The 52,781-nt window shown below is 45.7% G+C and carries 51 protein-coding genes and 2 pseudogenes; 28 read left to right on the top strand and 25 right to left on the bottom strand.

The window, feature by feature from the left end:
- A pseudogene (locus JGK07_RS11975) lies at nucleotides 1-327 on the bottom strand (photosystem II D2 protein (photosystem q(a) protein)); the annotation flags it as partial.
- Nucleotides 328-738: 411 nt separating this feature from the next.
- On the opposite strand from JGK07_RS11975, the gene JGK07_RS11970 reads away from it, so the two are divergent.
- Together JGK07_RS11970 and JGK07_RS11965 are read left to right on the top strand one after the other, a co-directional pair.
- Nucleotides 739-1,011 (top strand): hypothetical protein, encoded by a 273-nt coding sequence (locus JGK07_RS11970; protein WP_293157255.1) that lies wholly within the window; start codon nucleotides 739-741, stop codon nucleotides 1,009-1,011.
- A complete protein-coding gene (locus JGK07_RS11965; RefSeq protein ID WP_293157252.1) occupies nucleotides 1,008-1,706 on the top strand; it encodes an ABC transporter ATP-binding protein in 699 nt (232 codons plus the stop codon). The genes JGK07_RS11970 and JGK07_RS11965 overlap by 4 nt, the downstream gene beginning before the upstream one ends.
- 175 nt (nucleotides 1,707-1,881) lie before the next feature.
- Here the strand turns inward: JGK07_RS11965 and JGK07_RS11960 are convergent, their stop codons facing one another.
- Nucleotides 1,882-2,667 (bottom strand): DUF4058 family protein, encoded by a 786-nt coding sequence (locus JGK07_RS11960; RefSeq protein ID WP_293186091.1) that lies wholly within the window; start codon nucleotides 2,665-2,667, stop codon nucleotides 1,882-1,884.
- Between the two features lie 72 nt (nucleotides 2,668-2,739).
- Between JGK07_RS11960 and JGK07_RS11955 the strand changes: the two genes are divergently transcribed.
- From JGK07_RS11955 to JGK07_RS11945, 3 genes are all read left to right on the top strand, one after another.
- Nucleotides 2,740-2,937 (top strand): helix-turn-helix transcriptional regulator, encoded by a 198-nt coding sequence (locus tag JGK07_RS11955; RefSeq protein ID WP_293192738.1) that lies wholly within the window; start codon nucleotides 2,740-2,742, stop codon nucleotides 2,935-2,937.
- Nucleotides 2,938-3,503: 566 nt separating this feature from the next.
- Nucleotides 3,504-5,111: a glycosyltransferase family 39 protein gene (locus JGK07_RS11950; RefSeq protein ID WP_293225797.1), complete on the top strand. Its 1,608-nt coding sequence runs from the start codon at nucleotides 3,504-3,506 to the stop codon at nucleotides 5,109-5,111.
- 6 nt (nucleotides 5,112-5,117) lie between these two features.
- Nucleotides 5,118-5,267, top strand: coding sequence for a hypothetical protein (locus JGK07_RS11945; protein ID WP_293198011.1), 150 nt, complete (start codon nucleotides 5,118-5,120; stop codon nucleotides 5,265-5,267).
- A gap of 104 nt (nucleotides 5,268-5,371) precedes the next feature.
- Here JGK07_RS11945 and JGK07_RS11940 read toward each other — a convergent pair whose 3' ends face one another.
- Nucleotides 5,372-5,614 carry a hypothetical protein gene (locus tag JGK07_RS11940; protein WP_293186082.1) on the bottom strand — a complete coding sequence of 81 codons (243 nt, stop codon included), beginning with the start codon at nucleotides 5,612-5,614 and terminating at the stop codon, nucleotides 5,372-5,374.
- Between the two features lie 129 nt (nucleotides 5,615-5,743).
- Between JGK07_RS11940 and JGK07_RS11935 the strand changes: the two genes are divergently transcribed.
- The 3 genes and pseudogenes from JGK07_RS11935 to JGK07_RS11925 form a co-directional block, all read left to right on the top strand.
- A complete protein-coding gene (locus JGK07_RS11935) occupies nucleotides 5,744-5,956 on the top strand; it encodes a helix-turn-helix transcriptional regulator (protein ID WP_293225795.1) in 213 nt (70 codons plus the stop codon).
- 20 nt (nucleotides 5,957-5,976) lie between these two features.
- Nucleotides 5,977-6,189, top strand: coding sequence for a helix-turn-helix transcriptional regulator (locus JGK07_RS11930; protein ID WP_293186079.1), 213 nt, complete (start codon nucleotides 5,977-5,979; stop codon nucleotides 6,187-6,189).
- 20 nt (nucleotides 6,190-6,209) lie between these two features.
- Nucleotides 6,210-6,299: pseudogene (locus JGK07_RS11925) on the top strand (XRE family transcriptional regulator); the annotation flags it as partial.
- Nucleotides 6,300-6,338: 39 nt separating this feature from the next.
- On the opposite strand, the gene JGK07_RS11920 reads toward JGK07_RS11925, so the two are convergent.
- From JGK07_RS11920 to JGK07_RS11895, 6 genes are all read right to left on the bottom strand, one after another.
- Complete coding sequence (locus JGK07_RS11920; protein WP_293186077.1) at nucleotides 6,339-6,731, bottom strand: type II toxin-antitoxin system death-on-curing family toxin; 393 nt, start codon at nucleotides 6,729-6,731, stop codon at nucleotides 6,339-6,341.
- Nucleotides 6,728-6,952: an AbrB/MazE/SpoVT family DNA-binding domain-containing protein gene (locus tag JGK07_RS11915; RefSeq protein ID WP_293186075.1), complete on the bottom strand. Its 225-nt coding sequence runs from the start codon at nucleotides 6,950-6,952 to the stop codon at nucleotides 6,728-6,730. Before JGK07_RS11915 ends, JGK07_RS11920 begins: the two co-directional genes overlap by 4 nt.
- A 150-nt stretch (nucleotides 6,953-7,102) precedes the next feature.
- Nucleotides 7,103-7,624: a hypothetical protein gene (locus JGK07_RS11910; RefSeq protein ID WP_293186073.1), complete on the bottom strand. Its 522-nt coding sequence runs from the start codon at nucleotides 7,622-7,624 to the stop codon at nucleotides 7,103-7,105.
- A gap of 335 nt (nucleotides 7,625-7,959) precedes the next feature.
- Nucleotides 7,960-8,196 carry a hypothetical protein gene (locus JGK07_RS11905; RefSeq protein ID WP_293186071.1) on the bottom strand — a complete coding sequence of 79 codons (237 nt, stop codon included), beginning with the start codon at nucleotides 8,194-8,196 and terminating at the stop codon, nucleotides 7,960-7,962.
- A complete protein-coding gene (locus tag JGK07_RS11900; RefSeq protein WP_293186069.1) occupies nucleotides 8,193-8,480 on the bottom strand; it encodes a type II toxin-antitoxin system HigB family toxin in 288 nt (95 codons plus the stop codon). Before JGK07_RS11900 ends, JGK07_RS11905 begins: the two co-directional genes overlap by 4 nt.
- Before the next feature lie 156 nt (nucleotides 8,481-8,636).
- Nucleotides 8,637-10,145, bottom strand: a complete 1,509-nt coding sequence (locus tag JGK07_RS11895; protein WP_293186068.1) for a UbiD family decarboxylase — start codon at nucleotides 10,143-10,145, stop codon at nucleotides 8,637-8,639.
- A gap of 552 nt (nucleotides 10,146-10,697) precedes the next feature.
- Between JGK07_RS11895 and pstS the strand changes: the two genes are divergently transcribed.
- The 4 genes from pstS to pstB all read left to right on the top strand — a co-directional run bounded on the left by pstS (nucleotide 10,698) and on the right by pstB (nucleotide 14,969).
- Nucleotides 10,698-11,726, top strand: coding sequence for a phosphate ABC transporter substrate-binding protein PstS (gene pstS, locus JGK07_RS11890; RefSeq protein ID WP_293186066.1), 1,029 nt, complete (start codon nucleotides 10,698-10,700; stop codon nucleotides 11,724-11,726).
- Between the two features lie 139 nt (nucleotides 11,727-11,865).
- Nucleotides 11,866-12,867: a phosphate ABC transporter permease subunit PstC gene (gene pstC, locus JGK07_RS11885; RefSeq protein WP_293186064.1), complete on the top strand. Its 1,002-nt coding sequence runs from the start codon at nucleotides 11,866-11,868 to the stop codon at nucleotides 12,865-12,867.
- Between the two features lie 2 nt (nucleotides 12,868-12,869).
- On the top strand, nucleotides 12,870-13,850 hold the full coding sequence (pstA, locus tag JGK07_RS11880; RefSeq protein WP_293186063.1) for a phosphate ABC transporter permease PstA: 981 nt from the start codon (nucleotides 12,870-12,872) through the stop codon (nucleotides 13,848-13,850).
- Nucleotides 13,851-14,117: 267 nt separating this feature from the next.
- Nucleotides 14,118-14,969, top strand: coding sequence for a phosphate ABC transporter ATP-binding protein PstB (gene pstB / locus JGK07_RS11875; RefSeq protein WP_293186062.1), 852 nt, complete (start codon nucleotides 14,118-14,120; stop codon nucleotides 14,967-14,969).
- Between the two features lie 444 nt (nucleotides 14,970-15,413).
- On the opposite strand, the gene JGK07_RS11870 is transcribed toward pstB, so the two are convergent.
- A complete protein-coding gene (locus JGK07_RS11870) occupies nucleotides 15,414-16,160 on the bottom strand; it encodes a glycosyltransferase family 25 protein (protein ID WP_293186060.1) in 747 nt (248 codons plus the stop codon).
- A gap of 353 nt (nucleotides 16,161-16,513) precedes the next feature.
- On the opposite strand from JGK07_RS11870, the gene JGK07_RS11865 reads away from it, so the two are divergent.
- Together JGK07_RS11865 and JGK07_RS11860 are read left to right on the top strand one after the other, a co-directional pair.
- Nucleotides 16,514-17,785 (top strand): APC family permease, encoded by a 1,272-nt coding sequence (locus JGK07_RS11865; protein ID WP_293225793.1) that lies wholly within the window; start codon nucleotides 16,514-16,516, stop codon nucleotides 17,783-17,785.
- Between the two features lie 42 nt (nucleotides 17,786-17,827).
- A complete protein-coding gene (locus JGK07_RS11860) occupies nucleotides 17,828-19,237 on the top strand; it encodes an NYN domain-containing protein (protein WP_293184847.1) in 1,410 nt (469 codons plus the stop codon).
- 14 nt (nucleotides 19,238-19,251) lie between these two features.
- Here the strand turns inward: JGK07_RS11860 and JGK07_RS11855 are convergent, their stop codons facing one another.
- A complete protein-coding gene (locus tag JGK07_RS11855) occupies nucleotides 19,252-19,464 on the bottom strand; it encodes a hypothetical protein (protein WP_293225789.1) in 213 nt (70 codons plus the stop codon).
- 31 nt (nucleotides 19,465-19,495) lie between these two features.
- Between JGK07_RS11855 and JGK07_RS11850 the strand changes: the two genes are divergently transcribed.
- Nucleotides 19,496-20,203 (top strand): SDR family oxidoreductase, encoded by a 708-nt coding sequence (locus tag JGK07_RS11850; RefSeq protein WP_293184845.1) that lies wholly within the window; start codon nucleotides 19,496-19,498, stop codon nucleotides 20,201-20,203.
- 645 nt (nucleotides 20,204-20,848) lie between these two features.
- Nucleotides 20,849-21,910 carry a 4-hydroxyphenylpyruvate dioxygenase gene (gene hppD / locus JGK07_RS11845; protein WP_293192726.1) on the top strand — a complete coding sequence of 354 codons (1,062 nt, stop codon included), beginning with the start codon at nucleotides 20,849-20,851 and terminating at the stop codon, nucleotides 21,908-21,910.
- Between the two features lie 20 nt (nucleotides 21,911-21,930).
- Here hppD and JGK07_RS11840 read toward each other — a convergent pair whose 3' ends face one another.
- Nucleotides 21,931-22,464 (bottom strand): GNAT family N-acetyltransferase, encoded by a 534-nt coding sequence (locus JGK07_RS11840; RefSeq protein WP_293192724.1) that lies wholly within the window; start codon nucleotides 22,462-22,464, stop codon nucleotides 21,931-21,933.
- On the bottom strand, nucleotides 22,445-24,574 hold the full coding sequence (locus tag JGK07_RS11835) for a diguanylate cyclase (protein WP_293198015.1): 2,130 nt from the start codon (nucleotides 24,572-24,574) through the stop codon (nucleotides 22,445-22,447). Before JGK07_RS11835 ends, JGK07_RS11840 begins: the two co-directional genes overlap by 20 nt.
- A gap of 617 nt (nucleotides 24,575-25,191) precedes the next feature.
- On the opposite strand from JGK07_RS11835, the gene JGK07_RS11830 reads away from it, so the two are divergent.
- Nucleotides 25,192-25,869, top strand: a complete 678-nt coding sequence (locus tag JGK07_RS11830; RefSeq protein WP_293184838.1) for an HAD family hydrolase — start codon at nucleotides 25,192-25,194, stop codon at nucleotides 25,867-25,869.
- 262 nt (nucleotides 25,870-26,131) lie between these two features.
- On the opposite strand, the gene JGK07_RS11825 is transcribed toward JGK07_RS11830, so the two are convergent.
- Nucleotides 26,132-26,743, bottom strand: coding sequence for a CPP1-like family protein (locus JGK07_RS11825; RefSeq protein ID WP_293184837.1), 612 nt, complete (start codon nucleotides 26,741-26,743; stop codon nucleotides 26,132-26,134).
- Nucleotides 26,744-26,924: 181 nt separating this feature from the next.
- Nucleotides 26,925-27,806 carry a peptidoglycan editing factor PgeF gene (gene pgeF, locus JGK07_RS11820; RefSeq protein ID WP_293184835.1) on the bottom strand — a complete coding sequence of 294 codons (882 nt, stop codon included), beginning with the start codon at nucleotides 27,804-27,806 and terminating at the stop codon, nucleotides 26,925-26,927.
- 57 nt (nucleotides 27,807-27,863) lie between these two features.
- On the opposite strand from pgeF, the gene JGK07_RS11815 reads away from it, so the two are divergent.
- The 4 genes from JGK07_RS11815 (at nucleotide 27,864) to JGK07_RS11800 (ending at nucleotide 33,903) form a co-directional block, all read left to right on the top strand.
- Entirely contained in the window at nucleotides 27,864-28,001 is a 138-nt protein-coding gene (locus tag JGK07_RS11815; protein ID WP_293207595.1) for a hypothetical protein, read from the top strand.
- A 515-nt stretch (nucleotides 28,002-28,516) separates the two neighbouring features.
- Nucleotides 28,517-30,289 carry a M23 family metallopeptidase gene (locus tag JGK07_RS11810; protein WP_293192721.1) on the top strand — a complete coding sequence of 591 codons (1,773 nt, stop codon included), beginning with the start codon at nucleotides 28,517-28,519 and terminating at the stop codon, nucleotides 30,287-30,289.
- Between the two features lie 293 nt (nucleotides 30,290-30,582).
- Nucleotides 30,583-32,970, top strand: coding sequence for a hypothetical protein (locus tag JGK07_RS11805; RefSeq protein ID WP_293241883.1), 2,388 nt, complete (start codon nucleotides 30,583-30,585; stop codon nucleotides 32,968-32,970).
- Between the two features lie 15 nt (nucleotides 32,971-32,985).
- Nucleotides 32,986-33,903 (top strand): glycosyltransferase, encoded by a 918-nt coding sequence (locus JGK07_RS11800; protein WP_293241886.1) that lies wholly within the window; start codon nucleotides 32,986-32,988, stop codon nucleotides 33,901-33,903.
- Between the two features lie 281 nt (nucleotides 33,904-34,184).
- Here JGK07_RS11800 and ribE read toward each other — a convergent pair whose 3' ends face one another.
- Nucleotides 34,185-34,901 (bottom strand): riboflavin synthase, encoded by a 717-nt coding sequence (gene ribE / locus JGK07_RS11795; RefSeq protein ID WP_293184828.1) that lies wholly within the window; start codon nucleotides 34,899-34,901, stop codon nucleotides 34,185-34,187.
- 239 nt (nucleotides 34,902-35,140) lie between these two features.
- Between ribE and JGK07_RS11790 the strand changes: the two genes are divergently transcribed.
- The 5 genes from JGK07_RS11790 to JGK07_RS11770 all read left to right on the top strand — a co-directional run bounded on the left by JGK07_RS11790 (nucleotide 35,141) and on the right by JGK07_RS11770 (nucleotide 41,600).
- Nucleotides 35,141-35,650 carry a bifunctional nuclease family protein gene (locus tag JGK07_RS11790; protein ID WP_293241889.1) on the top strand — a complete coding sequence of 170 codons (510 nt, stop codon included), beginning with the start codon at nucleotides 35,141-35,143 and terminating at the stop codon, nucleotides 35,648-35,650.
- A 5-nt stretch (nucleotides 35,651-35,655) separates the two neighbouring features.
- Complete coding sequence (locus tag JGK07_RS11785; protein WP_293207587.1) at nucleotides 35,656-36,786, top strand: aldo/keto reductase; 1,131 nt, start codon at nucleotides 35,656-35,658, stop codon at nucleotides 36,784-36,786.
- Between the two features lie 328 nt (nucleotides 36,787-37,114).
- Complete coding sequence (locus tag JGK07_RS11780; protein WP_293225783.1) at nucleotides 37,115-40,429, top strand: PAS domain-containing protein; 3,315 nt, start codon at nucleotides 37,115-37,117, stop codon at nucleotides 40,427-40,429.
- Between the two features lie 17 nt (nucleotides 40,430-40,446).
- Nucleotides 40,447-40,977, top strand: a complete 531-nt coding sequence (locus JGK07_RS11775) for a hypothetical protein (protein WP_293192716.1) — start codon at nucleotides 40,447-40,449, stop codon at nucleotides 40,975-40,977.
- Nucleotides 40,978-41,282: 305 nt separating this feature from the next.
- Nucleotides 41,283-41,600 carry a hypothetical protein gene (locus JGK07_RS11770; RefSeq protein WP_293192714.1) on the top strand — a complete coding sequence of 106 codons (318 nt, stop codon included), beginning with the start codon at nucleotides 41,283-41,285 and terminating at the stop codon, nucleotides 41,598-41,600.
- A 400-nt stretch (nucleotides 41,601-42,000) separates the two neighbouring features.
- Here the strand turns inward: JGK07_RS11770 and JGK07_RS11765 are convergent, their stop codons facing one another.
- Nucleotides 42,001-43,110, bottom strand: a complete 1,110-nt coding sequence (locus tag JGK07_RS11765) for an extracellular solute-binding protein (protein ID WP_293186863.1) — start codon at nucleotides 43,108-43,110, stop codon at nucleotides 42,001-42,003.
- Nucleotides 43,111-43,840: 730 nt separating this feature from the next.
- Between JGK07_RS11765 and JGK07_RS11760 the strand changes: the two genes are divergently transcribed.
- Complete coding sequence (locus tag JGK07_RS11760) at nucleotides 43,841-44,236, top strand: hypothetical protein (protein WP_293186862.1); 396 nt, start codon at nucleotides 43,841-43,843, stop codon at nucleotides 44,234-44,236.
- Nucleotides 44,237-44,553: 317 nt separating this feature from the next.
- Here JGK07_RS11760 and cobT read toward each other — a convergent pair whose 3' ends face one another.
- The 8 genes from cobT to JGK07_RS33175 all read right to left on the bottom strand — a co-directional run bounded on the left by cobT (nucleotide 44,554) and on the right by JGK07_RS33175 (nucleotide 51,801).
- Nucleotides 44,554-45,660 carry a nicotinate mononucleotide-dependent phosphoribosyltransferase CobT gene (gene cobT / locus JGK07_RS11755; RefSeq protein ID WP_293186861.1) on the bottom strand — a complete coding sequence of 369 codons (1,107 nt, stop codon included), beginning with the start codon at nucleotides 45,658-45,660 and terminating at the stop codon, nucleotides 44,554-44,556.
- 168 nt (nucleotides 45,661-45,828) lie between these two features.
- Nucleotides 45,829-46,047, bottom strand: coding sequence for a hypothetical protein (locus tag JGK07_RS11750; protein WP_293199078.1), 219 nt, complete (start codon nucleotides 46,045-46,047; stop codon nucleotides 45,829-45,831).
- Nucleotides 46,037-46,792, bottom strand: a complete 756-nt coding sequence (locus JGK07_RS11745) for a DUF2232 domain-containing protein (protein ID WP_293186858.1) — start codon at nucleotides 46,790-46,792, stop codon at nucleotides 46,037-46,039. Before JGK07_RS11745 ends, JGK07_RS11750 begins: the two co-directional genes overlap by 11 nt.
- Before the next feature lie 586 nt (nucleotides 46,793-47,378).
- Complete coding sequence (locus tag JGK07_RS11740; RefSeq protein ID WP_293152300.1) at nucleotides 47,379-47,876, bottom strand: universal stress protein; 498 nt, start codon at nucleotides 47,874-47,876, stop codon at nucleotides 47,379-47,381.
- A 314-nt stretch (nucleotides 47,877-48,190) separates the two neighbouring features.
- Nucleotides 48,191-49,489 carry a hypothetical protein gene (locus JGK07_RS11735; RefSeq protein ID WP_293199079.1) on the bottom strand — a complete coding sequence of 433 codons (1,299 nt, stop codon included), beginning with the start codon at nucleotides 49,487-49,489 and terminating at the stop codon, nucleotides 48,191-48,193.
- A 117-nt stretch (nucleotides 49,490-49,606) separates the two neighbouring features.
- Nucleotides 49,607-50,317: a Crp/Fnr family transcriptional regulator gene (locus JGK07_RS11730; RefSeq protein WP_293152297.1), complete on the bottom strand. Its 711-nt coding sequence runs from the start codon at nucleotides 50,315-50,317 to the stop codon at nucleotides 49,607-49,609.
- A 321-nt stretch (nucleotides 50,318-50,638) separates the two neighbouring features.
- Nucleotides 50,639-51,478, bottom strand: a complete 840-nt coding sequence (locus JGK07_RS11725; RefSeq protein WP_366517252.1) for a transposase — start codon at nucleotides 51,476-51,478, stop codon at nucleotides 50,639-50,641.
- A 26-nt stretch (nucleotides 51,479-51,504) separates the two neighbouring features.
- Nucleotides 51,505-51,801 (bottom strand): helix-turn-helix domain-containing protein, encoded by a 297-nt coding sequence (locus JGK07_RS33175; RefSeq protein WP_325315607.1) that lies wholly within the window; start codon nucleotides 51,799-51,801, stop codon nucleotides 51,505-51,507.
- 293 nt (nucleotides 51,802-52,094) lie between these two features.
- On the opposite strand from JGK07_RS33175, the gene JGK07_RS11720 reads away from it, so the two are divergent.
- Complete coding sequence (locus tag JGK07_RS11720; RefSeq protein ID WP_293186856.1) at nucleotides 52,095-52,346, top strand: hypothetical protein; 252 nt, start codon at nucleotides 52,095-52,097, stop codon at nucleotides 52,344-52,346.
- The last annotated feature ends 435 nt before the right edge of the window (nucleotides 52,347-52,781 follow it).

The following is a 52,781-nucleotide window of genomic DNA, read 5'->3' as shown; positions in this document are numbered from 1 at the left end:
GCCACCGAGTTGGAACCAGCGGGTGAAGTCCCACTGTGCTTCGGGGCCCCACAGGAACAGCAGGGAGTGTCCGAGGCTGTTGGCTGGGGTGGAGACTGCTACGGTGAGGAAGTTGGCTCCTTCGAGGTAGGAACTTGCCAAACCGTGGGTGTACCAAGAGGTAACGAAGGTGGTGCCGGTTAACCAGCCACCGATTGCCATGTAAGCGCAGGGGAATAGCAGGATGCCAGACCAGCCTACGAAGACGAAACGATCGCGCTTGAGCCAGTCGTCGAGTACATCAAAGATGCCTCTTTCGTTCTCGGCGCGTCCGACTGCGATTGTCATTACGCTAATCTCCAAATAGATATAATTACGACGGATTTGTCTCTAGTCATTATTGCCCAAATGTTGATCTGCTTAACAGAAAATGGGTTGAATTATGAACAGAGTTTACTTTTCTTTACCGTATTTAAGATTATAGGGGTAATTCTTTACAATGGCAAGCATTTCTTCAAGAAGTTCGGGATCTTGACTGGTTCGGGAAGTCCTCTAAGTTCTCGAATAAACCCGGAATCCTTGCCGGCACGGGGACAGCGCCCTTACAGCAAGCGATGTTTTTTACCGCAATACTTTGTTACAGCCCGTCGGAAAAGTAAAAAACCGGGTTTTTTGAGTCTTGATGCGTAAGTCCTGTCCTAAGTCCTGTCCTATATATATACTGAGGGTAGAGTTCCAAACTTAGGTTTTTAAGACTATATGTTCAGCATTGACATGATTGTGAAGAACACGCCCGTCTCGCTGTCGGTGCAGCGGAAATCGGTGGAGGACGCTGAGGCTGTTTACCAGCAGGTTTTAGAGGCAATGCGTAACTCCCAACCGCAAATTTTGGAACTTACTTGTGAGAAAAATACTGAGAAAAAGGTAGCTGTTCTCAGCAGCGAGATTTCTGGGGTGGTGATTTCTCAGAAATCGGGAAGTGCTTCTACGGGAAGAGCACCGGGTTTTGTTTCGATGACTTTGGCAGAATGAGGGCTGGGGGTGTGGGCGCCGATATGGGCCAGTCAGCGGTTGCTGTGCGGGATTTGGGTTTTTGCTGGCCGTCGGGCGATCGAGTTTTGCAAGGTTGCTCTCTGGATGTACCCAAGGGTGAGTTTTGGATGCTTTTGGGTACTAACGGTAGCGGCAAATCTACGCTGCTGAGGCTGATGGCTGGGCTGCTGCACCCCCAATCGGGCGAAATTGATCTGGGCGGGCGCGTGGGTTTTGTGTTCCAAAATCCCGATCACCAGTTGGTAATGCCGACGGTGGGTGCGGATGTGGCTTTTGGTTTGGTTGAGGAAAGGCTTTCTAATCTTCAGGTGCGCCAGAGGGTGGCTGAGGCTTTGGAGGCGGTGAATTTGCTGGATTTACAACGGCGGCCGATTTATGCTTTGAGTGGGGGCCAGAAGCAGCGGATTGCTTTGGCTGGGGCGATCGCCCGTCATTGCGAAATTTTGCTGTTGGATGAACCTACGGCTTTGTTAGATCCTGATTCTCAGTTGGATTTGGTGGCGGCGGTGCAGCGGTTGGTGAAAAATCGCGGGATTACGGCTTTGTGGGTGACTCACCGTTTGGATGAGTTGAATTATTGTGATGGGGCTTTTTTGTTGGAAAAAGGCCAGGTTGTCGATCGGGGAGATCCGGCGCGTTTGAAGCAGCGGTTGATGCAAAGCCAAGATGTTTAGCGATCGAGCAATTTTAGAATATGGTGTCATTAGAATATGGTGTCATTGTTCTTGAAAATATGTTGTCATTGCGAGCGTCTTAGCGAAGCAATCTTTGGGCTCTGCGATTGCTTCGCTAAGAGCTCGCAATGACATTCAAGGACTCGCAATGATATTCAAGGACTCGCAATGACATTCATCGCAATCCTCGATCGCGCAACCAAGCGTCAGCCCAAATTGTATCAGCCTCTGACAGCGCTGGTATGACTTCCCAGTTACGATAATCTATCTTGAGATCGTAACTTGCTACGTCGTAAATTTCAGTGAATAACTCCTGTAAATTGATTACAGGTTCCGTATCACCCGATCGCAGTGGCAAAGGAAAAGCTGGCATCGGGTTCTGCACGTTAAAAGCGTACAAATCTGCTCTGGGGCGGCGATTTCCCCGACACACCAAAACGCTATAGTGACTTTCAATGTCATTACCAATAACTGGCATTTTTTCACCGCGCCGCAATAAATCTATTTCAATTAAATGAGTGCGGCTACCTAAAATCTCTTCTCGCTTTTTTTCGTACATTTGTCGTCCTTTTCCTGTGCGTTTATTGCTAGGCGAGAGAATTTCAATGAGGGTGATTAATTCTTGGTTTCCCCTTTCTCTAATTTCTAAATAGCCTTCCCGAACCTGGTATGGCATGGGAATATTCACTGTTAATGGTTGTGTTGGTGGATCTGCAACGGCTACGTTTGATGTTATTAATTCGGTTGTGGTTCTTGGCTGAATTACGTTTACATCAGGAATGCCAATTGATAAATTGTCGTCAGCGGTTTCATACATTCTCACTTCTACAGACACTAAATACTTAGGACGTAGTTGTGGAGATAACAATCTGGCAATTTCAATAATTAGCCAGTGGTGTAGGGCAGGCCAGAGTTCTGGATGCTCTAAATACGGATCCATACCGGGAAAGGGAGATGGCATTGATTTGACTCCTTGACTTAAGTCTATTTATAGTTTAGCAAGACTTTTTTGGAACAATTAGGGCGATCGCACATTTTGCATTTATTGCCACAGTCCGCCTGGGGTTTGAATCTGACAGAAGTCTCCAAAAGAACAGGTATTCCCTATACCACGATCGTCACCTATGCCAATTCTCCAGGTATGGCAATTGTAGACTATACAGCCTTGGATAAGATGGCTCGGGTGTTCGATATTGCGATCGAGGATTTGGTTGAGATATTAGAACAGTAAACTAATTTTTAGGTGGCAACCTGGAATTAATTCCGTTGCCAGTTATATAATTTGCTCAAGATAACTGTTCAATCTCCGATTCTTCAACTAAATTGATATTGTTTTATTCAGAATCAACACATTTTCCCTCTTCCCTCTGGGTGCATCTCAATGCAAGCGAATATATCCGTAGGGGCGAAGCATGACCGCAGAAAATAGGAGATGATAACTAATAACTTATATGCGGTCATGCTTCTTCAGGCTTCAAAAACCAGATGCACCCTTCCCTCTCTTTAACCAAAACTTTTTCGGTTAACTATTTAATTTTTAATTTTTCTCTATCTCATTCAGCTTTTGGGCGACTAGCTTCCTGACTTATGTAAATATTTTCTGCAATTGGCATAGCATCTCTAGTCCATAGAGGTTGCATGATTTTTTATTGCAGACTAGGATAATGCAATAATGCGCGAATAGCTTCCAGTAGCACTTACGCACCATAGCCAGGTGTAAGTCAACGACAGCGGATTGCCCCTTATTTCACCCTATATGTAGGGGCTGTGCCTAAGTCCTGTTCAAGGAGATATTTAATGAATCGTAATAATTGGCGACTACCTGTAACTGGGCTGCGGTTTTTACTTTTTGTGCTGTTGGTGATGGGCATATTTTTTAGAGTTGTCAATATCGATCGCAAATTCTACTGGTTTGATGAAACTTACACTTCCTTGCGAGTGTCTGGCTACTCAGGGAAATCTGTTCAGGAGCAAGTATTCAATGGGCCAGCAGTCACTAGCCAAGATTTACTGAAATATCAGAGCATTAATAATAAAAATAACGAAATCGATACTATTAAGGGTTTAGCAGCAGAAGAAGGTCAACTGCCACCACTCTATTTTCTGATAGCGCGATTTTGGGCTAAATTGTTTGGAACTAGCGTTACAGCCATGAGAAGCTTGCCTGCTGCGATCAGTTTACTACAGTTTCCCTGCGCTTATTGGCTCTGCCTGGAATTGTTTGAGTCTCCCATGGTGGGATGGGTAGCAATGGCATTGATATCGGTTTCGCCCATCCACGTGCTGTACGCTCAGGAAGCACGACCCTATTCTTTGTTGACTGTGTTAACTTTACTATCCAGTGCGGTTTTGCTGCGGGCTATGCGACTTAAAACTAACCTACAATGGGGAATTTATACAGCAATTACAGTCGTCAGCATTTACACTCATCTTTATGGTTTACTTGTGTTGACAGCACATGGAATCTATCTACTTATAATTGAAAAAGTGCGATTGAGTAAAACCATTTTTTCTTATGCTATCGCCTTTGCAGTCACGCTAATCGCAGGTTTAATCTGGTATTTGACAATCATTTATTGCCGACCTCTGCACGCTAATCCAAGCCTGCTGCAACCAGAACCTAAAATAGCGTTGACATCTTTAATGGCAAGGTGGATCGGGAATAGTAGCAGGATTTTTTTTGATATAAATATTGATGCGATGAGCTCATTCAAAAAGATGCTCCCTGCGATTCCTGTGATTTTATTTTTATTACTTTTAGTGGGATATTCGATTTATTTTGTCTGCCGCCACACTTCCCAACCGATTTACGCTTTCATCTTGGCTTTGATTATTTTTACATCCGTGCCTCTGATGATGGGAGATTTAATTTTAGGTGGACGGCGGCTCTCAGGCTACGCTCGATATCTAATTCCTACTTATCTGGGTTTGCAGTTGGCTGTGGCTTATTTGCTGACTGCGAAAATTACTTCTTCTACTGTTAATACCTGGCGGCAGAAGTTTTGGCAGTTGGTTGCAATAGGAGTGTTTTCGGCTGGAGTCCTGTCTTGCACCCTGAGTTCTCAAGCAGAAGTTTGGTGGAATAAAGGTCTGGATCAAGGCAAATTCACTATTCCTATAGCGCGCATCGTAAATCAAGCTAATTCTCCGCTGTTGATTACTGATACTGCGATCGGTGAACTCATTCCTTTGAGCCGTCGGCTCGATCCGAAAGTGAAAATTCTGTGGGGAGATCGACTTAAGCTTGCTCAGCATCCTAAAAATTACAGCAATTTGTTTGCATTTCTTCCCAGTAAGGAACTCCAAGAGAGGCTTAAAAAAGAATATAAATACAAGTTAAAGCCTGTTTTTCTTAATTCAGAGGTGACTTACGATACGCGGCTTTGGGAACTTATTGATAAGTGAGTGGCTATGGCGCATCTAAGTGCAGTAATCTCAAATGCTGACTTTTTTCATGGGAATTCTCAGGGTATGGCAACTGTAGATTATACGGCTTTGGACAAGATGGCTCGTGGGTTTGAATTTGCGATCGACAATTTAGTCGAAATTCTGGAACAGTAAACTAATTTGTCGATCGCACATTTTGCACTTATTCCAACAGTCCGTCGGGGGTTTAAACCCCCGCCGGAATCTGGCAACAAATGCAAGATATCAGTTCGATCGCATTAAACTTCGATCGGCAATTGCATCGGAATTGGCACGCTGTTTTCATCTAACACAGACACCGCATTCACGAAAACAATTGTATGCGGGACTGCGGGCATTAAGCGGCGCAGTGCGTTTAGGTAAGATTCGGCATCGCGGCGACGGGCGAAGCGGGCGACTGTTAACCGCTGACACTTGGGGAGGTGGCGAATTAGATGCCAAGGTTGAAGTCGATCGCGATATGTCGGTTGTTTTGGTATCATAGGAGTATCCTTCCCACTTTTGTGGGTGGTGAATGAAAGGCGATCGCTCTTGATTTATCAGGTCTGAGGGCGATCGCTATTGACTGTATATTCATACAATTACGACTACTCGTAATTGTCAAGGGCCAAATGGGACGAATTAGACTGCGAGTTCGAGAACTTGCTCAAGAAAGGGGTTGGACTCTCAGGGAAGTCTCCAACAGAACAGGCATTCCATATACTACGATCGCCACCTATGCCAGTTCTGCGGGTATGGCAACTGTAGACTACACGGCATTGGACAAATTAGTCCGTGTATTTGAGATTCCGATCGAGGATTTAGTAGAAATTTTGGAATATTAAACTGATTTGTTAGCGGGAAAATGGGGTTAATTCGGTTGCGGGTTCGAGAACTAGCCCAAGAGAAGGGTTGGACGCTTAAAGAGGTTTCTGAGCGATCGGGCATTCCTTACAGTACCGTTAGAAGTTATGCCCATTCTCCCAAGTTGGCAACTGTCGATTATACGGCTTTGAACAAATTGGCCCGTGCGTTCGATATTGCGATCGAAGATTTGGTTGAGATTTTGGAGGAATAAACTGATTTGTCAGCGGGAATATGGGACGAATTAGGCTGCGAGTTCGGGAATTTGCTCAAGAAAAGGGTTGGAATCTGACAGAAGTCTCCAAAAGAACAGGTATTCCCTATAAAAACCCGCTATGGGAAGACCGTAACTTGCAATATAATTCAATCAACAGACTGAACAGAATTTTCTTCCAACCACTTCGCTAACGTATCCTGGGTTTCCCCATCAGATGCTAAGCGTTCCATTATACCCACAACTTCCATCTCAGGAACCTCAAGAGAATATCCATTTACTTCCAGGAAAGTTGCCATCACAGCAAACGCTGTTCTTTTATTTCCGTCAATAAAGGGGTGATTCTTTGTCAAGCCATAGCCATAGGCTGCTGCTAAATCAAACAAAGTCGGTTCACCATAGCCAAATAGATGCCTCGGTCTGGCTAAACTACCTGAGAGAAGATTGTCGTCTCTAATTCCCGGACTACCCCCATGCTGAGCAATTTGATCTGCATGAATGATTGTTGCTATTTCTTCTCCCATCCAAAATGGTTCGCTCATTTAGCAAGTTCCCGCAGCGCATTTTTATACTTTTCGCTGACTTTCCTATAAGCTTTCATTGCTTTATCGATTTGAGGATTGCAGGTAGTGAGTTGAATTCCATCAGGAGTTTCTGTGAGGAAAAGATTATCTCCCTCACCGATTTTGAGTTGTTGCAATACTTCTTCAGGCAGAGTTATGACTAAAGACTCTCCAACTTTTTGAATTTTGACCGCGTACATAGCATTACCTAAAAAGATTACTTACCTAATATAAACCTATTCGATCGCCCTCATTCCCAGAAACCGGGTTTTTTCCAGCATATTCGCCGCAGTGCAAAGACTCAGAAAAAACCCGGTTTCTCTGCCGCAACGCGTAAGTGTCGATCGCACTTAATTCCGCAAATCCTCAAAATCTCCAAAATCCTCAATTCCGGCACGAATTGCCAAAAGTGCGTGAAGCGTAGCTATCCCGCAGGGAATCGACCCTGCCAATCTTGATGAAAACCCGCTAGTTGATGCTAAAAATTGGGCGATCGCACTTATCAGAGCCTCAATTTCTTTTTCTAAGTTTTCCTGCAACTTCTGTTCCACTTCTAATTCAATTTGCGATCGAAGTTTAGCCTCAATTTCCCGTTCTAATGTTTGGCGTAATCGATATTCCTGTGCTTTTTCCCGTTGTTGTTGTTTTTCGCGATCGATTTCAACTCTTTGCTTAATTGCTTCCTCAGCGATGCGAATATTTTCTTCAATGGGTAAACCTTCAGGAGTAGTCATCGGCCCGTACCATGTCGCTTTTGAATCTGGGGGATTGCGACGACCAAAAAATATCCGAATCGCTTCATCATCATCCCGATGCGATAGGACATAAGCTTTTAATTCGGATCTGCTCATTTCATCAAAGTTCGGTTTCATCCAAAAACCTCCAAAATCCATTACTAGATACGATTACTTGCAGCTCATCACTTACGAAAATATATACTTCTCTGGTTCGAGCATTAAAACGGAATAGTTGAATATCTCGGTAGTAGCTAGAGAACATCTGGCAGACGCGCAGACAGGCTTGGGCTTGTTCGTCAGTAGGATTAATCGATCGTTCCTCAATTGTGACACAAACTTTAGAATATAATATAACTTACGCATAGGAACCCAGAAACCGGGTTTTTACGAGACTAATTCGCGACAGTGCAAAGACTCGGTAAAAACCCGGTTTCTTTGTCGGAGTGCATAAGTCCATGTGAAATAGTAGGTTACGCAACCTCTTCTAACTCAGGAATATGTTCAGCTTCATAGTTTTCAATTAAGACACTAATAACGTCCATCATCGAAGCAAGGGGATGGCTTTCATCCTCGCCGATTCGATCGATTAGACTATCTAGAAGCTCGACTAAATGCTCGTATTCTTCTTCCGTGCAAGGGACAAAAACCGTTTTAGCAATAGATGACCAAGCAGCAATTGTTCGATCGATATCAAGATTTTGCATCATTCTTTCCACCTCTCTTCATCATATTCTGCATGAGTTAATACAGCCCGAATGTAGACTTTGTTCCGATTGTAATGAATAGCAGCAATGAGTCGAACTTTATTTCCTCCTAGGTTGAATACAGTTAATTTCCCTACTCGATCGGCAGACGGAAATAGTTCGCGGAGTTCAACGAAGGTCGCAAATTCATTTTGTTTGACAAGTTTGTACCACTGAACCAAGGCATTTTGTGTATCTGGATGAAGTTTAGCAAACTCATTAAGCCGTTTGCGGGTAATTACGTGCATATTAATTTGCTCATGCCTCCTCCTCTTTAATTCTTGGCGTTTTACTCAGCATGACATATACGCTTTGTGTAATTCCAGTTTATCAAATTCCAGAAAAAAAGGGAGAAATTCTCACTCTCCCCTTCTCCCCGCGCCGGATACGGCATTGCCGTTTCCCTACTTCATCTCATATCCAAACAAATTCGGATCGACTTCACCCAAATTCAAATCAGCCAAACCATACTCAGCCCAACGCCGCTGAACCATCGCCGCCATATCCGGATCGGATTCCAAAGGTTTACCCCATTCGTGCTCGGTTTCTGGCGGCATCTTCGTAGTAGCATCAATCCCCATTCTGCCTCCCAAACCAAGTTTTTCACTAGCAAAATCTAACGTGTCAAAAGGCGTATTCGGCAAGATAAATACATCTCGAACTGGATCGACTTTAGAACTAATTGCCCAGACTACTTGACGCGGGTCGCGAATGTTGATACTTTTATCGACAACAATCACAAACTTGGTGTAAGTAAACTGCGGCAATGCACTCCAAAATGCTAAAGCAGCTCTTCGCGCTTGACCGGGATAAGCTTTATCGATCGAGATAATTGCAGCTTTATAACTCAGCGCTTCCATTGGTAGGAAGAAATCGACAATTTCCGATACTTGTTGCCGCAAAATAGGAGTGTAAATGCGATTCAGCGCGATCGCCATCATAGCCTCTTCTTTCGGTGGCCGCCCGCTAAATGTCGTTAAATAAATCGGATCTTTGCGGTGTGTCATGCAATTGAATCGCACCAGCGGCGAATCTTCCACACCGCCGTAATAACCCATGTGATCGCCAAAAGGCCCGTCGGGTAACACTTCCCCCGGTGTAATCGTTCCTTCTAACACGATTTCCGAGTCTGCGGGTACTTCCAAATCTACTGTTTTGCACTTCGCTAAACTTACGCCGGAACCGCCGTAAAGTCCGGCAAATAACCATTCGGATAAATCTACAGGAATTGGGGTTGCTGCGGCTAGGATGATCAGTGGGTCAACTCCCAGGGCGATCGCAACTTCCAACTTTTTACCAGCTTGTGCAGCTTTCCGCAAGTGCCGCGCGCCGCCCCGCACCGATAACCAGTGTACAGTCATCGTGTTTTTTGACTGCAACTGCAACCGGTAAACGCCCACATTCGGCGTACCCGTTTCGCAATCCTTGGTAATTACCAAACCGAGGGTGATAATTTTGCCCGCATCTCCCGGATAGGGGCGAATCATCGGGATTTTGTTCAAATCGACGCCTTCTCCCTCAAATACCACTTGCTGACAAGCTGGGAAGAAGTCGCGGCCTGGTTTGGCTTTCACTACGTCGAACAGCACTTTGCCAAATTCGATCGCTTGGGAAATCTTTTTCGGCGGTTTGGGCTGTTGTAGCATACCTAATTTTTTGCCGAGTTCTTCAAGTTCGATCGGCTTTTCCATGTTCATCGCCCAGCAAACCCGTTCTTCCGTGCCCAACAGGTTAATGGCGACGGGGAATTCTGCCCCTTTGACGTTCTCAAACAGCAATCCGGGGCCGCCTTTGACTAGCATTTGATTGGAAATTTCGGCAATTTCTAGGTCGGAATCGACTAAAGCGCTGATCCGGCGCAGTTGTCCTCTGTCTTCTAGCAGTTTGAGGAAGCCTCGCAAGTCTCTAGCCATTTTTTTAAGATTTGTTAACGTTATCTATTTATTATGATGGCCGTCGGGCTGTTTGGGATCGAGTCGCAAATGCGCGGAAAGTACGCACGGTGTCCCCAAATGGTAGCTATCCCGTCAGGAATTGTCCAAAGGTATGTAGTTGCGCTTCAGGGCTCTTTGATATAGAAAAGAGCGCCCAAGCGCAACAACGTACCTCAAAATTAACCCGTATCAGAATGCCAGTTGCATCCAGGATGGTCGAAATTTCAAATTTTGTGACATTGAACTGCGATCGACACCTAAAGTTAAGAAAATAATAAGGACGATCGAAGAGCGATCCTCTTCCATGGCTTCGCTAACGCTACTTCCTAATCTTTTTAATCTAATGTTAACCAGAGATTAAGGAAAGATTATTGTTATTGCTCTCATTTTTGAATCATAAAAAGCTTAACCTAACTTTAATCATAATTTAAAACAAGCTTATTATAGTAGCTGTTTTTACTGGGAAATTCAGTCTATCCTAGGTCATAGATTTGCAAAGTCTGCTATCTAATTATTTAAGGACGAGGAGTTATGGTTTTCTTCACTAAAGGCTGGCGACGTGGCTTTATCGTTACCCTAGCAGTAGCAACATTTTCCCTAAGTTTGATTACTTCCGCTGTAGCTGCGGTAACATTAAACGGTTCGGGAGCAACTTTCCCTAAACCTTTGTACGATCGCTACTTCTCTCAGATGAGAAGCGCAAATCAAATTACTGTAAACTACGAAGGTACAGGATCCGGCGCTGGTATCAAAGCATTAATTGCAGGTACTGTGGATTTCGCAGGCAGCGACGCGCTGATGACTTCTGCACAAATCTCTCAGGTAAGCCGTGGCGTCATGGCAATTCCGACAGCCGGCGGCGCGGTTGCAGTTGTCTATAACTTGCCCGGAGTTAACAATGTCAGGCTGAGTGCCGATGCCATGAAAGGCATCTTTGAAGGCAAAATTACCCGCTGGAATGATGCGAAAATCGCAGGGATTTCTGGACAAGCTAAAAATTTGCCAAATACTGCCATTCGAGTAGTTGTGCGGGCAGACAGCAGCGGTACTAGCTTTATTTTTAGCAACCACTTGCAGGCTATTGGCAGCAGCATCAAGGGTGCCGCTCAACCGAGTTGGCCCGGTGGCCCCCTCAGCGGCCAAGGAAACCCCGGCGTAGCAGGTTTGGTGAAACAAACACCCGGTGCAATTGGCTACGTTCAAGATACTTTTGCTCGACAAAACAAGCTGCAAACAGCGTTTATTCAAAATAAAGCTGGCAGATTTGTAGATGCTAACTTGGCAGAAGCCGAAAAAGCTTTAGCAGGGGAAACATACCCGGCAGACTTCCGCTTGGTTGAAGGAAATCCTAATGATGGATATCCGATTGTTGGCTTGACTTGGTTGTTAATCTACAAACAGTATCCTGCTGCGAAAGCAGATGCTATTAAAAAGATGGTTAATTGGGTGATGACTACAGGTCAAGGTTTGAACAAACAATTAGAGTTTACCTCGATTCCGCAAGCTACAGCTCAAAAGGTGATTCAAACAGTGAATCAGAGTGTGGTTGCTAAAGGTTAATTCAAATATTTTCAGGGAGTTATGAGTTTTGAGTTAATTGTATGGCTCAAAACTCATACGTTGCATTTATTTAAGGTGCAGGCACTATGCTATCTATTTCATTAATCAAAGATTTCGCTGTTTACGCCATAACTTGGGTATGACCAATTCTTCAAAGAAACCGAAAAAATTGACTCAGAAGTCTGCTGGAATCACCACCCACCTAGACTTGACTGATACGAAGGGTGAAGGTTTATGGCTGGAGTCGGGATTTACAGGATTTGTATGGGCTTTTGCTATAGCCACGGCGGGTACGCTGTTCTGGATGAGCGAGATAATTTTTAAGGATGCTTGGCCGGCTATTAGCAAATTTGGATTGGAGTTTTTGTGGAATCCCAAATGGGATATCGGTGAGTTGCAGTTTGGGGCTCTGCCGTTTATTTACGGTACGGTAGTTAGTTCTGCGATCGCCATTATCATAGCAATTCCTCTAGGACTTGCAGTCGCGATCGTTACCAGCGAGAACTTTTTGCCTGCTTGGGTGCGATCGCCATTAGGATTCATGGTTGAATTAATCTCAGCCATTCCCAGCGTCATCGTTGGCCTGTGGGGCATCTTCGTCTTAATTCCCTTCCTGCTGCCTTTACAGCAGTCGCTGTTCAACAATTTTAGCTGGTTTCCCCTATTCAGCAGCGAACCTTTTGGGCCGGGAATGCTGCCCGCCGGCATACTTTTATCGATTATGATTTTGCCCACAGTCGCCGCCATCAGCCGCGATGTCTTGCTGTCGGTTCCCGTAGATTTGCGAAGTGCTTCAATGTCACTGGGCGCTACCCGCTGGGAAACCATATTTAAGCTGTTATTACCAGCAGCAAGTTCAGGAATTATCGGAGCTACTATCTTGGCATTGGGACGCGCATTAGGCGAAACAATGGCAGTCACAATGGTAATCGGCAACTCGATTCAAATCAACCAATCTATATTAGCTCCCGGCTACTCAATCCCCGCTGTTTTAGCAAGTCAATTTCGGGAAGCTCAAGAAGAACTGCACATCGGCTCTTTAATGTATTTAGCCCTAATTCTATTTGTGATCACCCTATTGGTGAACGCAGTCGCAGTATTGCTGGTGCAGCTAATCGGCGTTAAGGGAGCTAAGAATTAACCATGACTCAAACACAAAAGTCCCACAATATTCTAGATGTAGAAATCAACAATTCGCTGTCGCTGAGCCGAAATTTGTTCAGCCGGGGAATGACAGTTATTGCATTCTCCCTCACAGGTCTGGCTCTGCTGCCTTTGTTCGCTATTTTGTACAAAATTTTGGGCGAAGGACTGACACATTTAAGCTGGGAAGTGCTAGTGTCTCTGCCCGCACCCGTCGGAGTTGAAGACCAGCCCAACGGCTTTGCAAATGCGATTCTTGGTACAGCTTTAATGGTAGGAATTGCCACATTATTGAGCGTGCCAATCGGCGTAATGACCGGAATATTTCTGTCAGAGTTTGGCAGAGACAATAAAGCTATAGCAAATACTATCCGCTTTATCACCGTCATTCTAAGTAGCGTTCCCTCAATTGTTGTCGGCGTGTTTGCTTACGCTTTAATTGTTGTGACAACTAAGTCATTCTCAGGATTGGCCGGCGGTTTCGCGCTGGGGATTATCATGCTGCCGGTTGTAGCGCTGACAACAGAACAAGCATTAAAATTAGTGCCTGCTTCTTACCGCCTCGCTTCTGCTGGTTTGGGAGGCGGACGCTTTCAAACAATGTTTCGGATTATTATTCCCTCAGCACTTCCAACTATTACCACAGGCATTTTACTCGCAGCTTCCCGCGCCGCCGGCGAAACTGCACCGCTAATCGTAACTGCCTTGTCCAGCCAATTTTGGCCTCCTTTAGTTGAGAAATTGGGCGAGATAGTTCAGTCTCCCGTCGGCGCAGAAACCATGGCAAAAATCCAAGAAATTCCCGAGACACTGCTAACTCCGACTCCTTCTATGTCTGTATTAATATACAGTTACGCCAGCTCTCCTTACAAGGAGCAGAACGAATTGGCGTGGACTGCTGCTTCTGTCCTTTTGGGTATGGTTTTGCTCACCAGCTTAGCTTCTCGTGCCGTCACTCGCAAACGCTTGCAAAATCGGTAAATTGCTTGAGAAGGAAGTTCGGCAACCGTATGGGATGTAATGTATTTAACGGATTAATGTTAGACAAGATTGCATTCATTCTCTTTCCTCTCTTCAAAATATCTGCGTTTATCTCTGTTTATCTGCCTTAAATCTGCGGTTTATGTATCAATATATCCGTGATTTACGAAACAAGTGCATAGATAGAACACCTAACTAAATAAAGCCATCAGGCCATATTCTGCATCTACTAAAAATCTACTGCTCACACTAGAAAAACTCCAAATAATGAAATCCAAAAGTAACTTAAAAGCTGAAAAATATAGCGACCAATTCCTCGAAGATACGACTCCTGAAATCGACCCCAATGCTATGCCAGCATTGCGGGTTCAGGACTTGAGCTTTTACTACGGCACTCACAAAGTTCTCGAAAATCTATCGATGAATATCCCTCACCCGCAAGTGACGGCGATTATCGGCCCTTCAGGTTGTGGCAAATCAACTTTTCTGAAAGCTCTCAACCGCATCGGCGAATTGGAGGGAAAAGTTCAAATCAAAGGCAGGGTTGAGTTTTTTGGACAGGATATTTACAGTCCTAAGGTAAATATTAATAGTTTGCGCCGCCAAATTGGCATGGTGTTTCAAAGACCGAATCCTTTTCCGCTGAGCATTTACGATAACATTGCTTACGGAGTCCGCATTTTTGGTCGAAAAAGCAAAGCAGAGTTAGACGAAATTGTGGAATCTGCCCTGAAAAGTGCGGCGCTTTGGGATGAGGTGAAAGATAATTTGAAGAAGTCGGCTCAGGGAATTTCGGGCGGACAGCAACAGCGACTTTGTATTGCTCGCGCTTTGGCTGTTAAACCGAAAATTTTACTGATGGATGAGCCTTGTTCTGCTCTCGATCCGATTTCTACTATGAAGATTGAGGAGTTGTTTCAAACTCTGCGGGAACAGTTAACTGTGGTGATTGTAACGCACAATATGCAGCAGGCGGCTCGGGTTTCTGATTATACGGCTTTCTTTAATACTGATGAAAGTCGCATCGGCCGCTTGGTGGAATTTGGGCCGACAAGCCGGATTTTCACTTCTGCCAGTAATTCTAGTACGAGGGATTACATTCAAGGTCGCTTCGGTTGATACTTAAATTGGAGCATCTCTGTTTTGGATGGGAGCATCTCATTTTTGTAAAAAGCATTTTTTATTATAGTGCTGTCCCCGCTCGCGTAGTGTAAAATACGCGAGCGGGGACAGCACTATAATAAATGCAAAACTGAGATGCTTCCGTTTTGCATTTTATAGTGCGAGTTCGCAATTTTTCGCTTGCTTTTATTATCTGGCAAGCATTTGCGAACTCACACTAAAAGAAAAAATACTTTTTGCAAAAGTGAGATGCAGTATACCCCTATTCTGGAAGCACTCCCGAAAAACAACAGGTTTCTCGGTACTTGTGCGGATATTCAACTAGCTGTAAATAGCTACAATTGATGTTATTGAAGCTCTCACTTCTCCTCGCTACTCCAAGACAACAGTAACCAATGGCCAGCTTGGTCGAGCAATTTAATTAGATTTTCAAACCTCCATTTACTTGTTGGACAACCAAACCTTAGCGCCACGGGCGGCATTTGCCACATCGCGGACTAAGGGTACGTAGTCATACCAGGCACTCGCATTGATGTCGCTGCGAGAACTGCGTTGCCAGCCTAAATTTGGTTCTGCAATCAGCGTCGTGATATCTGGGTTTTGGGCACGGAAGGTCGAATAGGCGCCGTCTACGTGCATGGGCCCGCCATCGGGATGTCCGCTGGGACGCTGTTGCACTTGTTCTAGAAAAGCTATCAGCCGATCGAGAATTTGTCCGTTTACACCATAGAAATGGGTGGTTTGAATCGCCCGAGTGTATGGTTTTAACAGCACTGCTGCTTCGGACGATCGCCCATTCGGATCTACCTTGGGTAAATTACTATCCGTCAAATAATGCCCCAAGTAGACCATCCCCCAATCCTGCCCTTGCAGTTGTTCGATTAACGCCGATTGCTGAGCGATTAGGGTTGGAGAAATTGCTAAATCATCTTCCATGACCAAAACGTTGGACAAGTTTTGCTGTCTGGCGTGTTTCAAAATGCTCAAGTGGCTCAGGAAGCAGCCCCACGCTCCGATACTAGGGAATTCACCCGCCGTCTCTGGACGACTCGCTGGGAAAATCTCAACACTATTAGTTGCCAAGGAAATCCCCACATTGGCAAGTTCCTTGGTAATGTCACGGCGGCGATCCTGGCGCTCTGGCAAATTCACCACGTAAGTCCGTTCAAAAAAATCCGTCAGTTTCATAAATTATGATTCTGTTAACCGTTACTATGATGTCGGACATCTTTACATATCCTAAACGCTAAGTACAAAATATCTTGTTCACCACAAGCGATCAACGGTGATTTCCTACATGATTCCCAAGTAAAATCACCACGACAATGCTGGAATGATGAGCTATTTTATACCAAAAATTATGACGTTTAAAAGTTTTGCAGCCACCCAAATTGTTCGCAAGGCTTACAGATAACTATTAAGTTTGGTAACGAGCCATTCAGAAAGAAACCCGGTTTCCGAACCCCGCAGGAAAGTCCTGAACAATAAGCATGATGGTGTCTCCAGGCACATATTTGTATTAAACTAACCCTAGTGTAATTATGTCTCCCTCTCTGTTAAAGCGAGAATTAGGTGTTTTCGGTGCAACTCTCATGGGCCTCGGCTCGATTGTGGGCACGGGAGTATTTGTGAGTATCGGGATAGCTACGGAAATTGCGGGGCCGGGAGTGATTTGGGCTGTGACTGTTGCTGCTTTAGTTGCTGTTTGCAATGGTCTTAACAGCGCTCAGTTGGCGGCGAATCATCCTGTTAGCGGCGGAACTTATGAATATGGTTACAAATATCTCAATCCTTGGCTGGGTTTTACTGCCGGCTGGATGTTTCTGGTAGCTAAAACTGCTTCTGCTGCTACTGCTGCTTTGGGTTTTGCGGGGTATTTTTTAAGTGCACTTGGTGTAGCCGATCGCACTTATCTCATCCTAACGGCATTAATTGCCCTGGCCGCCCTAACTTTAATTGTCTTGACCGGCATCAGGCGATCGAATATCGCGAATACTGCCATAGTCTCAGTTACACTTTTATCTCTGACTGTCTTTATTGCTGCGGGCTTGCCAGAGGTCAGGTGGGAAATGCCGACGCTACAGAACGATAGCGCGATCGGCTCCATCCTCCACGCCACGGCCCTGATGTTTGTCGCCTACACCGGTTACGGTCGCATCGCCACCATGGGCGAGGAAGTGCGGGAACCGAGCAAAACCATTCCCAAAGCCATAATTTTCAGTTTAGTGCTGACAATGGTGCTTTACGTGGCGGTAGCGGTAGTTGTTGCAGGTGCGGGCGGAGCCGATAAATTGTCCCTGCAAGCAGCAACCACTGCTGCACCCTTGGAAGTCATCGCCCGCAGTTTTCCAATTCCCGGAGTTTCGCAACTGCTAGCCATCGGCGCAATTACCGCCATGCTGGGAGTGCTACTAAACTTAATTTTAGGGCTGTCGCGCGTCTGGCTGGCGATGGGGCGGCGCTTAGATATGCCGAGAGTGTTGGCGCGACTGAATCCTGCGGGGACAACGCCTTATGTCGCTGTGGTGGTTGTGGAAGTTACGATCGCACTTTTAATCCTCATCTTTGATGTCAAAACCACCTGGTCGTTCAGTGCCTTTAGCGTTTTGATCTACTACGCTATCACCAACGCAGCCGCCCTACAACTTTCGCCCGCCGAAAGGCTTTACCCGCAATGGTTGGCTTGGGTGGGCTTGGCTGCGTGTTTGTTTCTAGCTTTCTGGGTGGAGAGGGAAATTTGGCTGACAGGACTCGGGTTAATTGGGGCCGGTTTAATTTGGCGGGCGATCGTCCGGCTCCTAGCGAGAAACTAACACTATGATAGATTGAGACACCATCCCGCATTGTAGAGGGCCATGCCCGATCGAACTCCCTTGCTGGCGACTCAAGAATCAGTCGCAGTCAGCGCCATCAGTCGTTATATCGCTCAAACACTAATATCCATCCAGGAAAAGCATCCCGAATGGATAGCTGAAAAATACAGGAAAACCCCCTGGGCCAAACCTGCTTTTCAGTCAGTTTTGATTGGAAAATTAACAAAAAATTTTAAAGTAGCCAGCGATACAGATTTGCTGCTGCTGACGGCAAAAAAATATCTCCAAATTCTGCTGGTTCCCGAATTCATCAATTCACCTCAATTCAGCAAATTATTTGCCAAAATTCAGCAGCTAGCCGTACCCCAAACACCACCAGCCCAATCACAAAACTCAGTTTCAGCAAAACCTCCAACTCCCACCGCCCACCAAACAAATTCGCTTCCTGTCGGCATTGCTATCTTGCTGCTAGATGTCGAAAACTTGCAACTCAACATCGAAACCGAAAAATTCCTCGAAGGAATTTCTCACTATCCCATCCAAATCAAAGTAGCCTTTGCCAACTGGCGCAGCATGGGCAAAAAAGATGCCGAATTTCACCAGCGCGGCTATCAACTGATTCACGTTCCCCCCGGCAAAGACAGCGCCGACTTGAAAATGGCAACAGTAGGCGCCTCAATTTTCGTACATTATCCCACAGCCAAGGAGATTTTTGTCTGTTCGTCCGATCGCGCCCTCACCCACCTCAGCAACACACTGCAAGCCCACGGACTAACCGTCTTTCAAGTCCGCAAGCAAATAGATAAAATCATAATTTTAAACAGCAAAACCGGACAAATGGAAACCTATTCCCTCGTAACAGTACCGGAAATTACACCTGTAGAACAATTAGTTATTCAGCTAAAAGAATTAATTAAAAAAGAGCAACAACGTACCTCATCTCAGTGGATAAAAATTTCTACACTTTCAGCTTTGTATCGGGAAAATTACGGCTTAGTCCTCAATCAAGTTGTTGCCAATCATTCCTTAGGTACTAAAACTAGGGATATATTTCTCAAATATCCCACAGATTTCGTTCTCCACAAACCCTCAGAAGCATCTCAAACTTATGTCACTCTTTTTGAAGTTAAATTATCGCCCCCACCCCCAATACTCAACAAAGAAAATCTCAATCACAACCAAGCAGCATCAGCAAGTTTGACAGATATCAATTCCTTAGAAGATTTGGAAAAAGCTCTGGTCAAAATAGTTGGCGACTTAACCGACAACTCTCCTCACAATTCTGTATTTCTCTCAAATGTTGGCAGCGAATTTCACAAACAATACGGCAAACAAATCACCCAAATAATTAAAGAGTTTAATCTCGGTAGAAAGTTTCCTAAATTTTTGCAATCTTGCACTTCTCTGGAATTAAAAAAAACCGAAAAAGGTTGGCAAGTTTCCCTAAATTAATTATTGGTTATTGGTTATTGGTTATTGGTTATTTGTTTTCCATGCCCAATTGCCAATTCCCAATTCCCAATTCCCAATTCCCAATTCCCCATTCCCAATTCCCAATTCCCAATTGCCAATTCCCAATTGCCAATTCCCAATTGCCAATTCCCAATTCCCCATGCCCCATGCCCCATTCCCCATCCCTCCGCTTCGCTTCGCCCAATTCCCATAACTTGAGTTATCATACAATCTGGACGTAAAGAAATGTAAAGGGATATGCAGGACAAAGTTGTAGTTGTGGTGGGTGCGACTGGCGGCATCGGTTCAGCAGTAGCCCGAAAACTCGCCGACGCGGGTGCGACGCTAGTGCTCGCCGCCAGAGACAGCACCAAATTAGACGCTTTAGCCAGCGAAATTTCGACAACAGAGGTACTGTGTGTACCGACAGATATCACCGATTTGTCGCAAGTCGAGACGCTGATGCAGAAAGCTGCGGGGCATTTCGGGCAAATTGATGCCCTCGTAAACGCTGCCGGTGCGGGAATTCTCAAGCAGTGGAACAAGTTAGAACCCGCTGATTTAGATGCGATGCTTGACTTGAACTTGAAAGGCAGTTTTTACACATCTCAAGCAGCCGCAAATGTGATGAAAGACCGCAAATCCGGTCACATCTGCAATGTCATCGGGATTTTGGGCAAGCATTCGATGGCGATGGGAACGGCCTATTGTGCTTCAAAGTTTGGGGTAGTTGGTTTTAGCAAGTGCATGGCAGATGAGCTGCGACGCTACGGCATTAAGTTTACGCTATTCTATTTTGGTGGGGTGGATTCTCCGTTTTGGGATAATGTGAGTTTGAAGGTAGATAGGTCAAAAATGCTGAGTACCGAAACCGCTGCCAATGCAATTATGTTTGCTCTTGCTTCTGACCCGCAAGCTGTGCCACTAGAAATTAATATTCAGCCAGAAAGTCATTTGTTCTTTTAGTAATTTGTTTGGTGTTCCACACGCAAAAAATGAGTTTGTATGGTGCTTTCATAGCACTGATTTACCCAACTCGATACTTCCCAGATTTTAGAAAAAAGTTCAATCTTCGAGATTTATCTGTGGAGTAAATCTCATGGCTGATTCCTTCTAGTATCCCACAGACGATTTACCAGAAATAATTGGTTGAAAGCCTCTGGGTTTGGCGTAAAAATTAAAATTAGAGGATTCATTACTCCAATCTTCAGGCTTTCAGGTAGAGGTTGCCCTCTGGCTGTCCCAGGTCAACTGTCAACTGTCAACTGTCAACTGAATGAAGTAGTAGGGTGCGTCAGTCACTTCTGGTTCCCCACCTGAAAATTAGACTAATCGCTGACGCACCCTACAATATCGCAAGCGATCGCTCGTACTGTCCCAGGTCAACTGTCAACTGTCAACTGTCAAAGTCATCCCAAACACCGCCTTTCTTTTAAGTGCCGATGTATTTCTGCCTTCAGAGGGAGCTAAGATATTCAATTTTTGGGTTATTATTAAGCGATTAGACAAAAAAACAATGAAAAATCTCCATTTCTCAGTCTCTCCCTTGCCATTTAACCGTGAAAATCAGCCGATTTTCAACTTTTCACGTTCCATTTTCAATTATTGATTATGGAGTTTGACCGCATTCAGTTTTACGTTGAAAATGCTCGAGTATCCCGCGACTGGTTTGTCAGCCACTTAGGCTTTCAATCAATAGCAGGTTATGCCAACAGCGACACTCGCACTGAGGTTGTCAGCAGCGGCAATATATGTTTTGTTTTATCTTCGCCTCTGACACCCGCTAGTCCCGCTGCTACTTGGTTGGAGTTTCATCCTCCGGGGATTGCCGATGTGGGCTTTCGGGTTAAAAATATCGAATTAGCGATCGCTAGAGCGCAGGTGGCAGGTGCTAAAATCCTGAAACCGATTCAAGAAGATCTAAAGGCAGGAGGCGGTTTTAAACTCGCACAAATCTCTGGCTGGGGAGATTTAAGCCACACGCTTGTTGAGCGAATTGGCGAGAATTCACTGCTGCGTGCTTCTTCTGGGCCGCCACTGTTGACTCTGATCGATCATGTAGTGTTAAATGTTGAATCTGGCGATTTGTCAAGTGCGGTTAGTTGGTATCAAAAAATATTAGGTTTTGAGCCGCAGCAAAATTTTGATATTCAGACTGAGAAGTCTGCTTTGCGAAGCCAAGTTATGGTACACGCTGAAGGTGGGGTGCAATTCCCGATTAATGAACCGGCATCATCTAATTCTCAAATTCAAGAGTTTTTGAGTGCAAATCGAGGGCCGGGAATTCAGCACATGGCTTTGCAAACGGATCGCATTGTGCAGGTTGTTGCCGATTTGCGATCGCGCGGTTTGCCTTTTTTGCCAGTTCCTCCAACATATTACTCGCAATTGCGGCGGCGGCAAAACTATTTGCCCGCAGATTGGCAAGCAATTGCAGCTTCCGAAGTTTTGGCAGATTGGCAAGAAGATACTCCCGCTGCGATGCTGCTGCAAATCTTTACCCAGCCAATTTTTGCCGAACCGACTTTCTTTTTCGAGATTATTGAGCGTCGAGTTACTTTAGTTAATGACAAACTGGTGCAAGCTGGAGGTTTTGGGGCGGGTAATTTTAGAGCTTTGTTTGAGGCAATTGAACGGGAACAAATGAAGCGGGGAAGCTTGATCGATGATTGATAAAACTTCCACTTTTGAGTTCATGCAGCCTTGTCGAGCAGCAGTGCAATATCCGTCCACCCGTAAGCAATTTCTTTGACTAAAACTCCAGCTCTACTTGTCTGTTGTTCCTCCACTTTTTTGCCTCCTAAAAATTCATAAAACCTGCAAGCAGAATTGTCTCCCAGTACCCAAGCCAGCATCGAGTTCAAACTTAATTCTGCCAATTTTGTGGCAACCGATCGCACGAGTTGTCGCCCAATTCCTTGACGCTGATATTCCTCCAAAATATAGATGGCAAATAATTCTCCTCGATAAACATATTTGCCCGTGCGCTCGCAACCGCCGGCAGCAAAACCTACAACTTGTCCCGAGTTATTTTCAGCAACGCAGACATAATCGCCAGTATTTTTGACGTTTGACAGGATTTCTTGCCAATTGTTTTCTCGTTTTTCATAGGACAGCTTGGCGAGGTAATCTGCCGGTATGATGTTTCGGTAAGCTGTCCGCCAAGTGTCGAGATTAACCTGTGCAATTGCAGGTGCATCAGCGATTTTAGCTTCTCTCACAATCATCAGAAAAAACTCCTTTCTCGCCCTGGCATCGTATTTGAGAATCTACGCAAACAATCCGATCGCGCCCTTCTAGTTTAGCTCGATACAGCGCGCGATCGGCCTCCCCAATCAACCACTCCAAAGATTGTTCAGCAGCGGGCACAGCACTAGCTGCGCCCATACTCGCCGTCACAGACTCACTTACCTTTGAAGCTTCGTGGGGAATTGCCATAGCATTCAAATCGCTGCGAATTGATTCAGCTACCCGCATTGCTCCCTTAGCATCAGTCCCGGACAAAATTACTGCAAATTCTTCCCCACCGTAGCGAGCCGCTAAATCACCTCCCCGGTGAGCGTTTCTGTCTAAAATTTCAGCAACTTTTTTGAGACATTCATCGCCTCCTTGATGCCCGTAGCGATCGTTGTAAAGCTTAAAAAAATCTAAATCGATCAAAATTAAAGACACTGGCTGTTTCTCTCTAGTCATCCGCTGCCATTCTGATTGCAATGTTTTGTCAAAACAGCGACGGTTAGCAATCTGAGTCAAGCCGTCCACAGATGCGAGTCTGTGCAATGCCTGATTAGCAGATTCTAATTCTAATTTAGCCTGTTCTAATGCTACATTTTGCTGAGCCAATTTTTCACTTTGCTGTTTTTCTTGCTCGTACAAAAACCGGATGGAAGCTTCAGCTTCTTGCAATTCTTGCTCCGCATATTTGCGCTTGACAAACTGTCCTAATTGGGAACCTATTGCCGCCATCATTTGCAGTAAGTCTTCATCCGACGGCTGTTTTTCCCGGCAGAAAAAAGTCATTACCCCTACAACTTGACCGCTAGCACGAATTGGGAAACCGAAGGCCGATCGCAATCCTGCTTTAGCAGCTAAGTGCGATCGCATAAAATTGCCATCCTTAAGAAGATCCGTAATCCATTGCGGATAACCGGTGTTCCACACTATTCCCGGTAAACCCGTACCAGGCTCTAGGGTAATCTGCTGGCAATTTTCCACAAACTCCCCAACTTCACTTCCCCGCCGCCAAACTCCCACTCGAAGCAAAAAAGGGAGAATATCTTCAACGTTACTATCTGGTGCAGCAAACAAAAATGGTATTCGATCGTGCGTATCTTCGGCATCAAACTTAGTATGTTTTTCATCCACAGGCGTCCAAAGTTCACCGATATCCCACCCCAAACTTTCACAAATAGCTTGCATAATTTTCGGAGTGGCGCTCTCTAAAGAACCAGATTCTGACATGATGCGAGCTACTGCATATTGTGCTGCTTGACGCTTTTTTGTCCGTTGTTGCTCGGTGATATCTCTGCCCACATAGACAAAATCTTGTATAGTTTTGTTGTCTGAGTGCTTGCTTTCTATACTTGTCTCAATAGTAGAGCAGGAAAATGCAACTGTCAGCTTTGAACCTTTTTTAGTTGTACAAGCTACTTTTACTTGATGCCAAGATTCATTTTTTAGTTCAAGAGGTAGCTGACTAACTTGACGCAATAATTCCTCGTCCGCCGTAATCATCGAGATTGGTTGACCGATTAATTGTGATTCGGTATATCCAAACAATAGTTGGGTGGATTGATTGACCTTTTTGATTTCTCCCGCTTGCGTTGTCACCAATAAAATATCATTTATGGAGTTAAGAATTTTATCAATATAGTCGCGAGCGTTAGCCAAGTAATCGACTTTAATACTGTTTTCGTTGGCTGCTTGAACCATACTTTGCTGAAGAGCAGCAGTGTCTGTTACATCTTCGCAGAAAATAATTAATCTCTCAGGATTGAGCTGCTCTTTCTGACCAAAAATATACAAATCTAGATAAAAATAAGAGCCATCATTTAAAACTCTGGTAACAGATTTTAATTGGAAACTTGGCTGTCGTTGTTCTAGAATATCGTCTAGCAGTTCTTCAATTCCGATCAGTTCGGGAAAACTATCGCGCACATCTTTGCCTTGTTCCAATTCATCAGGAATTTGGGCAAAATCTTGTACGTTCAAGGATGTTTCTTGAATCTTCAGTTCCCGATCGACTGCAAGGTATTCAATGCGACGCAAGGATAACAATTTGTCAAGCAGATTGTTAATGTTTTGGGAGCTAATCTGTAAACTTAATTTGGGAAGCATCTCGTTATTATAAACCATCAGACTCTAGGGTTAGCAGATAAAATTAGTTGTTGTTTTGGTGCTTGCTATTTCTCATAGAAATTTTGATTCTGCTGGATGCCAGCAACTATTCTCGCTGGCTAATTTATCGACACAATAAATTTGGGATTCTCCAAGCTTTTTTTTATTTAAAATTATTACTTAGACCAACTTTTTTGTGAGCAAGCGCAGTCAAAATCAGCCTCTATTGAGGTTTGGATTTATTAACAATACCTAGCGGTTGGCCGTATTTGTACAGCAAATTTTAAATTGTAGATTCCCTGATAATAGGGAGCATCTCATTTTGGCAAAAAGCTTTTTTTTGTTGTAGTGAGAGCTTAAGAGCTCGCTTTGTTTTAACAGCAAGCGAGCGGGGACAGCACTACAAAATCAAAACTGAGATGCTCCCTGATAATATTTGTTACAACCGCTACAGTTGATGATTGGCACAGTTGAATTAAACTATTGCCTTTAATTAGCACCATTCCTATAGACACTACCTCCCCTGGGTATTTGTGTCAAGTTTTGTAAAGGATCTGTGACATTAAAGTGATATAATCTCTAACAATTTGTATAAAATTTTCAAAATACTCTGCTCAATGCTGAGACTTATCACCGACTTTGACGGCCCGATTATGGACGTGTCCGATCGCTATTACGGAGTTTACCAGCAGTGTCTGGCCGAGACTCAGCGTGAGGGCCAAACAGTGCACGAACTCCCAAAAGCCGAGTTTTGGGACATGAAGCGGGCGCGGGTTCCCGAAACCGAAATCGGCATTCTCTCAGGATTAGACGCAGCCCAAGCCCTCGAATTTGCCCAGAAACGGCGTCAAACTGTCCACACGCTGCCGTTCCTGATTTACGATAAACCAGCCCCTGGAGCCGTGGAAACCCTGGAAAAGGTGCAGCGCGCTGGAATAGACTTGGCGGTGATGACTATGCGTCGCGTCAGGGAACTAGACGAGGCTTTCAACCGCTGCAATTTAGGGCATTTTTTCCCAGAAAACCGTCGCTATTGCCTCCCCAACGATTATGTCAAAACCGGGGATGTCAAAGATAAGCCCCTGCTGATGGCAAAAGCTCTCGCCGAACTGCCGCCTGCTTCTGAGCTTTGGATGGTGGGGGATACGGAGGCGGATATTATAGCAGCAAAAACTCACGGTGTCAAGGTAATTGGTGTTTTGTGCGGCATTCGCGATCGCACCCAACTAGAAATGCACCAACCGGATTTAATTGCTAACAATTTGAGCGAAGCTGTTGAGATTATTTTAGGATAGTTATTAGTCAGTTGTCAGTTGTCAACAGTTATCAATCATTAGTCAACAGTCAATAGTCATTAGTTATTGTTAATTAGTAATTGGTAATTGGTAATTGGTAATTGGTAATTGGTAATTGGTAATTGGTAATTGGTAATTGGTAACAATCAACTAACTACTAACACCTAAGAGCTACGAACCAACCAATAACAATTAACCAATAACAATAATTAACAACTGCCAACTGTCAACTGCCAATTGTCAACTGTCAACTGACAACCGACTATCGCAGAAAACTGCTGACCAGCCAAAGAATTAAAAACGTAAACAAAGCGATAAATTTCTCTGTTGTGATAAATGCCGTACTGAGCAAAGGGCCCATAAGACCTCCCAGCACCAAGCCTATAACCAAGCCAGCCACAGTCAGCAGCACAGCCCGACCAAATTTTTGTTCCTTGCGATTAAGAAAATAAAGACAAGAGCCGACCCCAAGAGCCAGAGTCAACTGTAGTAAAGAATCGTTAGCCGCTGGATAAATACTCAGTCCGCCCAATCCCACATAAACTCCAGCCGGCCACAAAATATCGGCTCGACTAGGAGTATCGATCAGGCGCTGCAACCAAGCTGGGCTGCCGGACGGAGCAGATGGAGTAAAGCTGGCGGGTGGGGGAGCCACTCGTTCGGGAAAGCGGATGCGTTCGGGTACTTTTATTTTCCCTTCCTGTCGCTGGCGGAGGCGATCCATGAGGATCGCGTCGTAAGCAACTTCGATCGATTCCAAACGTTTCTTGTCGCCGCTGTGCTGCTCGGCTAGACGGGTGCGGGCCTCTTGCACTTCATCAAAGGAAGCATCTTCATCGACTTCAAGCAGTTGATAGGGAGTTTGCTCACTCATAAAACTTTTTGGTATGCGGAAAACTCAGCGTCTTGAGACCTGAGAGGGCTGCAACGAAACGAGGCTAGAAGGTAGAAGGCATTCGGCATTCCGAAATAAAAATTTGTCAATCCAAAGATTGTTATTTAGATTGTGATTTTTCAAGCCGGCAATCTTAAATTTTACCTTGTGCCGAATGCTTTTAGCAGGAACTTGTGTTAGATGTGCTGACAATTCCCGACCACTGGATTTTTTTTAGTCGATCGCGGCGGTAGGAAAAAAAGCGAGCCGAGTCAGAATAAGTACAGAAAGGAGCGATCGCCACTTGAGAAGAATTAATTCCCAACTGCTGCAATTGCAGAGCATTGCAGAGGCGAACATCCAACCGTACCTTTCCCGGTTCTGGATCGGTCAACACAGGTGATTCGGGTAGTTGGTGTAAAAATTCCAGAATGCCGTCGGCTGTTGCACCAACTGCATTCTGAGGAGTAATCGTGGCTCCCAATTGGGCTGCCACTTCCACAGATACCTGGTAAACCTCTCCACCGATCGCCGGCCCGAGAGCAATCTTCAGATTTTCTAATTGACTGCCTTGTGCCACAAGTTGAGCGATCGCCTCTGGTAATATCTTAGCAGCAGTCCCGCGCCAACCAGCGTGAACGGCGGCCGCGAGTCCCGTGCCGCTATCAGCAATTAGCGCCGGTACGCAGTCAGCCGAGCAAACCCACAGCGCCTCAAAATCTCGCGATGCTACCAAGCCATCGGCCTGGGCATAGGTGGGGGTAGCTGTTTCCGGGTCTAGAGCCACAACTGGGGGCAATAGATCGGTTTTGAGTACGACATTGCCGTGTACCTGTTGGAGACGGTAAACGGGAGATCCTGGTGCTAAAACTTCCGTGAGATCGATCGGGCCGCGCGGCGAGAAATCGCGAGTAAAAAAGCCGTGAGACCATCGATCGAGCAAGCTGCAAGTCAGATAGGGCAAGCCTTCGGCACTCTGCTGCCACTGCCAGCTAATACCGTCAGGTTGTCCGGTACGTTCAGAGTCAGGAAAATTTGTCAAGCGATCGCCAGCTAAAGCCATGAAACTTATCCTTCCCCAAGTGAGTCATTTCCTTTGTATTTTAGACAATTAACAATTTTGCTACTTAGTTTAAATGGGCGATCGGCAAAAATTGGGGGAGATGGGGAGATGGGGAGATGGGGAGATGGGGAGATGGGGAGATGGGGAGATGGGGAGATGGGGAGATGGGGAGATGGGGGAGATGGGGGAGCTTAATTCACAGACACGAACGCCAAAGCGCTATTATCAATGTGGCCGTCACAGGCTAGTTGGCAGTGCAATGATTGGGAGCGGAAAAACCAGGGTATCGATCGCGAATCGACGCAGCATTCGAGCTGTTCGACGGGAAAAAAAATTGCCTTAAGCCCGTTCAATAGTTGACAGTTGACAGTTGACAGTTTGAGAGCGACCTCTACCTAGAAGAAAGAGGATTGGAGTAATGAATAGTCTGATTTTCATTTCTCCCGAGCAGGGTTCCGGCTTTCAACCAATTACTTCTGGTAAAATCAGTTAAGTCTGTATAAAGATAAGGATTGCCATACACTTCGATCCAGACCCTGCCAAAAAACAGATACTTGCTTTCCGACTCCTGTCGCCAGCAGCCCAAAACTTTAGACTAAGATTCCTCCTCCCAGAATTCAAAGCTGCGAGTAAATCTAAAATCTAAAATCTAAAATCTACAATCGACTAATCTTCTTGCGCCCCCCCTGTTGAGTTGGGAAAAAAAAATCGTGAAACCAGTTCCAGACAAGCAAATAACAGCCCAGTTGAACACCAAACAGCAAAAAAATCACCCCACAGGCGCCCGGACTCGATCGCGCCTTTTGTCCGAACGCTCAATGCTGGTGGGACTAGGTTGCCTTGCCAGTCTGGGACTGCTGAGCAAAGGCATAGTTTGGGCCCAAACTGAAACTCCGCCAGCAGAACAAGCCGTCCCCGGCGCAGCAGAACTTCAGCCACTATTTGAAGCACCTCTGGCGCCCCCGGAACCCGAAGCCCAAGTGCAGCGAGAACCAGATCCCGAACCCCAGGCAGAAGTTCGGGCCCCATCGCCAGATTACGTCACCGAACAACCTCCGGCCCAATATTATCTACCGGAACCCGCACTGATTCCCTTGCCAGAAGCGACGGCCCAGGAACCTCCTTTTGAAGCACCAGTTAACCCAGAAGCCCGCGCTGCCACCGACCAAACAGACTACAGTGTTGGCGCTACCAGCCAATACGAAGCGCCTACAACGATCGAGTTTGCAGAAAGATCGACAGGCTGCGAAGGTTCCGTGTCAGCAGGACAAGGAGTTGGCGGTTTGTGCGGGCCTGCCGCTGTTCCCGAACCCGTGACAGCAGAAGCAGCCCCTCCCAGTTACAGCCCAGAAAGGCCGATCGCCGGAGGGCCCAACTACAACCCGCAAACTCCCAGCACAATTGGCCCTTATATTGCCACCCCTCCTTCTCGAAATCTGCCACAAAGCCCCGGGACTGTTCCGAACCTTCCGGGCAATGTTCGGGGAACTGTCGCCGGAAATAATAGCGGAAATCCTATCAGTAAAGTAGGTCAGGCCGCTCAACAAGTAGGCAACCAGCTTTGGGGACAGGGCAACCAGTCGGAATCTGCTTACACACCTCCGGGCTACTCAGCAGACAGCGGATACCCAGCTAACCCCGGATACTCAGCAGATGCTGGATACTCGATTAACACGGCAGCCTACGCCGCTGGCCCACCCGAACCCAGCATGGGACTAGGGCCAGTGCAAGTCGGCGCGATTAGTGTCAGCAGCGGCAGCAATACAGGTTTTGCTTACTACAATCTCACGCCGCGTCCCTTGGGCCGGCCTGGAAATGGCAACACCAGCCTGCTGTTTCCGCTATCGATTGCTGCGGAAATTACTTCACCCTTTGGGTGGCGGACTCATCCGGTTATGGGCTACGGTAGGTTTCACACCGGAACGGACTTGGGAGCCCCGATGGGAACGCCCGTACTGGCCGCTTATGCGGGTCAAGTGGCGATCGCCGATTGGTTGGGCGGCTACGGTTTGACGGTGGTTCTCAACCACAGCAAACAGTCTCAGGAAACTCTCTACGGACACCTTTCAGAACTGTTTGTCAAACCAGGAGAGTGGGTGAAACAGGGTGATACGATCGGGCGTGTCGGCAGTACAGGAATGTCTACAGGGCCTCACCTCCACTTCGAGGTTCGGCAAATGACTGCTCAGGGTTGGGTGGCGATCGACCCCGGTGCTCAGCTAGAATTCGCTGTAGCAAAAATGATCGGCACTTTGGAAACCGCCAAAATACCCCAAATGCCAAAATTTGTGGAAACACAAAGCGCTAGTGCACTCAAGGATTTGGAAAACGATCTGCCCCAGCTTCCACCTCTGCCGCTGGGAATGGACATCGAAGTTCACAACCTCCAGCCGCCATTCCCAGAATTGTTAAAAACTGACACTTCTGCATCCAAGGATAAAGAAGCCTCCAAACCCAAAATTCAGAAGCAAGCTAGCAGATAGGTTTTTTATCAGGCAATACGCTTGAGTTAACACTGTTTCTTGCCCGGAGATCCCCCTAAATCCCCCTTAAGAAGGGGGACTTTGATCGAGTTCTTGTCCCCCCCCTTTTTTAGGGGGGTTAGGGTGGATCAGCCTTAACCCAAGCGTATTGTTTTATAAGCACTCAAAGTACACACTACAAACAATCAAATAGGTTCGTAGTGAGGACTTTAGTCCGCATCCATAGAAGGACTAAAGTCCTCACTACAAACAATCAGCAAGAGCCTCCCATAAAAATTGGTAAATAGTAGCTTATGCTAATAGCGCAGTATTTGTGGGAATTAATTTTATTTCTGATTATTATAGTCGGGCCGATTCCCCTAAGCTTGTCTCTGGCCTTCGAGAATCACAAGGAAAACAGTAACTATTCATTTCCTCATTTTCTCCTCGTACTTTTGACGGGATGGAGTCTTGCACAAATTTGTATAGGTTTGATTTTAGGAAGTGCCGATCGCCTAAATCTTGCTGCGGTCATTATAGCAGAAATGCTGATTTGTGCGATCGGCTTAATTCTGATTTATGCCAAAAACCAGAAATCTTTTAGCTTCTCGCAGTGGCAGATTCCCCAACTCAAGCAACCTCTGATCCCATCCGAACTCCTAATCATTGGTGCCACCGCATTTGCAGGATTTGTGTTGTGGGAAACCCTAGCAACTAAACCCACAACAAATTATGACTCATTGTGGTTTCACCTACCTGTAATTGCCAGATGGTATCAAACCCACTCATTTACATTCTTAGATGCCGCCGGAAATTGGATTTTTGAACACGAGCAAGCCCGAGTATATCCCTACAATTGGCACGTCTTGTCTGCTTTGTGCGTACTCCCCTTCAAAGAAGATTTTCTCACAGCTTTTCCCATGCTAATTGCCTGGGTACTTGAAGGAATTGCAGTCTATCTATTGAGTATAAAATTTGGAGCAACGAGATTTTATGGCATGGCAGCAGCATCTTTAGTATTGACAGTACCGATGATGCTCAACCAAGTTAACACCATTCACCCAGACTTACCGCTAGCTGCGATATTTACAGTTGCTTTATATTTAGGTTTATCCTATCACAGCAGCCGATCGCAATCCGAGCTATCCCTATTTTTGGCATCTGTAGGAATGATAGCCGGAATTAAAATCACTGCCCTAGTCTATGCAGCCTCACTTTTAGGAGGATTAGCAATATTAGAAATTAAAAGATTCATCGTTAATAAAAATTCTACACGAACTAATTTTAGAATTCGCCACATCAAACCAGTCTTGGTGTGCGGCATACTTTGCTGCTTGTTTTTAGGAGGTTTTTGGTATGCGAGAAACTTGCTGCATATCAATTATCCTGTTGGTGATTCCCGCGAGATTAACATTCCCTTACAGCCTGTTGCCCCACCGTCTCCAGTAGCATCCCCAAAACCTCCAGTAGCATCCCCAAAACCTCCGGTAGCGTCTCCAAAACCTCCGGTACCTGGGCCAAAACCTCCGGTAGCGTCACCAAAACCTCCCGTACAGCAGCCAACACCTACCATACCTGCGCCTTCAGCTTCGCCACTTTTGAAGATTTGGCAAAGCACTTTAGCCGCTCAATTTAATCCCAGTAATATTTCCCACTGGCAAATGTTCGGCTTGCAAGTCCTCATTAGATTGCAACTGCCATTTCTGGCGATCGCACTTCAGGCCTCTTCAGCACCTCTAGCTTTGATCCAAGGTAAAACCAGGATAATCAATCAAAACAATATCATTTTAACCGTAGTTCTTGCCAGCACCGGAATTCTCTACGTCATTACACCTTACACCTCCGGGACTGCCGGAGAGGCGATCGGTCAACTCAGTCCTTTACTCGGTTTTAATCTCAGATACGGCTTTCCCTTTTTAAGCTTACTGGCGATCGCAGCAGCAGCAACCGCGACTGAGCTCAAAACTCGCAAGCAAGTAATTGTAGCAGTTGTTTTAATTAGCAGTATTTCCGGCATTATTAGCAACACAATTTTTGACCTAATTAAAAATGCTTCTTTTACCGGAAAGAGTATTGTTTGGGGAAGTTGGTTAATTGACAGGTTTAAATCTCATTTTGCCGAAGCCATCAATCTGGTGATAAAAATATTAGCGCCCCGTTTGCCAGATTTAGGAATATACCCATTGATTTATGTTGGATTACTGCTACTAGCTGGGATTCTATTTAAGCGCAATCCTAGTTTAATTGGCTTGAAAAATCTACTCGCTAGCTTGAAAAAATCAAGTTACATAATGATAATTTGTGTCTGCATAGCATTGATGGTAAGTGCTACTTGGGTGGCGAGGGAAAAGCGAGATGTTGCTCGCGCCGAACTGTATCGCGGAATTTACGAATATATTGACAAAAATACAGTACCCAATGAAAAAATCGGCTTCTTTTTAAGTTACCGCAGCTACCTGTTTTACGGGAAAAATTTGGACAGACAAGTTTTATATGTGCCGTTTAGAGCCGATCGACTTCCGGCATGGATGGACAACCTCCACAAAAATAACATTAAGATGGTAGGATTCGGGCCCCTGACTGAGATGGACGAATACACCAAACTAGCTTTATCTTGGCTGACAAGTCCCGAGGGCCCGCTGCAACCAGTTTTCGGCAAAGATTTTAATACTGAGTCGGTACTGTATCGCTTAAAATATTAAAATATATGAGTTAGAATGAACACAACTAAAACTCTATTTTCAATTATAGTTCCGACTTACAATCGCCCCGAGAAATTAGCGCAGTGTCTTCAGTCTTTTGTGGAACTAGAATATCCGCGCGATAAGTTTCAGGTGATTGTCGTCAACGACAGCACCGAAATATCTGTAGAAACTACAATATCCCCTTTTCAAAATGGGTTAAATCTCACACTTTTGACACAACCCAACTCAGGCCCCGCAACGGCGCGAAATACTGGGGCTTTTGCAGCCGAGGGTAAATTTTTAGTGTTTACAGACGATGACTGTACTGTGGCGGCAGATTGGCTGCAAAATCTAGAAAAGCGATTTGTGGAAACACCAGACTGTTTGATCGGAGGTCGAACTGTCAACGCGCTGCCGGATAATATCTATTCTACTGCCAGCCAGCAACTGATCGATTACCTTTACAGTTATTACAATGCTATTGGCGATCGCGCGCAATTTTTCACTTCTAACAATTTTGCCCTTCCCGCTGAGGCTTTCCAGAAAATTGGCGGGTTTGACACGACTTTTTCGCTAGCGGCTGGAGAAGATAGGGAATTTTGCTTTCGCTGGCTCAATTTGGGAGGCCGCGCGGTCTATGCTCCCGAAGTTACAGTCTATCATTCCCACGCACTAACTCTGCGGAAATTTTGGCGGCAGCAATTCAATTACGGTAGAGGTGCTTTTTTGTTTGGGGAAATTATCTCGAAAAGTGGGGCTAAGGGGAAACGGCAACATCCGTCATTTTATCTGAATTTGCTAACTTATCCATTTTCCCAGGGATCGGGTATTCAAAAGCTATTAATTGCTGCTTTGTTTTTGGTTTCTCAGGCGGGAATTGCGGCGGGGTTGTTTTGGGAGAAAAATGTTTTTGTTGAGAAAGAGTTTGTCGATAGGGGGCGTCAGTTTTGAGCAGATGCAGACGGCGGTTGAAACCGCTTTTGACCTCTTACTCGTAGGCGAAGCCAGCGCGAAGCGCTTATGTGGCGAAGCGCCCGTCATCCGAGTAAGAGGTCAAACTACAAAAACGTAGGCGTTAGCCTTCCCGAAGGATAGTCTGCCTCCGCAGACTAAAGAGAATAACATAATGTTCGCCGCTCGTTCTTCAACCTGCGGAGGCAGGTTTTGTTTTTATAGACGCGGTTTCAACCGCCGGGTATTTTATGATTAAATACTCCGCGTACACCCCAAGATTACATAAATCCGTGTTCGGCTAAGAATTCAGGTGTAATTGTTCCCAAACTGTTCATGGCGGGGGTTTCTTCCCAGGGTTCGGGATGGGCTTCCCGGCCGCCGCTGCGGAGAAATTTTGCTACATATTTGCCGAGTATATCTGCTTCTAAATTAACTAAACTTCCCGGCTGCAAATAGCTGAGGTTTGTCTCGGAAAAACTGTGCGGAATTACGGCAACTTCAAACCAATTTCCGTCTGCATCGCAATCTGCTACGGTGAGGCTGATGCCGTTGACGGCGATGCTGCCCTTGGAAACGATGTATGGCGCAATTTGACGCTGCCATCCCGAATTGGCTGTTGGTGGGGCTGTAAACCTCATCTCCCAAGCGTTGGCGGTTTGGGTGGATGTCGCTAAGGTGCCGATCGCATCTACGTGTCCCGTCACAAAATGTCCGCCCAATTTGCTACCGGCGCGCAGCGAGGTTTCTAGGTTCACCCAAGCATCGGGGAATGCTCCCAAATTAGTGCGGCGCAAGGTTTCTGGGGAAGCGATGGCGACAAAACCTTGGGGCAGAACTTCCACCACTGTCAAACAAACTCCATCCACTGCTACGCTGTCGCCAATGGCTAAATCTTGTAAAATCTGATAGGAGTTGCTTGAGGTGCAGGAAATTTGGAAGTAATCGTTGCCTAGCGATTTCAGCTTTCCGAGAGATTGAATTAGTCCTGTAAACATAGTTATTTTTTGGTAGTCGATCGCTTATTTAAATCAAACCACAGTCACAAACAAACCAGACACATCAGCTTTTGCTGTTCCTTCCCCCCCCCTCCTTGAATCTTCAAGCCCAAAATCGAAAATTAACAGTCATCGATCAGTTGTAGATTCGGGCGAAGATCGAGTCATACTGGATTTAGGTCATCTATGTCCAAGTTCTATACCGCCTTGCAGTGTCTTAATTCTATGAGGCCGATCGAATGATTGAAATGAAAGTCGCTGGAATTGCCTTAGATGCAGCCACGCGCAGCCCAATTGTCCTATTGAGAGACGCTACTGAGCGTCGCGCTTTGCCTATTTATATTGGTCAGGAGCAAGCAAAGGCTATTATTAGTGCTCTGGAAGGCCACAAGCCTCCTCGACCTTTAACTCACGATTTGATGGTCAATTTCCTAGAGGCCTGGAGTCTTACCTTGGAGCGGATAGTGATTCACTCGCTGCAAGATAACACGTTCTATGCCGTGCTGATTGTCCGTCAGGGTGAAGTGAAAAAAGAGATCGATGCCCGTCCCAGCGACGCGATCGCCATAGCTCTGCGGACGAATAGCCCCATCTGGGTGATGGAAGAAGTCGTCGCCGATGCTTCTATACCGGTCGATCGAGATGCTGATGAGGCCGAACGCCGGGCCTTCCGAGAATTTGTCTCAAACCTCCGTCCAGAGGATTTGATCAAGAGAAGCGGCTTGGGCCAGGGCGAAACTTCCTCGTAACATTTATGCGCTATCGACGGTTTGGCAAAACAAACTTGCACCTGTCTGTTTTTTCCTTAGGAACCATGCGCTATCTGGCTTCTGAGGAAATTGCCTTTCAGACTGTACAACAAGCTGTATCTCAGGGAATCAATCACCTGGAAACGGCGGCGGGTTACGGTTGCAGCGAGGAATATCTAGGCGCGGCCCTCGCATCTGGTTTGTCTGTCGATCGATCGCGCTTCCACGTCACCACGAAAATCCCTCCTGGGGACGATGCTGCTGCCACGGAACGCTGCATCGACTCGTCTCTCAAACGTCTAAATCTAGACTATATCGATTGTCTGGCAATTCATGGTTTGAATGCTTGGGAACATTTGGCTTGGGTGCGATCGCCCACAGGCTGCATGGAAGCTGTACGCAAAGCCTTGGCTGATGGCCGAATTCGGCACGTCGGTTTCTCGACTCACGGGCCTCTGGATCTGATTTTGGCTGCTATAAATACAGATTTATTTGAATTTGTCAACCTGCATTATTACTATTTTTTTCAGCGCAACACCCCGGCAGTTGAACTCGCCAAGCACAAAGATATGGGCGTTTTCATCATTTCTCCGGCAGACAAAGGAGGGCAACTCTACACGCCCCCAGAAACTCTCGCACAATTGTGCTCGCCTTTCTCGCCTTTGGAGTTGAACTATCGGTTTTTACTGAGCGATACTAGAATTGGAACTCTGAGTGTGGGGCCTGCAAATCCGACAGAATTAGAGCAACCTCTAAAATATGCCGATCGCGACTTTCCCCTCACCCAGGCCGAAATTGCTGCGTTTGTGAGGATTGAATCGGTGATTGCCGATCGTTTGAAAACTGACAAATGCAGCCAGTGCTACGCCTGTTTGCCTTGCCCGGAAAACATCAACATTCCCGAAGTATTGCGGCTGCGGAATCTCGCTGTCGGGTGCGACATGACTGAGTTTGGCAAATACCGTTATGCTATGTTTGAAAATGCCGGACATTGGTTTCCTGGAAGCAAAGGCAACCGCTGCACCGATTGCGGCGAATGTTTGCCCAGGTGTCCCGAAGAGTTGGACATCCCAACTTTGCTCAAAGACACTCACCAGCGACTGAATGGCAAAGCGGGCAGGCGGTTGTGGGATTGAAACACAAGGTGACAGTTGACAGTTGACAGTTGACAGTTGACAGTTGACAGCAAAGTCTACCTGGAAGGAAGAGGATTGGAGTAATGAATCGTCTTCTTTTAATTTCTCCGCGGGTTCCAGCTTTAAACCAATTCTTTCTGGTAAAAAAAACTAAATTACAAAATTTGGTTGAAGAGCCAGAAAATTTATTTCTATGACAATACCCCAGTTATTTTATGACTTTCTTCGACCCAGCGAGAGCCAACATTTTTCTGATGGGTGATTAACGGAACTCTCTCTAAAATCTCAACTTCCAAATCTCAACTTGATACTTCCAGATTAATATCCCGTGTCATCTACAAACGATTTAGCATCTACTACTATGGCTCAAACTCAGTTAAACGACAGCCAGCAAAACTGTTCGCAGCCTACTAATTTTGCGACTTCCGAAAGAAGATTGAAAGCAGTTTTCAGACCTGCCACCTACAACTTGTCTGTCACCAGAAAACAATTAATTGGATTGCTGGCTTTACAAACCATCTTGCCAGTCGGATTAACGGGAGCAGCACTTTGGCTAACATCAACTGTTGGAAGCAGCGAACTGCAAAATCAAGCTAAATCTGAACTGAGCCTTAGTGAAAGTAACTACAATCTTAAACTCGATCGCGCTGCATTCAGTTTGCAAAACTCCTCTGACAGCAAAACGATCGCCCAAATAGCCTCAGCTTATAACAGCGGCAAGAATATATCAAATTTGCGACAATCTGTCAAGGATATTTTGGAAACCCAAGTTAAAACAGGGGAAATAGACAGTGCTGTCTTAGTGGGAAAAAACGGGCAGATTGTAGTTAGCGTCAACCCCAACATCAAGGAAAAAAGTGTTAACCTGCAAAAAATAGTCGATCGAGTATTCGCTGCCAAAAAGCCAATAACCGCCAGCAAAATTATTGCCAAATCGGAACTTCAGAAACAATTGGTATCTTTGCCGCGCGCTGCGGGAGACGGTAGCGTTCTCATCCGCTACACAGCAACTCCTGTAAACGATCCCAAAACTAAGACGGTGATTGGTGTCTTAGTGTTAGAAAAAATTTTGAGCCAAACGACGGCAGTTGCTAGCAGCGAAACCATCAATTTACAAAGTGGCGGATATCGCGCTATCTACTCCGTCCCAACTGACGGCAAATTTGTGTTGGCAAGTTCGCAAATATTTACCAAAAATCAAAAGTTGCCAGATTTGCTGGCAGACAAATCGCTGCTGAAATCGGCACTCGCAGCCGCCGGCAAGCCTGTCGCTCAGGAAATGCGAACAGGCAGTAAAACTTATACAGTAGCTGCTCAATCCCTGGACAATTTAGCCGGAAAACCCGCAGCAATTTTAGTGCGGGGAATGCCACAAACTGATCTCGCATCCTGGTGGGGCAATAATTGGCTGCTAGCACTGTCTGTGGCTGCCGCCGCACCCCTGGCCTTAGCAGTAGGAGTCACCCGCCTCCTGGCCAAACCAGCTAACTCAGATTTATTAACAGCAGACGGGAATTTACGCTCTAACTCCACCGCCGAAGCGCACCCGCAATCGGGGAAGTGTGTTAGCGAAGCCAACGAAAAGGATCGCACTTCTGACAATTTATCGGAAAATTTATCTGACAATTTATCTGACAATTTAAATTTGGGCGAACTCCCCGGTTTATTCCTGAAACAACCTAATTTAGACAGTCAATTAGCGATGGATTTTGAGTATGGAAATTGTGCGGGCGATCGCGCGCAAATCACAAATCCCGAAATCTCGCTAACTGTCCCAACCCTAGAATTGGCCGCCAACTGGGGTTCAAACCACCCACAGCCGACAAATACAGAACCAGCAAAAAGCTCGATCGCCTTAAATCAAGTCCAGGAAGCTTGGCAAGACTTAAATCGCCTCAACTTGGAATTGCAGCGAGAAATACTCGAACGTCAAAAGGTTCAAACAGCCCTGCGGAAGAGCGAAGAACTGCTGCAAGCGATTTTAGACAACTCCACAGCAATGATTCACATCAAAGATGCTGACGGAAAATACCTGCTTACAAACAGCCATTTTGACAATTTGTTCCATATGGCAAAAGAACAAATAACTGGTAAAACCGACGGCGATATTTTTCCTCAAGACAAAGCATCAGTCTTGCGAGAAAACGACCTAAAAGTGATTGAAACCTGTTCGCCCCTAAGCATTGAAGAAGTCATCCCTCAAGACGACGGGCCGCACACTTATCTGTCTCTCAAATTTCCCCTCTGCAACTCCGAAGGTACAGCTTATGCAGTCGGTACAATTTCTACAGATGTGAGCGATCGCAAAAAAGCCGAACTCACCCTAGAAAAAGCCAAAGTAGAACTAGAAATAGAAGTCGAACAGCGCACGGCATTCCTCAAACAAGCCAACCAACTCTTGCAGTTTGAACTCGCCGCCCGAGTCCGCGGCGCCATTACCGTCAGACAAATGACGGCTCAAGTAGCCCGACACGCCAGAACAGTTGACGGCATTCTCGGCGCTTCCCTCGACCTAATTTTTCTAGTGGATCAGTCGGGAAGGTACACTTACGTCAGTCGCACCGCCGCCCAAGCTGCCGGCATGAACCCCAGAGAAATGATTCGCAAAACCTGGCAGGAATTAGGCTGGCCTCCAAACATTATGGAGCGGGTTCACCAACAGTGCGATCGCATATTTGTCACAGCCGAACCCGCCAAAGGCGAAGTAATCGTCCCCACCGCAGCCTGGGGAACCCGCGACTACGAGTACATTCTCAGCCCGGTGTGTGCGACAGACGGTAGCGTGGAAGCGGTGGTAGCCACGCTGCGGGATATCACAGAGCGCAAAGACGCCGAGGAAGCGTGGCAGTTGGCAAAAGAAGCCGCCGAACTCGCCAACCGCGCCAAGAGTGCTTTTCTGGCAAACATGAGCCACGAGTTGCGGACTCCCCTAAACGCAATTATCGGCTACAGCGATCTGCTGGTGGAAGATGCCGAGGAGGTGGGCAACTTAGAGGTAGTTTCGGATTTAGACAAAATTCGGACTGCTGGGAAACACTTGCTGCAACTGATTGACGACATTCTCGACATTTCCAAAATTGAAGCTGACAAGATGGAGATTTATCTCGAAAGCTTCGATGTTGGCGGCCTGATCGAGGAGGTGGCGACAACCATCAAACCGTTAATTGAGAAAAACGGCAATACCTTGCAAGTATTGAGTGCCGAGAATATCGGCGCCATGCACGGCGATTTGATGAAAGTGCGGCAGATAATCCTGAATTTGCTGAGCAATGCTGCTAAGTTTTCTGAGAATGGGGCGATCGTACTTACTGTCGAAAGAATTACCAGTGAAGAATTAAAAAATAAATATCAACCGCGAGTTGTTCAAATGTTAATTTTGGATGCTGAATATTTAGTTTTCCGAGTGACAGATACGGGGATCGGCATGACACAAGAACAGCAAGAGCGACTGTTCCAACCTTTCACCCAAGCGGACAATTCAACTACTCGCAAGTACGGCGGTACAGGTTTGGGATTGACTATCAGCCAGCGTTTTTGTCAGATGATGGGCGGTGATATTGAAGTTACCAGCGAGTTAGATTGTGGTTCTACTTTTACGGCTTTTCTGCCTGCTTCGTTGTTTAGGCGATCGGAATTTCAATAATTTTGTCGCAATAAATTATGATGAATCACCACAAATTCAGCCACCAAAATCAAGTTTTCCGGCGCAGACCTAGCATTTTGACAAAAAGTTTATGTTTGTTCCTAATTGCGAGTTCTACGTGCATCACAGCCTTGCTGTGGGGACAATATGCGGCGTTTTCCCAGCAACCAGTCTGCCCGAGTGGAGACGCTGCCAATTTCCCGTCGCCGCCGCTTTCGCAAGCCGAAAAGAGCACGCCGAGTCTGTGGTTGGCTCAAAAACAGTTTGGCGGCAAATTGCTCGATCGCTGGTTTGTCGATCGCAGCAACACATGGGTTATCATCATCGTCAACCGCCAACTGTGGAGTTTGCTCGATTATATGGAACGCTATCAGTTTGTCAACCGCTTCGGCGCTGCTTCTAGCGAGTACGGTTACAACCTGCGAGTTTGCAACCGTCAGGGGACTGCTTTGGCGGTTTATGCGTGCAAGGGCGATCGATCGAGCTGTAAAATAGATTTAGAATCTCTGTCAAATCCGGGTCTTCGAGGCAAAATCAAAGCTTTTTAGTAGGGTGCGCCAGCTATAGAGATTTTTGAGATAATCGATAAATTAAGAGGTGACGCACCGTGCATTTGAGCTAATAAATGCGGTTTCCAAAAACGGAATTAAAAAAAATTAATATCGAAATAGACAACAAATTGTGAGAAAAATTACGGGTGCATCTGGGTTTGGCAATTATATCTGTAGGGGCGAAGCATGACCGCAGTCAATATGGGATTATAACTAATAACTTATATACGGTCATGCTTCGCCCTCTTCAAAAACCAGATAGACCTAAAATTAAAAATTACTAGCAAAACAACAGGCAAAAAATGGCACTTCCTCAAAAAAAATCACGCAGTATCATCATAAACGATGAAAAATATCGTTGGCTTATTTCACGTGACGATTACGGCGGCATTGGTTTGTTTATAGAGTTATACGAGAATCCTGCTCAGAAATTGACGACAGCTTTTTCTTTTGGTTATCCAGCTATTACTCCTGTGTTCGTGTGTGAGGTAATTCTCCATGCCTTAGCACAAGGATACACGCCTCACAAAAAAGGTCAGAATTTTGGGCTACCTGAAAATTCACCCTTAGTAGTAGTTAAGAATTTAACAATTAACGCAGCTTATAAGTACAACTGGTGACTGACACACTCTATGGTTAAAGATGCGTCAGTTTTGATGATTTTCAAGGTACGTAGTTGCGCTTCAGCGCTCTTTAGATCTATGAAAAAGCGCTGAAGCGCAACTACTTACCTCAAAACGTACTTAACTTTTCACTACTTGCTCTTTAGATTTATGAAAGAGCGCTGAAGCGCAACTACGTACCTCAACACGTACTTAACTTTTTACTGCTTGTATGAAAGAGCGCTGAAGCGCAACTACGTACCTCAACACGTACTTAACTTTTTACTGCTTGTTTTTTAGATCTATGAAAGAGCGCTGAAGCGCAACTACTTACCTCAAAACGTACTTAACTTTTTACTGCTTGTTTTTTAGATCTATGAAAGAGCGCTGAAGCGCAACTACGTACCTTAAAACGTACTTAACTTTTCACTACTTGTCGAATTTCTTGCCAAAGCGATCGATATTCGGCAATCCCCGCATCTCCAAACGGCAGCAGAAAGTCGCTGGCGGCAAGAATTTTAGCATCCGGTAACAACACGGGATTGCTTCGCACATCGGCGGGCAAAGCCTCGGGTTTCATGCCGACAATTATCGGCGAACTAGCTTTAGCCAGCAAAGATAATTGAGGCGCAATCTGAGGCTGCAAGCAAAAATTAATCCATTTTTCCACTAACGAAACTGGCTTTTTTGATGCTGGTTGTACCCACAAATCCGTCCACAGTGCAGTTCCAGAAACTGGAATTACTACAGCAATATCCTTTTGAGTTTGTAACAGCGGCAGTACGTCACCAGATGAACCTACGGCTAACCAAGTATCACCTAAAATTAACGGTTGCAGGTATGTATCGGAACTGTAAAGCTTAGTTTGGGCGTGCAGATTTGCCAGTTCTTTTTTGAGGTTGGGAACTTTATCTAATTGCTGCGTGTTGTAAGATTTTCCGAGTTTTTTTAATGTTAAACCGATCACTTCTCTCGCGCTATCCGGTAGCGAAATTCGATCGCGCAATTCGACTCGCCACAAGTCACTCCAATCAGTCGGAGTCCACCCCAAATCCTTAAATTTGTCGGTTCGATAGGCAATTACCGTACTTCCCCAGCGGTAAGGTGCAGCCCAAACTTGACCTTTAGCGTCTAATTGGCCGTCAGCGTTACGCCGGACGAGTTTTTGCCATCTTTCGGGCAATTGCGACCAATTAGCAATTTTAGCAGGATCGATCGGCTGAATCAATTTTTGCCGAATTGCCAAAGTCAGCCAATAATCTCCCAACATCACCAAGTCAGCTTGATTTTTGGCTTCCGGTGTCCGTTTCCACTCCTGTAACAAAGCGAATAATTCTTTTAATTGCCCTTCCTGCGTTACCTGCAACTGCGGAGACGGTTGTAAATCGCGGCTAAATTTGCTTGCGAGTTGGGCCGGAATACCGTTTTTGAGCGATCGAATTTTGAGAGTGGGTTTCGAGTCGCAACCTGCCGCCAATTGACTTAAAGTTAGGGTGGCTGCGCCCAATAGCAAAGACCTTCGTTTCACCTGTGAATCCGCTTTTCTAAATATTGACCGATGTTTTGTGTTCTGCGACCCGGGAAATAATTGTTTGTCGAGTCCGGTAGTCCGCACCGATTTGTCTTATTTCTTTTTCCAACACATAGCCATTGTACTAGCTTCTGCTGCGATCGGAGTCGGTGCTCGTCTTGCCGTCAACTTACCGCCTCGTTTCTGAACTCCAAATTTCTTTGGGCTAATTTTGCCGGTCTTTGCGGGCGATCGCCTGTATCTGTGTTACATTCCTTAATATCAGGAAACCGCGAAAGCGCCACACTCTGCCGTTGGATGACGCTTTTTCCACAAACGAAGTGAAAAAGTCCTTTTAAATCCGCGACAGTTTAATAACTACAAAACCCGGTTGCTGTCTCCATAACAATCTCAACTCCCAAATCGAAAAATGGCAAATTGACTGCCGAGTCAATCTCACACTCCTGGAGGGACTCCCACTCTCAGAAGCCGAGTTTTTTTGTTTTTTTTAACTCTGATTGAAGGTTTGAACAAAGTATAGGAGTTAACAAACCTCGTTTCAGAATCCAAGAAAATCTAAAATCTAAAATCTAAAATCTAAAATCCTCAAGCTGAGTATCTCAACCTAGCGTCAGGATTGGGAAGACAACAATTACGTCAAAAATTAAATAATTTAGTGATAAATCCCACTTATGTAAAGATTTCCCTAATATGTAAAGATATAAGTTACTATTCCGAGGATGACTGTATGGAAGCGCTACGCCAGCAAGTTACAGCATTGACCCAACAAGTCGATGCTTTGTACAAACTCGTAGAAAACCTCAATGAAAAGTTATTGGAGTCCGCCAAGGAGACGAAGCTGGCCCAGCAGCATATGGACGATCGCTCCCTGACAGCAGGAAATCACAAAACCTCTCCCTATCAAAGCTACAGCAATCTCGACGGCATCCTCGGTCACAAGGACATACTGTTAGATGACAACTACTTCGACAAGAATTCTCAAAGTCTGGAAAAAGAGCTGACTTCCGAGATTCAAATCCAGCGCTTAACAGCTCAGCTAACAGCGGCTTACAATCGAATTGCTGCCTTAGAAGAACAGTTGGTCGCCAAAAGAATGCACTCACACGTAGGCGGGTCTAATTAAATATTGCTGCTGGCGATCGGCATGGATCGAGAGAGAAAATACAAGTTGCCTTGATTTATGCTCGTCTACTTATAGAGTCATTGAATAGAGTGTTTTGTCTCGCGAAATTCACAGGAGGAATACTGCATCAAAGCGAGATATTGTGTAGAATATTCTGTAAATCTGAAAGCAAAAATGCTACAGAAAATGATATAATTATTCAGCCCAAACAAAGCTAGTTGAGCAGCACAACGAGGTTGGCAGCTCGATCGCACATCTGAATTTTTCATATTTAATGCCTGATATTCCGACAGGCACGGAAAAGGAAAAACCCGGTTTTACTGTTGAATTTCACACCGCGAGGCTAGGGCTTCCACAGCTTGCAGAAGTTGGGTTGGAGTCCAATTCACAGCTAGGCCGCTGGCGATCGCACACGCACCCGCACCCACACCTTCCTTCACGTACCCGCGATCGTAAGCTTGCAGTTGCGGGTAGCGAGAACTGGCAAAACTTAGCTGTGCAGCCAACAGAGGGACACCGCCGATATCCGAGGCGAGTCCTACAGTGTCCCCTGTGGGGTCTTCCGCCACCCAGCGCGTAGTCCCCACCGCGACTTGTTCGGGACACCATAACAGCTCGTATTCCGTGGCTAAGGCTTGCATCAAAGCATACACTGCCAGCATTTGCGTGCCACCAGCCAAAAGTACCCCGCAAGTCCGACTCGCGGCGATCGCCATTCCCGCCACCGCTATTTGCATCGGATCGCCCACCGCCGCCACCAAATCCAGGGGGGTGCTATTTTTTCTGCCGATTTCCCACCCAGCATTATTGAGTCCCGCTGTCACCGCAGCCAATTTTTGAGCGTGATTGCAGGTAGGGTGAGAACTATTAACCTTACCCGCCGCTGCAATTCCCAAACCCATTAACACGCCCAAAGCAGTAGTCGTGCCACCAACTACGCACTCCCCTAAAATGACATAACTGCCATTAGTTTCGGCGGCCAATTTAGCGCCCCAAATTAATCCTTGTTCCAGCAAATGTTTGACTATTTCTAGTTCCAAAGCATTCCCAGAAGTTAGACACTTTGCCGCAGTACCGCCCAAATCAATTGTAGGTACGGGAGGCGGCAGGGGTAAACCTGCATTAAACAGGTAAAGGGGAATTTCCAAAGCTTCGACTACGGCGCGAGATATTAGCACCGGTGAGGCACCGGCTTCTAGGGGCGGCAAGGGATACTGCGGTGACGGTTGCGGGCCGTTATACAAAAATTCTGCATCGGCCAAACAAGTAAATTGTCGATCGCGCGGGGTTGCTCCTGCTGCCGAAATCCCCGGAATTAAGCCAGTTGCGGTGAATCCTAACACGCAGGCAAATATCGGTTTTTGTCCCCGATGGCGATCGAGCCACCGCTGGCCCTGTTCAATTTCTGTATAAACATGAATCATAATTAGTCAGTTGACAGTTGACAGTTGACAGTTGGCAGTAATAATCGGGGATTGGTAATGGGGAATTGGTAATGGGGAATTGGTAATGGGGAATTGGTAATGGGGAATTGGTAATTGCCGGAAAAACTAGAAAGAGGGAAAGCGGATAATTTGATTTTTTTCCTTCCCTCAACATCCATCTGTTAAATCTGTTACAAGATCCTTCTTCCCTCTTCCTTCTTCCCTCTTCCTTCTTCCCTCTTCCCTCTTCCTTCTTCCCTCTTCCTTCTTCCTTCTTCCCTCTTCCTTCTTCCCTCTTCCCTCTTCCTTCTTCCCTCTTCCCTCTTCCTTCTTCCTTCTTCCTGATGACTGATGACTAATGACTAATGACTTCCGATTACTCCTCATAATCGATTAAAACTTGCACCCAGCGCGGCGGCCGCGGAATCGGATTTCCCAAACGATCTAACAGCAGCAAAGCTACTAAATGCACTACAAATAAATATACAATATTGTTAATCAAAATCATCCCAGCGGCGATCGCCCCTATTGTACTCAAACTCGGCACGCTCAGCCAGCCCAGCTTCACAAATACCCATTCCACAATCTCTGTTACCTGGGCGGTTACATAAACCCAGAGATCTTGACCCACCAAAGCTGACAGCAGCCAAAACTTAAAAAAGAACCCGACAGCACCAATTACCGCCCCCACACTAATAGAGACAGACCAACTCGCTTTGCGCCGCCAAAGTCCTCCCAGTGCAACTCCCATAATTCCAAAAGGAATCACGTATAAAATGCTCCGCGTTGGGCCCATGAGTACCGACAGCAGCAAACCGGAAACCAAAGCTGACATCCAAGCCGCTCTGTTACCCCAGCGCAGGTAAACCAGGGCTATGGGCACCGGGAAAAAAACCCGCAGCAACGGGCCCAGGGGAAAGTAATAATTTATCAGCCAAATCAAGCTAGCGGTACTTGCCAAAAATGCCGTTTCTACGAGCCTCAAAGGCGCTTCTCCAGTGGGGGGCGTCCCCGGGTCGGAATTTTTGCGATCGCCAGCCATTGCTGAAAAAGTGGCGGTTTGTGGCTCATTATTGCTACTGGGTGAACTGCCTGAATTAGACGCGGCATCTGCTGACAAAAAATCACTCATCCGATTTTAGATTTTAGATTTTAGATTTTAGATTTTACAGGACTTACGTGCTACACGTCTGATTCCCGATTTGAGATTTTAGATTTGAGATTTTACAGAACTTGCCTGCTGCACGTCTGATTCCCAATTTTCCGATTTTCCGATTTTAAATTTTATCAGAAAGAATTGGTTGAAAGCCCCAAGCGCGATCGGGAGAAATTAAAATTAGACTATTCATTACCAGAAAGAATTGGTTGAAAGCCCCAAGTCTTCGAGGGAGAAATTAAAATTAGACTATTCATTACTCGAATACTTGGACTTAAAGGTAGAGGTAGCTCTCGAACTGTCAAGCGGTCAACTGTCAATTGTCAACTGTTGAATCCAATCTTCTTCTTTCTAGGTAGAGGTCGCTGTCAAGCGGTCAACTGTCAATTGTCAACTGAATAAAGTTTGATATTTTACGACACTGGCGGGCCATAAGATTAATTTCCGGTTTCACTATTTGGAGGCCTCGCCACCCAATTTAATATTGTTCGCACAAACCAGGTTTAGGTAGGAACGCCAGTCTTATTTTAGATTGATGTTCTCAGGAAAATTTTCAGCAGCATCATTTTTCAGCTTTGACTTCCTGAATTACAAATACCGAACAAGATGCGTGGTGAACGACATAATTGCTCACACTCCCGAGGAAAGCTTCTGTAAGCCCCGTGCGGCCGCGCCTCCCCACTACTATTAAATCTGCACCCCAAGTTTGGGCGTGTTCGCAGACACAATGCCCCGGATCGCCATCCATTTGGCAGTCAAATTCCACCTCCAATCCTTGTTTGGCTGCAACCTCGCTATAATTTTTCAGCAAACCCTCAGACTGTTTTACCTCCCTTTCCAGCCGCAAACGTTGAGCTTGATAAGCTTGATCCATTAACTCGGCATTCAAGCCCAAATCTACCGGAATTGGCACTGCCGTCTCGCCCAGCGAGTTGACAGTAACGCAGTGAAATAGCATCATCTTAGCTCGATCGATCGAGGCTAATTCTAAGGCTTGACTGAAGACGCGGCGGCCAAGTTCAGAATCATCGACGGCGGCGAAAATTTTCTTAAAACTCACAGCTTTACCTCCGGCGGGAAATCATCAATATCAGTTAGTTAACAGAGAGTGTTGTTGAATGAGATTCAAATTAACAATCTCTGATACTTCTAGAGTAACCCATAAATGGAGTTAATCGGAGTAAGTCACAATATTCCAATTATAGTTCACTTTTTTAACTCCTCTGTAGTCGCGTCTTTCAGTTTGCGGGAGCTAGTCCCAACCAAATAGAGCGTAGTAAGGTAGGAATTTTTAGGCAGTTTACCCTAGCCTAGTACAATCAAAGTGGTAGTCGCTAACACCGTTCTAGTTTGATTGCACACCGTCACGTATTACTACTTCAGGCTTTTAAGATTGAGCGTAGCTTCTAGTAGGTTGCGCTTGATTGCTTTTAATGCCACGTTTCGGGCAGCATTTAATCCAGAGTGAGCCTTGTACCCATCAGCAGTTGCCACCAATGCAGCTCCAGATTGATAGCCCTCAAATCGAAGTGAGTCAGACGGAAACTTAGCCCCTCTCCAAAGTGGTTCTCCCCACGGACTAAGGCGACTCGTATTCATCGGACTAACGCGAGTTGTCACAATTGCATAATCTTGATATGCGATTCGTTTGACTTGCTCAAAGACCTTTCCCTTTAGCCAGTAGGCACGCTTTTGATTTGATCTCCTAGAGAATTTGCCTTTTTTCGGGCGAAGATTGCCTAGGTGTTCAAAACTAATTACATCCACTTTCCAGTGTTTTGCAAACTCAACAAGTTCCCTTGAAACCGCTCTGGAAAAATTAATTTCTCTGGCCGTTATTGAGTCCCATCTTGATTTAGCAAAACCACGACTCACTATTTTGGTTTGTCTCATCTTGATTGCAATTTGTCCTAGATCCCGCTTCCTACGAGCTACGTGACGCGACTGGTTGATAAAGTGCCTAGCGATTTCAGTCGTTTCGCCTCTGTCGTTGGTTTCTAGAACAGTTGCAATGATAATAAACTTGTCTAAATCCATGTCAATCCCGCAGGTTCTAAATGCGGAGTTAGACATAATTCCCTTGATACCTCCTGTGGCAGGCACATATTTTTCTAAGGGGAAAACGAGCCATAAAGAACCATTTTGTACTTGAATTCTTGGAGAACCTTTTGTCCATTCTGTCGGAACATTAGGACATTGATATTGATGTTTGACCCATTTCCATGAATTCCCTACTCGCATTTTCAAAACAATGGAGAAACCATCATCCTCTTTCCACATCCCTGAATCGTAATGCGGGTTAAACCGGAATGCCCTAGGATGAACTGGAGGTTTGTGATCTCTCATTCGCTTCGGACGATGCAACCATTTTTGATAGGTTGAATTCCAGCTTTCGTAAGCACCGATGGCTTGTCGGATTGCGGATCTTTTTAGCGGGGAAGGAAAGCCGCTAATAAACTGATGACCAGCGGTTAGTAATTCGTAGAATCGCCAGCCTCCCTTAGATTGCACGGGAATGCTTACGCCTTGAGGATTTTCAGCAATTAACAGGAAATAAAAATGCACTACTTCGTTGTAAGCATCCTTGGTTTCCTGCATATCAAATTTTGAGCGAATTAGTTTCGCTTTAACTGATTTGGTTGTAATTGAATATCCTTTTTGGCGTTTTAGCATTCTATAATGAAACTCCAATACACTCTAATTCGTCAATAGACGACAGATACATCGCGCTTAGCGCTCCAATATATACATAACCACTCCAGTATACTCCAATATTTCGTTTTGTAGTGATTAGACTAACAGACGCTCCAAGGCGTGTAGGTCGGGAATGCACAAAACGTCACGTTCGCGTTGAATAGTTCCTTTTTTTTCCAGCTTGCTCAGCACTCGCGTTACCGTTTCCCGAGCCAGCCCGCTGAGGCTACTTAATTCTCTGTGCGGCAGGTTGGGAATTTCTGTACCTCCACTGGACATTTTTTTCCCTTGCCCCTCTGCCAAAAATAATAGAATATCTGCTACTCGCGAGGTACTGTCAGACTCTCGCAAACGCAGGCGGCGGTTGACTTGTCGCAGGCGGCGGGCCATCAGTTGAGCTAGCCGAATGCCTGCGAGGGGCTCGGTATGAATGAGTTGCACAAAATCTTGAGCTGGCATATTGCCGATCAGTGTCGGGGCTAGGGTGATGACATCTGTCGATCGCGGTGCTTCTTCGATCGCTGCCATTTCCCCGAACAGTTCTCCTTTCCCTAAAATATTCAGCGTTACTTCTTTTCCGTCTAGATTGTAGGTGCGAATTTTCACCCAACCATCCAATATAAAATACACTGATGTTCCCCAGTCATTTTCTAGTAAAATCACTTGATTCGACGGATGACTGCGGGTAACGATGTGGACAGTTGCTCTCTCGATTACAGGGTCAGGCAAACCTGCAAAAAAAGGAGTAGAAACTATCAATTGATTTATATTTGACTGCGGATCTCGGGCGTTAAAGCGGTCTTCCATGAGGCCATCATCTTAATTTATGCGCTTGAGCTGCGCTGGGCAGTTAGAAATAGCTTGCAGCCGAGTCATTCGAGCGATTTGAGATTCAAGCATTTGAGGAACAAGGAGCTAAAAATCGGCAATTTTTCCTCTAAAGTTTTGCGGTCAAAGGTCGAATATGGGAATTATTGACGCGATCCCCGGCATAAATGCGCGGGAATTCTCAAAGGTTGCATTCCGGTGCGATCGCATCCACACCTTCACGCTTTCTTCTTCCTGTCTCTTAGGCTCTTAACTAGACCGTTTCCGGTTCCCGTCAGACCGCCTCCACAGGCAATTTCTTTAATGTCTACGAAGCGTCCCTCCGCCGACAATCCTTGAAAACCGAATAACTTGAGCGGCTGCTACATCTCGATGTGTTGTATACCCACACTCAGGGCAATTATGCACTCGTTCATCAAGTGCTTTCTTGCCAGTGTGACTATCACAATTCGGACAAACCTGAGAAGTGTAATCCTTGTTTACCTTCTCAAAATGTACTCCCCGTTTCCAGCACACCCACGACATAATCGCGATGAATTGACCGAAACCAGCATCTAAGGTGTGTTTGCCAAACCTACCTTTTGCCCAGACTCGAAAATCGATATCTTCAACAAATATCATTCCCGCATCTAGAGCTAGGTCATGAGCTAATTTAAACTGCCAATCTTTTCTGGTATCGGTAACACGCTGATGCAGCCTAGCAATTTTTCTATTCAACTTATGACGGTTGTTAGAGCCTTTCTTCTTGTTCTTGAGCCGACGTTGCAGCAATTTAAGCTTGCGGTGTTCGACCTTGAGCAACTTAGGACGTTTAACTAATTTGCCTTCAGAAGTTGCTAAAAATTGGTCTAAACCTAGATCTATGCCAACGGGGAATCCCTGTGCAACTGGTTGAGGAACATTAACATCACATTCTAAGAAAAGTATGATGAAATATCCACTAGCCTTCCGGACAATTTGAGCTTGCTTGATTGCAAACTCATTAGGAATCTCTCTTGATTTAATGAATTCAACAATGCCTAACTGTGGGAGTTTAATAGTATTTCCTTGGAGGCAATTTTTGAGCATTTGGGGAAATACAAACGACCGCATTCGGTATTTATTCTTAAATCTTGGGAATCCCATTCCCTTACGTTTCATGTCTAGGAAGGCTGTTTCCAGCTTTCTTAACACCTGTTGAAGCATCTTTTTGTGTTAACCGTTTTAAGTTCGGGAAACAACTCTTTAGCTTTGGTTAGCTCCGCTGCCTGATTGTAATAATTTGGGTAGGGAGCATCAGCCGGAATAATGTACTCGCGAGCGATCGAGCAAGCATTAATCGGACATTTACGAGAGTTAATCCAGTCTTTACGCTCTCTCAATGCGTAGTTCCAAACCTTACGACAAATTACCAGAGTTCTTTCGATTTGAGAAATCTGCTTGTCTGTCGGCTTTAGTTTGTACTCGTAACTGAGATTTAGCATGATTCTTGACTAGCTCTACAAAATATTATATCATTTTGTAGATACTATGACAATAACGAAATCTCACTCTTGTCACTGGCATTGCCTTAGCCTCCGGTTAGCTTTCATGTCCGTCTTGAAAGGACGGGGTTCTCAGCATATTTTTTATAGCCTCAAGCTCTGATTGGGAGCTAGAAACTAAAGACTATACCATAATTGTTTAGATACATACCGCCGAGTAAATTTTATTAACAAAATTTTAGCAGCGCAGCAAGGGACTGAGCGATCGAGTTAGCGAAGACAATGACTTCGCGATGACAAGCTTAACACTGCTGAGAGATTTGTTGTCAGCAGGCCCGACAGTCGATCGGCTAGCGGAAGCACAAGTCCGCCCACGGGACAGACAGCGACCACATCCGATTGCAACTCTCTGGAACCAGTCAAATGTCAGCACTACCAAGAAAATCCACACCAATTTCCAGTCTAAAGGTTGGCACTCTTGGCAACCGAAACCGACGCAGTTTCGAGCAATTTTTTATGCTACCCCGAGATTATTGTACCATTAATCTCTAGCCATGAACACAGATCGAAAGCTATCATAAAAGGTTGCTCAAATCGACTGCACGGGGACAAGCCCGAATCGGGGCATCCCAAAATCGCAGATTGTTTGAGGTTTTTCCCAAGTCTGTAGTCTGTAAAAGATGGAAACAAAAATTTACCAGAAAGAATTGGTTGAAAGCCCCAAGCCTGCTCGGGAGAAATTAAAATCAGACTATTCATTGCTCCAATCCTCGGACTTAAGGGTAGAGGTCGCTCTCAAACTGTCAACTGTCAACTGTCAACTGTCAACTGTTGAACGCATTACCTGAGGAGAGAGTGGCACCCAGCCACCGCCCCAAGCTCGGGGTTAGGAACTGTAACTTAATTTATGGACAAAGCTACCCATCCTTGACTATTTGGGTAGCTTTTTGAGCAAATTGTGGCGGCACGAGACTATTTGC

The organism is Microcoleus sp. PH2017_24_DOB_U_A (genome assembly GCF_020738205.1).
In the GTDB taxonomy this organism is placed as follows: Bacteria; Cyanobacteriota; Cyanobacteriia; order Cyanobacteriales; family Microcoleaceae; genus Microcoleus.
Note: the sequence above shows the minus strand (reverse complement) of the source record. Positions and strands in the feature narration are given on the sequence as shown.

Bases quoted from the DNA above. Each gene is read 5' to 3' on its own strand.
- JGK07_RS11970 (WP_293157255.1), top strand. From the start codon at position 739: ATGTTCAGCATTGACATGATTGTGAAGAACACGCCCGTCTCGCTGTCG.
- JGK07_RS11965 (WP_293157252.1), top strand. From the start codon at position 1,008: ATGAGGGCTGGGGGTGTGGGCGCCGATATGGGCCAGTCAGCGGTTGCT.
- JGK07_RS11960 (WP_293186091.1), bottom strand. From the start codon at position 2,667: ATGCCATCTCCCTTTCCCGGTATGGATCCGTATTTAGAGCATCCAGAA.
- JGK07_RS11950 (WP_293225797.1), top strand. From the start codon at position 3,504: ATGAATCGTAATAATTGGCGACTACCTGTAACTGGGCTGCGGTTTTTA.
- JGK07_RS11945 (WP_293198011.1), top strand. From the start codon at position 5,118: ATGGCGCATCTAAGTGCAGTAATCTCAAATGCTGACTTTTTTCATGGG.
- JGK07_RS11940 (WP_293186082.1), bottom strand. From the start codon at position 5,614: ATGATACCAAAACAACCGACATATCGCGATCGACTTCAACCTTGGCAT.
- JGK07_RS11935 (WP_293225795.1), top strand. From the start codon at position 5,744: ATGGGACGAATTAGACTGCGAGTTCGAGAACTTGCTCAAGAAAGGGGT.
- JGK07_RS11930 (WP_293186079.1), top strand. From the start codon at position 5,977: ATGGGGTTAATTCGGTTGCGGGTTCGAGAACTAGCCCAAGAGAAGGGT.
- JGK07_RS11920 (WP_293186077.1), bottom strand. From the start codon at position 6,731: ATGAGCGAACCATTTTGGATGGGAGAAGAAATAGCAACAATCATTCAT.
- JGK07_RS11915 (WP_293186075.1), bottom strand. From the start codon at position 6,952: ATGTACGCGGTCAAAATTCAAAAAGTTGGAGAGTCTTTAGTCATAACT.
- JGK07_RS11910 (WP_293186073.1), bottom strand. From the start codon at position 7,624: ATGAAACCGAACTTTGATGAAATGAGCAGATCCGAATTAAAAGCTTAT.
- JGK07_RS11905 (WP_293186071.1), bottom strand. From the start codon at position 8,196: ATGATGCAAAATCTTGATATCGATCGAACAATTGCTGCTTGGTCATCT.
- JGK07_RS11900 (WP_293186069.1), bottom strand. From the start codon at position 8,480: ATGCACGTAATTACCCGCAAACGGCTTAATGAGTTTGCTAAACTTCAT.
- JGK07_RS11895 (WP_293186068.1), bottom strand. From the start codon at position 10,145: ATGGCTAGAGACTTGCGAGGCTTCCTCAAACTGCTAGAAGACAGAGGA.
- pstS (WP_293186066.1), top strand. From the start codon at position 10,698: ATGGTTTTCTTCACTAAAGGCTGGCGACGTGGCTTTATCGTTACCCTA.
- pstC (WP_293186064.1), top strand. From the start codon at position 11,866: ATGACCAATTCTTCAAAGAAACCGAAAAAATTGACTCAGAAGTCTGCT.
- pstA (WP_293186063.1), top strand. From the start codon at position 12,870: ATGACTCAAACACAAAAGTCCCACAATATTCTAGATGTAGAAATCAAC.
- pstB (WP_293186062.1), top strand. From the start codon at position 14,118: ATGAAATCCAAAAGTAACTTAAAAGCTGAAAAATATAGCGACCAATTC.
- JGK07_RS11870 (WP_293186060.1), bottom strand. From the start codon at position 16,160: ATGAAACTGACGGATTTTTTTGAACGGACTTACGTGGTGAATTTGCCA.
- JGK07_RS11865 (WP_293225793.1), top strand. From the start codon at position 16,514: ATGTCTCCCTCTCTGTTAAAGCGAGAATTAGGTGTTTTCGGTGCAACT.
- JGK07_RS11860 (WP_293184847.1), top strand. From the start codon at position 17,828: ATGCCCGATCGAACTCCCTTGCTGGCGACTCAAGAATCAGTCGCAGTC.
- JGK07_RS11855 (WP_293225789.1), bottom strand. From the start codon at position 19,464: ATGATAACTCAAGTTATGGGAATTGGGCGAAGCGAAGCGGAGGGATGG.
- JGK07_RS11850 (WP_293184845.1), top strand. From the start codon at position 19,496: ATGCAGGACAAAGTTGTAGTTGTGGTGGGTGCGACTGGCGGCATCGGT.
- hppD (WP_293192726.1), top strand. From the start codon at position 20,849: ATGGAGTTTGACCGCATTCAGTTTTACGTTGAAAATGCTCGAGTATCC.
- JGK07_RS11840 (WP_293192724.1), bottom strand. From the start codon at position 22,464: ATGATTGTGAGAGAAGCTAAAATCGCTGATGCACCTGCAATTGCACAG.
- JGK07_RS11835 (WP_293198015.1), bottom strand. From the start codon at position 24,574: ATGCTTCCCAAATTAAGTTTACAGATTAGCTCCCAAAACATTAACAAT.
- JGK07_RS11830 (WP_293184838.1), top strand. From the start codon at position 25,192: ATGCTGAGACTTATCACCGACTTTGACGGCCCGATTATGGACGTGTCC.
- JGK07_RS11825 (WP_293184837.1), bottom strand. From the start codon at position 26,743: ATGAGTGAGCAAACTCCCTATCAACTGCTTGAAGTCGATGAAGATGCT.
- pgeF (WP_293184835.1), bottom strand. From the start codon at position 27,806: ATGGCTTTAGCTGGCGATCGCTTGACAAATTTTCCTGACTCTGAACGT.
- JGK07_RS11805 (WP_293241883.1), top strand. From the start codon at position 30,583: ATGCTAATAGCGCAGTATTTGTGGGAATTAATTTTATTTCTGATTATT.
- JGK07_RS11800 (WP_293241886.1), top strand. From the start codon at position 32,986: ATGAACACAACTAAAACTCTATTTTCAATTATAGTTCCGACTTACAAT.
- ribE (WP_293184828.1), bottom strand. From the start codon at position 34,901: ATGTTTACAGGACTAATTCAATCTCTCGGAAAGCTGAAATCGCTAGGC.
- JGK07_RS11790 (WP_293241889.1), top strand. From the start codon at position 35,141: ATGATTGAAATGAAAGTCGCTGGAATTGCCTTAGATGCAGCCACGCGC.
- JGK07_RS11785 (WP_293207587.1), top strand. From the start codon at position 35,656: ATGCGCTATCGACGGTTTGGCAAAACAAACTTGCACCTGTCTGTTTTT.
- JGK07_RS11775 (WP_293192716.1), top strand. From the start codon at position 40,447: ATGATGAATCACCACAAATTCAGCCACCAAAATCAAGTTTTCCGGCGC.
- JGK07_RS11770 (WP_293192714.1), top strand. From the start codon at position 41,283: ATGGCACTTCCTCAAAAAAAATCACGCAGTATCATCATAAACGATGAA.
- JGK07_RS11760 (WP_293186862.1), top strand. From the start codon at position 43,841: ATGGAAGCGCTACGCCAGCAAGTTACAGCATTGACCCAACAAGTCGAT.
- cobT (WP_293186861.1), bottom strand. From the start codon at position 45,660: ATGATTCATGTTTATACAGAAATTGAACAGGGCCAGCGGTGGCTCGAT.
- JGK07_RS11750 (WP_293199078.1), bottom strand. From the start codon at position 46,047: ATGAGGAGTAATCGGAAGTCATTAGTCATTAGTCATCAGTCATCAGGA.
- JGK07_RS11745 (WP_293186858.1), bottom strand. From the start codon at position 46,792: ATGAGTGATTTTTTGTCAGCAGATGCCGCGTCTAATTCAGGCAGTTCA.
- JGK07_RS11735 (WP_293199079.1), bottom strand. From the start codon at position 49,489: ATGCTAAAACGCCAAAAAGGATATTCAATTACAACCAAATCAGTTAAA.
- JGK07_RS11730 (WP_293152297.1), bottom strand. From the start codon at position 50,317: ATGGAAGACCGCTTTAACGCCCGAGATCCGCAGTCAAATATAAATCAA.
- JGK07_RS11725 (WP_366517252.1), bottom strand. From the start codon at position 51,478: ATGAAACGTAAGGGAATGGGATTCCCAAGATTTAAGAATAAATACCGA.
- JGK07_RS33175 (WP_325315607.1), bottom strand. From the start codon at position 51,801: ATGCTAAATCTCAGTTACGAGTACAAACTAAAGCCGACAGACAAGCAG.
- JGK07_RS11720 (WP_293186856.1), top strand. From the start codon at position 52,095: ATGACAAGCTTAACACTGCTGAGAGATTTGTTGTCAGCAGGCCCGACA.